This is a genomic window from Allobaculum sp. (assembly GCF_047010065.1).
Classification (GTDB): Bacteria; Bacillota_I; Bacilli_A; order Erysipelotrichales; family Erysipelotrichaceae; genus Allobaculum; species Allobaculum fili.
Genome location: NZ_JBKXLD010000003.1, coordinates 5965 through 51324 on the forward strand (window position 1 = coordinate 5965; position 45360 = coordinate 51324).

General features: G+C 50.8%; 30 protein-coding genes, 1 tRNA gene and 1 pseudogene. 6 read left to right on the plus strand and 26 right to left on the minus strand.

Annotated features, from left to right (window positions below; translation table 11 throughout):
• From ACLUYS_RS00495 to ACLUYS_RS00510, 4 genes and pseudogenes are all read right to left on the minus strand, one after another.
• Positions 1-896: pseudogene (locus ACLUYS_RS00495) on the minus strand (hypothetical protein); the annotation flags it as partial.
• A 257-nt stretch (positions 897-1153) separates the two neighbouring features.
• Positions 1154-1912, minus strand: coding sequence for a hypothetical protein (locus ACLUYS_RS00500; RefSeq protein ID WP_412658609.1), 759 nt, complete (start codon positions 1910-1912; stop codon positions 1154-1156).
• 525 nt (positions 1913-2437) lie between these two features.
• On the minus strand, positions 2438-2749 hold the full coding sequence (locus ACLUYS_RS00505; protein ID WP_412658611.1) for a hypothetical protein: 312 nt from the start codon (positions 2747-2749) through the stop codon (positions 2438-2440).
• Between the two features lie 119 nt (positions 2750-2868).
• Positions 2869-2942: transfer RNA gene (locus ACLUYS_RS00510), tRNA-Trp, on the minus strand.
• A gap of 359 nt (positions 2943-3301) precedes the next feature.
• Here ACLUYS_RS00510 and ACLUYS_RS00515 point away from each other — a divergent pair.
• The gene (locus ACLUYS_RS00515; protein ID WP_412658613.1) at positions 3302-4480 is read left to right on the plus strand and encodes a pyridoxal phosphate-dependent aminotransferase; all 1179 of its coding nucleotides are present in this window, start codon (positions 3302-3304) and stop codon (positions 4478-4480) included.
• 277 nt (positions 4481-4757) lie between these two features.
• On the opposite strand, the gene mscL is transcribed toward ACLUYS_RS00515, so the two are convergent.
• The 14 genes from mscL to rlmD all read right to left on the minus strand — a co-directional run bounded on the left by mscL (position 4758) and on the right by rlmD (position 21773).
• A complete protein-coding gene (gene mscL, locus ACLUYS_RS00520) occupies positions 4758-5177 on the minus strand; it encodes a large-conductance mechanosensitive channel protein MscL (RefSeq protein WP_288339562.1) in 420 nt (139 codons plus the stop codon).
• A 42-nt stretch (positions 5178-5219) separates the two neighbouring features.
• Positions 5220-5690: a CpXC domain-containing protein gene (locus ACLUYS_RS00525; protein ID WP_230268325.1), complete on the minus strand. Its 471-nt coding sequence runs from the start codon at positions 5688-5690 to the stop codon at positions 5220-5222.
• Positions 5691-5702: 12 nt separating this feature from the next.
• Positions 5703-7484, minus strand: a complete 1782-nt coding sequence (locus ACLUYS_RS00530; protein WP_412658615.1) for an aminopeptidase P family protein — start codon at positions 7482-7484, stop codon at positions 5703-5705.
• Positions 7485-8080: 596 nt separating this feature from the next.
• A complete protein-coding gene (locus tag ACLUYS_RS00535) occupies positions 8081-9097 on the minus strand; it encodes a hypothetical protein (RefSeq protein WP_412658616.1) in 1017 nt (338 codons plus the stop codon).
• Positions 9098-9243: 146 nt separating this feature from the next.
• Positions 9244-10077: a hypothetical protein gene (locus ACLUYS_RS00540; protein WP_412658618.1), complete on the minus strand. Its 834-nt coding sequence runs from the start codon at positions 10075-10077 to the stop codon at positions 9244-9246.
• A gap of 2 nt (positions 10078-10079) precedes the next feature.
• Entirely contained in the window at positions 10080-10904 is an 825-nt protein-coding gene (locus tag ACLUYS_RS00545) for a mechanosensitive ion channel family protein (RefSeq protein WP_412658620.1), read from the minus strand.
• A 132-nt stretch (positions 10905-11036) separates the two neighbouring features.
• Positions 11037-12497 carry a glutamate--tRNA ligase gene (gene gltX, locus ACLUYS_RS00550; RefSeq protein WP_412658622.1) on the minus strand — a complete coding sequence of 487 codons (1461 nt, stop codon included), beginning with the start codon at positions 12495-12497 and terminating at the stop codon, positions 11037-11039.
• Positions 12498-12800: 303 nt separating this feature from the next.
• Positions 12801-13505: a hypothetical protein gene (locus ACLUYS_RS00555; RefSeq protein WP_412658624.1), complete on the minus strand. Its 705-nt coding sequence runs from the start codon at positions 13503-13505 to the stop codon at positions 12801-12803.
• On the minus strand, positions 13492-14265 hold the full coding sequence (gene srtB / locus ACLUYS_RS00560; protein ID WP_412658626.1) for a class B sortase: 774 nt from the start codon (positions 14263-14265) through the stop codon (positions 13492-13494). Before srtB ends, ACLUYS_RS00555 begins: the two co-directional genes overlap by 14 nt.
• A gap of 78 nt (positions 14266-14343) precedes the next feature.
• Positions 14344-15420: a hypothetical protein gene (locus ACLUYS_RS00565; protein ID WP_412658628.1), complete on the minus strand. Its 1077-nt coding sequence runs from the start codon at positions 15418-15420 to the stop codon at positions 14344-14346.
• Positions 15421-15541: 121 nt separating this feature from the next.
• The gene (gene lepB / locus ACLUYS_RS00570; protein ID WP_412658629.1) at positions 15542-16099 is read right to left on the minus strand and encodes a signal peptidase I; all 558 of its coding nucleotides are present in this window, start codon (positions 16097-16099) and stop codon (positions 15542-15544) included.
• 35 nt (positions 16100-16134) lie between these two features.
• Positions 16135-16428, minus strand: a complete 294-nt coding sequence (locus ACLUYS_RS00575) for a hypothetical protein (RefSeq protein ID WP_412658631.1) — start codon at positions 16426-16428, stop codon at positions 16135-16137.
• Positions 16415-19171 carry an InlB B-repeat-containing protein gene (locus ACLUYS_RS00580; protein WP_412658632.1) on the minus strand — a complete coding sequence of 919 codons (2757 nt, stop codon included), beginning with the start codon at positions 19169-19171 and terminating at the stop codon, positions 16415-16417. The genes ACLUYS_RS00575 and ACLUYS_RS00580 overlap by 14 nt, the downstream gene beginning before the upstream one ends.
• 1288 nt (positions 19172-20459) lie before the next feature.
• A complete protein-coding gene (gene rlmD / locus ACLUYS_RS00585) occupies positions 20460-21773 on the minus strand; it encodes a 23S rRNA (uracil(1939)-C(5))-methyltransferase RlmD (RefSeq protein WP_412658634.1) in 1314 nt (437 codons plus the stop codon).
• 1284 nt (positions 21774-23057) lie between these two features.
• On the opposite strand from rlmD, the gene ACLUYS_RS00590 reads away from it, so the two are divergent.
• Genes ACLUYS_RS00590 through ACLUYS_RS00600 form a run of 3 tightly spaced genes read left to right on the plus strand, consistent with a single transcriptional unit; the run spans position 23058 to position 27136 of the window.
• Positions 23058-23537, plus strand: a complete 480-nt coding sequence (locus tag ACLUYS_RS00590) for a MarR family winged helix-turn-helix transcriptional regulator (RefSeq protein ID WP_412658636.1) — start codon at positions 23058-23060, stop codon at positions 23535-23537.
• Positions 23509-25266, plus strand: a complete 1758-nt coding sequence (locus ACLUYS_RS00595; protein ID WP_412658637.1) for an ABC transporter ATP-binding protein — start codon at positions 23509-23511, stop codon at positions 25264-25266. Before ACLUYS_RS00590 ends, ACLUYS_RS00595 begins: the two co-directional genes overlap by 29 nt.
• Positions 25250-27136, plus strand: a complete 1887-nt coding sequence (locus ACLUYS_RS00600; RefSeq protein WP_412658645.1) for an ABC transporter ATP-binding protein — start codon at positions 25250-25252, stop codon at positions 27134-27136. Before ACLUYS_RS00595 ends, ACLUYS_RS00600 begins: the two co-directional genes overlap by 17 nt.
• Positions 27137-27470: 334 nt before the next feature.
• Here ACLUYS_RS00600 and ACLUYS_RS00605 read toward each other — a convergent pair whose 3' ends face one another.
• Together ACLUYS_RS00605 and ACLUYS_RS00610 are read right to left on the minus strand one after the other, a co-directional pair.
• Complete coding sequence (locus tag ACLUYS_RS00605) at positions 27471-27743, minus strand: hypothetical protein (protein ID WP_412658638.1); 273 nt, start codon at positions 27741-27743, stop codon at positions 27471-27473.
• A 308-nt stretch (positions 27744-28051) separates the two neighbouring features.
• Positions 28052-30910, minus strand: coding sequence for a serine hydrolase (locus tag ACLUYS_RS00610; RefSeq protein ID WP_412658639.1), 2859 nt, complete (start codon positions 30908-30910; stop codon positions 28052-28054).
• 285 nt (positions 30911-31195) lie between these two features.
• Here ACLUYS_RS00610 and ACLUYS_RS00615 point away from each other — a divergent pair, with 285 nt between their 5' ends.
• Both ACLUYS_RS00615 and ACLUYS_RS00620 read left to right on the plus strand, forming a co-directional pair.
• Complete coding sequence (locus tag ACLUYS_RS00615; protein ID WP_412658640.1) at positions 31196-32119, plus strand: ArdC-like ssDNA-binding domain-containing protein; 924 nt, start codon at positions 31196-31198, stop codon at positions 32117-32119.
• A 111-nt stretch (positions 32120-32230) separates the two neighbouring features.
• The gene (locus tag ACLUYS_RS00620; protein ID WP_412658641.1) at positions 32231-33520 is read left to right on the plus strand and encodes a patatin-like phospholipase family protein; all 1290 of its coding nucleotides are present in this window, start codon (positions 32231-32233) and stop codon (positions 33518-33520) included.
• Between the two features lie 286 nt (positions 33521-33806).
• Here the strand turns inward: ACLUYS_RS00620 and ACLUYS_RS00625 are convergent, their stop codons facing one another.
• The 6 genes from ACLUYS_RS00625 to ACLUYS_RS00650 all read right to left on the minus strand — a co-directional run.
• Positions 33807-40094 carry a glycoside hydrolase family 2 TIM barrel-domain containing protein gene (locus tag ACLUYS_RS00625; protein WP_412658642.1) on the minus strand — a complete coding sequence of 2096 codons (6288 nt, stop codon included), beginning with the start codon at positions 40092-40094 and terminating at the stop codon, positions 33807-33809.
• Positions 40095-40570: 476 nt separating this feature from the next.
• Entirely contained in the window at positions 40571-41305 is a 735-nt protein-coding gene (locus tag ACLUYS_RS00630) for a hypothetical protein (protein WP_230267544.1), read from the minus strand.
• Positions 41306-41485: 180 nt separating this feature from the next.
• The gene (gene gatB, locus ACLUYS_RS00635; protein WP_230267545.1) at positions 41486-42907 is read right to left on the minus strand and encodes an Asp-tRNA(Asn)/Glu-tRNA(Gln) amidotransferase subunit GatB; all 1422 of its coding nucleotides are present in this window, start codon (positions 42905-42907) and stop codon (positions 41486-41488) included.
• Positions 42892-44271, minus strand: a complete 1380-nt coding sequence (locus ACLUYS_RS00640; RefSeq protein ID WP_288338902.1) for an amidase family protein — start codon at positions 44269-44271, stop codon at positions 42892-42894. The genes gatB and ACLUYS_RS00640 overlap by 16 nt, the downstream gene beginning before the upstream one ends.
• Positions 44272-44565: an Asp-tRNA(Asn)/Glu-tRNA(Gln) amidotransferase subunit GatC gene (gene gatC / locus ACLUYS_RS00645; RefSeq protein ID WP_230267547.1), complete on the minus strand. Its 294-nt coding sequence runs from the start codon at positions 44563-44565 to the stop codon at positions 44272-44274.
• A gap of 137 nt (positions 44566-44702) precedes the next feature.
• On the minus strand, positions 44703-45360 hold a 658-nt coding region (locus ACLUYS_RS00650; protein WP_412658644.1), incomplete at its 5' end, for a CamS family sex pheromone protein.

The window sequence follows — 45360 nt, forward strand, 5'->3', positions numbered from 1 at the left end:
CCCTCGAAGTTATACATCTCATGATCGAAGGCAAGCTTGGCATTCCGATGAAGCGGGTTGAAGTAATGAAGCTGCGGGCAGTCTTTAAGGACTTCTTCGATCGATTTGACGGGAAACCCTTTATCACCAACCATAATTCCGCTTTGAATACCGTTCTGTTTCACAAAACTGTCATAGGATGTCAGATCGAGCATATTGCCGGGAAAGCACTGCGAACAGATGGGCTCCATTTTTTCCAGATCAAATGCATAAAGTACGGAAATATCCCGTCTTCCTTTCAGTCTGGCTTTTCTGGAAAATTCCGAAAGCGTGTTTTGTCTGGAGTCGTTCGACTTCAGTGTTCCATCGATCAGAAGATGATCATCAATCCCAACTTTGGCTGCCCGGTTTTTCATGAACTTCAGAATTCGGTTGCACGTTTTACCAAGATCTTTTTGAAATGTACTGATCGTATTCTTGCTCATCGCGGTTTCTGGCATCAGCTCCGTCAGAAACGACTCATCGTAACTCTCTTTGAGTTCGCAGTCTTTGATATGCGGATAGCAGACGCGAAGAATGGCCATGCACAGAATCTTATCGGCGTCCTGACGGTTATAGACCTGAAGCAGTTCTTCCATCAATTCAGCGGACTGCCTGTAACAGAGCTCAACATTGGCCCAGTCTTTAAGAACTGTCTTAGATGTATGAACCGCTGGAGAAGTCGGTTCTTCAAGAGGTACGAATTTGCCATTAATGATGTGGCCGATAGTAGGACCATCGACTGGATAACAATGGCCATTCTTGCGAATACAGCCGACTCGCTGTTTGACAGCGTATCGATCTTTGTTTTTTCCATAAGCGTAAACAATCGTATTTTTGGGACGGGCGACGGCCCGGATATCAGCTGGGACAGACATTTTCGGCTCCTTTTTTGTATAGTGTAATTCTATCATTATTATACCATTAAATGACCTATACAGGGAGGATTTTTATATTCAAAATGAAATTTCTCAGAATCGAATTGATTTATAATTTTGCTTAATAAAGCTCGTTAATCGTAGTTATGGTCATTGAGCCAGGGGAAAATTAAAAAGAGAGCCTCGGAAAAAGGCTCTCTGATGGGATGAAATTTCAAAAACGAGCGATTTGTATAGTTAAGCTCATTGGGAAAGTTCTAATCAAAGTGAATGGGGATGACCGCTTCGGAGAGTCTGTAATCTTTCGGAGCTTTGACTTCCCTGAGATAAACGGGGGTGCTGGAAGTCAGCGTATAGAAATCAGTTTTGCCTGTTCTCGGATTGCCTTTCAGCACAGCCAGTTCAACTGTGCATTCAGGATTGGCATAAATTCGGAATTCAAAATCCAGTCCGGTAATGGTATGACCTCTTTCGTCCTTCTTAATGACGGAAACGGCTGGATACTGAACCTTGGGAAAAATTCGAATCGGGCTTTCGGATCCGCTTTTAATTTCCACAATGACCGGCGGATACAGGCTATACATATTTCCCTGCGCGCTCGTTAACAGGTACAGGCCTGGCTGGAGATCGGAATACCCGATTTGCCGGTCTGTCTGTATTGAGGGTTCGATCCTTACGACGGGTTGGTTCTTGTTTATGGCTTCCAGGGTGAGTTTCTGAAGCTGTTCTGCATACGCTTCTCTTTGTTCGGCTGTGATTTCTTCAGACCAGTTCTGAAGAAAATCGGCTTTCCCAGTATTGAAGGGAGCCAGCAGCTGATATTCCCCATTGACCGTCTGCGCCGCCTGAATGAGCGAGATCCGGCTGTCCGTCGCCGGATCCGCGGGACTTGATGTCAGATCGACCAGAATCTGTGCAGATTCTTCTCCATGAATTGGAATCGACTGATTTGGGAAAATACAGAATACGAACAAAAGAATAAGGAACAGAACTGTCTTCTTTTTTTCAGATCGCACTGCAGCCACCTCCTCCTTACCACCTCCCATTTGTGCCCGACGCAAATGAGAGCCTTTTTTGTCTGACCAGCGAATGTTCTCTTCCAGTTTTCGTCCGTGTACAGCATCAGGCGCCTTGTTCCAAACCTGCAGATCGCTCTGATGTTAAGCTAGCGGAAGATAAAGCATTTCTTCTGGCTTTACGCAAATTCATGAATGCAGCTGAATTTTCGCGTAAACAGAAAAAGACAGATGTCGGACTGTGTGTATTGATAAAGTGCAGCTCGGTTAGCTTTCCCCACTTTTCGGCAGATCACGAGAATAGAAAGGCAGAACTCATATCATTCGTATGTAAACTTTGCCGAATCCGTATAAACAAAAGGTGCTTACTGATACATGTTTTAAGGTCTGTTTTAAACTAACCTGACCATCGTCATTATTTACGCACGTGATAAGAATGTCAACGCTTACATTGCCAATTGACTGCTCTGCGATCCAAAGTTCATCTATATGTATTGCTTTTTAAAATTATTTCGCTTGTCTTTTTCAACGTGCAGAATCGATGAATTGCTTCCTGAAGATTTGCGCTGGCAGGCGATTTCCCAGAACCGATCGACTGCCTGAGGCCTCATACCGACAGACTGTTCTTTGATCGAACCGTTCAAACATCCTTTGTCCTGAGCTTTGCGATCTGCTTTTTGTATATGGATCCGGTCCAGCCAATCTGCGCTTTTTCTTCGTTTGCGCCGTTTTTCTTTCTTTCGTTTTTTTGCTCCGGCTGTCTGCTCTTTCTTCTTTGCGAATTGGTTTGGGAATTTTCAGCCAGGAAGGCGGTACAGATTCTGGTGCTTGTTCCATCAAAAAAACGCCTGAGGTTCAGATTCTCCTCAGGCGTTGAACATGCTTTTCATTTTTGAAAGATAATAAAAAAGCTCGATCCGCAGATTATTCTGTCTGGATCGAGCTGTATTTTTCGATGGCAGGGGTAGCAGGAGTTGAACCCACATCAACGGTTTTGGAGACCGTTGTTCTACCATTGAACTATACCCCTGAATGCCTGATCAGTATATCAGGGTACGGACATGGAATGCAACCAAAAAAATAAATTTCCTCAAAAAGATCGATACGATAGATTTCTAATTCAAATAAGACTTTTTGCGATCGCCGCAATTCTGTTTGGGAGAAAGCGCTCTGTTTTTTTCGGCTTTTTCCATTCTTCAGCGCCCGCTCTTCAATCCTTGATACAATAGATTCTGTCCATAGAAGCGCCGTCTGCTGCAGAACTGTGGCAGGCGGATGCTGATGCTTTGGAAGGATTCTCTGCGAATCTTGTTGGGAAGCCGCGGGCGAAAGGAGGAAGCTGGTCAGAGCTTTTCTATTAGATACAGAATCGGCCAGCCAGAATATCGGATGAAACTTGCCAGACGAATGAGTGCTTTGCATACTTCGGTCTTTACCGAACTCAAAGCGGAAAAAGAACGACTTGAACAGGAAGAACAGATGACAGTCCTGGATTTCTCTCTGGGTTCCCCGGACATTCCGCCCGCGCAGAGCGTCATCGATACGCTTTGCGAACAGGCAGCCGTTCCTGCCAACTACCGCTATGCGGTGTCTCCCCTGCCCGAACTGGTGAAAGCGATCCAGGACTGGTATCAGGAGCATTACGAAGTCTGCCTGAAGCCATCGGAAATCTGCCTGCTTCAGGGATCGCAGGAAGCGCTGGTCAATCTCCCGCTTCTCTTCTGCAACCCGCATGATGGCTATCTGATCCCGGATCCGTACTATCCAGCCTATCTCGATGCGCCGCGCATGGCGGAGGCGGATGTTCTGTTCTTGCCGCTTAAGGAAGAAAACGATTATCTGATCGACTTTGATGCAATCAGTGTAGAAGAGCGCAAAAAAGCGCGAATGATGCTGGTGAACTATCCAAACAACCCGACCGGTGCCGTCGCGCCCGACTGGTTTATTGAAAAGCTGATCCGCTTTGCGAGCGACAATCATATTCTGGTCGTCTACGATAACGCCTACAGCGATCTGATTTTCGATGGAAGCAAGCCGAAAAGCTTTCTGTCCTATCCCGGTGCGAAGGAAGTCGGCGTAGAACTCAATTCCTTTTCCAAATCGTATGGAATGGCCGGTGCAAGACTGGGTATTCTCTGCGGCAACGAAGATGTGATCGCCGCCTATCGCAATCTGAAGTCCAATATGGACTACGGCGTTTTCCTTCCGGTTCAGTATGCGGGCATTACCGCTCTGAAGACGGGATCGTCTGTCGTGGCGAAAACGCGGGAAACGTATGAGATCCGCCGGCGTCTGATGGTCAGCGAGTTTTCTCAGGCCGGCTGGGATTTGAAACTGCCCGAAGGTACTATGTTTGTCTGGGCGAAAATTCCGGATGAATGGCAAGATTCCTTTGCGTTTGCGAAAGATCTGCTTCATGAAACCGGCATTCTGGTCACGCCAGGCCTGGCGTTTGGCGAACAGGGGCGCCGCTATGTCCGTCTGGCTTTAGTCGTTTCAAGCTACACGATTCGAACCGCAGCGAAGCGCCTGCTCGATACCCGCTTCTTCCTGCGTTTGGAACATTGATTCCAGTCGCAGCTCCTTATCTGCACGCCTATTGCATAATATACATGCATATTCATGCGCCCTGCATCTGCGTATATGGCTTGTGCGATTCCATGTATTCCGTACACTTACATCCATTTACTGCACGCTCCTGGCGCGCTGTCGGCTTACGGCGGCGCGCTTTTCTTTGGACGTTCGCACCTCTGGCAGCTCATGCGCAAATCAAAAGCCGTCGGAATCAGCATTCCAGACGGCTTGAATGAAATTCGGAATTGTAAAAGGATAGAAATCCGAAACCCTATTTGGCGGCGTTTTCCTTGGCCAGCAGGTCGCGGATCTCTTCGAGAAGAACCAGCTGAGGATCCGGCTTTTCTTCTTCCGCCGGTTTTTCCTCTTCTTTTTTCTTCTTGAGCGCATCGGCTTTGGCTCGGGCCGTATTGATGGCTTTGACCATGCAGAATACGACGAGGGCGATGATCAGGAAGTTGAGGATGGCCTGAAGGAAGAGGCCGTACTGCAGTTTTGCGGAGCCGATGGACACGGACAGATCGGCAATGTTGACACCGGCACAGATCATGCCGACGACAGGCGTAACGATGTCGGTAACGAGGGAGTTGACGATGGCAGTGAAAGCGGAACCCATGATGATACCCACGGCCATATCCACAACGTTGCCGCGCGAGATAAATTCTTTGAACTCGCTGATGAATTTGCTCATTGTTGGAAAATCTCCTTTTCTTTTCTGTATTTTACTGAACGTCTAAGAAGATTTTGGAAGAATCGACCGTATTCCAATCAGATCTCCGTCTTTATCCAGCCAAAGAATACTTTTTTGCGCGTCGTAGTCCACAATGCGAAGCCTTGTCCCGTATTCCTTTTCCAGACGGCGCTTGAGCGCCAGCGTTTCCTTTAGCGGAAGCTGCAGATCCAGAATCGAAAAAGCTTCCAGAAACTGCCGGGAGGAGCGGGTGATGACCACATTGCCTTCAAAGCCTTCCGGATTGCGGTCCGTACAGATCAGCGAAAGCGAAGACCGCGGGTCGCGCCAGACGAGCGAATATTCCAGAGGAAAAAGCTGATGACAGCCCTGACACTGGTGCATGAAGTAGGTTCCGTCTTTGAGCCGCTGATACTCCGTGCTTTTCTCATCGCGAATGAGATAGGTATCACGCGAGAGGTAGAAGGAGCGCCCGCAGTGCGGACAGGTAAACGAAAAGAGCCGTTTTTTCATTCGATTTTGAATTTACGCGTGAATGGGGCGGGTCTTTTCGTACAGCCAGGCGGCTTCTTCTTCATTCAGACGCGGCGAAATTTCGTCATAGACACGCTGATGATAGGCATTGAGCCAGTCGATCTCGTTCTGTTCCATTTCTTTTACGTTCAGACCGCGAACATCAAACGGAACGAGCGTCAGCGCATCGTGCCTGTAAAACTGTCCGAATTCGGTTTCAAATGCCGGAACGGTAACGAGCAGGTTTTCGTGACGAATGCCGTACTTGCCTTCGACATACAGACCCGGTTCATCGGAAGTCACCATGCCTGGCATCAGAACGCAGGAATCCTTGCGTTCCGGAACAATCCGCCAGCGGAAGCCGTTTGGACCTTCGTGTACGCTGAGCACATGACCGACACCATGACCAGTACCGTGGTTGAAGTCCAGACCGTTTTTCCAGAGCGGTTCACGGGCGGTAATATCGAGGTTCAGACCGCGGGCGCCCGCCGGGAATACGGCTTTTTCCAGAGCAATGTGTCCCTGCAGCACACGGGTGAACGCTTCTTTTTCTTCATCCGTCAGATCGCCGACCACAAACGTACGGGTGATATCGGTAGTACCTGGGTAATAATGTCCGCCGGAGTCCACGAGATACAGACCGCGGTTTTCAATCACGACGGGATGTTCGTGATCCGGATGATAGTGCGGCATCGACGCATTCGCGCCATACGCAGAAATGGTTGTGAACGATTCTTCAATAAAGTCCGGCTGAGCGGCACGGAATTCGTGCAGCTGATCGGCAGCCGATGTTTCGGTCAACACATGACCGGCTTTCATTTCGTCTTCCAGCCACTTCCAGAAGCGGATCATCGCCACCGCGTCCTGCTTGTGCGCTTCACGGAATCCGTTAACTTCGGTTTCGTTTTTGCAGGCTTTCATCAGCTGGATCGGGTTATCCTGCCAGATCGGGTTTTCAATCGAACGTCCAATGCGGGAGTTGATGAAGTCGCGATCCATCAGAACCGGTCCTTCCAGGGCTTTCGCATCGTCGTAGACCTGATCGTACGGTGCCGTGCGAATGCCGGCTTTTTTCAGGAGTTGGGCACTTGTCGCATCGAGGCGGCTTTCATCGATATAAAGCGTTCCGCCGTCTTCATCGACAATCGTGTAGGCCAGAGCGACTGGGAAGCTTGGAATATCGTGGGCACGCAGATTATAGAGCCAGGCTACTTCGTCGATCTTGTTGGTAACATGATGACGGGCGCCGGCTTTGTTCATGGCCTCACGCAGTTCGGACAGTTTTTCTTCCATGGATTTTCCGGTGTATTTTTCATCGAAATGGGACGTTTCTGTTGCGGGGAGTTCCGGGCGATCCGGCCAGGCTTCGCCGGCCAGATCCAGACTGGTTTCAATCCGGATGTTCTTTTCGTTCATGCGATCCTGATACTTTTCAAAGGCATGCATGGAAATGCAGCGGCCGTCGAACGCCAGCGTTCCGCCGTTGTCGACATGATCGAGAATGTACTGTTCAATCGATGGCGTTTCGGGCATGCCCATTTTCATCAGATCTACGCCGGAGTCTTTCAGCTCCTGGGCAGCCTGCAGGAAATAGCGGCCATCGGTCCAAAGACCCGCCTGATCCTTCAGAACGACCAGAACACCGGCACTTCCAGTAAATCCGGAGAAGTGTTTTCTCGCGCCAAAATAGTCGCAGACATATTCGGTATCGTGGAAGTCCGAAGTCGGAATGATGACGGCATCCACGTTATGCTCAGCCATTTTTTCTCTGAGCTGTTTCAAAGGTTGATTCATCGGTTGGTCCCTTCTTTCTGAACCCCATTATAGAAGAGCAAACGCCTAACCGGCCAATTCCCGGCCTGAATCGCCCAATTGGACCGGTTATCGCTTTCGCCGGACACCGTTTTGACTCCTTTAGAATTCTTCGGTTTCCACCGGAGAATTCGGGTTTCTTTTTGTTCCCCTTCGATTTCTGGGCTGTTTTCTCTGACGGCTTTCTCCTGCAGCTTTCCCTTATGGCTGCCCTTCCCGCCTTCTTCTTCTCCTCTTCCTTTTTCTCGATCGTTTCTCTATCTATAGGATCTACCGTTCGGCTGTTTGTTCTCCCAGACCGGACGACAATCACTTCGTTTGTCTGTAGTCAGCCAGACGGCTGTCGAAAGCCGCGGCACCAGTGCACCTGTTATCCTTTTTGATCCCCTTTTCAAAATTTTTGTCCCGGTTCGAATCCTCGTTCTTCTCCATATTCTTCCTAGAATTCTTCTCAGAGACCCATTTCACAGATTTTCCAGCGGATCGTTCGCAGTCTTGGTCTTCTTTCTTCCAAAAAGAAAACACACCGCGAGGGTGCGTTCTTTTTCAAAATTTCAAGAAAGGGTCTCGATCCGAACTTAAACCTGAACGGGCGCCGTATTGGGATCGGCGAGATTGTTTGGATCGATGCCTGGATCGACCGGAGTTTCTGGCGGGATCGCATTGGGACCCGGCTGTACCTCAGGATTTTCTTCCGGATTCGGTGCCGGTTCTTCCGGCTGCGGCTCCGCCTGGATTTCCGACTGCTGAGAGGAAGGCTGATCGGGTTTGTTTTCTTCTTCCTGCGGTTTTCGCTCTTCCAGCTCTTTTTCAAACGCTTTGGCGTCTTCCCGGCTCATCGGCTTATTTTTCACTTCTTCGCTGATGCGCTGTTCGGGGGACACGTTGTAAATGTTATCGAGGCCGGTCGGGCCGAAGATCGCGAATACCGCCATGAAAAGGCAGAGCAGAATCGTCTTCACAATATAGAAGCCGACGTTGCGAGCCGGATACGTGTTTTCCAGACGCATGTACTTGAACTGGCGCCACAGAAAGAACAGCGGCGTAATGAGCAGCAGCGTCTGCAGCAGATAGGCTCCCGGGTTGACCGAGTTGAGGTAATACATCACATCGAAAGCGGCACGGGATTCGATCGCGTTCGCAAAGAAGAAGGAACGAATCCAGAGCACGTAATGGTTGTAAAAGCCCATCGTCGAAAGCAGACCGATGCCAAATACGAGCGTGGTAAAGAAGATGATCGTCCGTTTGATCTTTTTGTTTGTGACCGCCGTCATACGAATCGCGCGCGAAAGCGAGCAAATGTACGTCACAATGAGCCATCCCAGATAAATCCATGGAGAATACGGAATCCAGGGCGCCAGGATACAGAAGACGATACTCAGAAACAGGAAAATGTTTCCAAGCGTGTCCGTCCTCGAATGCCATCGGCGGATTTTGCGAATTCCAAACGTGCGGAAGGAAAACGGCGTAGTCAGAATCGACTGCCAGCGCAGCGGGATGAAGATACCGATAATCGCCACGATCAGAACGATCACGGTATACAGCAGAGCCTGACTGTACTGGGGCGTCTTGAGAATAGTCGTTAAAATATTCATAACATGCTCCATAACGAAAGCCTGGAGAGTGGCTCCAGGCCGTGAATTGTAAAAAAGTTCTTTCCTATTCTACAACGCGATTCGGAGTATGGGAAAGTCTGATCTTTTTCCGACGCTATTGAGTCGTCCCAGCAGATCCGATCCGCTTAGCTGATTCGAGGTTCGTTTTTTCGGTTTCCAAACACCTGACCATGCCATACGTACGCCAGCGCGAATACGACTGCACACACGAGCAGCACGCTCCATGGCGAAACCGTAATCGCCCCGGGCCAGTTCATTCGGCCGACATAATCCGAACCCAGAAAGCCGATCAGGCAAAGTACGATCGTCAGCCACCGTTTCCAGCCTTTTGGATAGCGGGCAATGCAGGCGATGAGCAGTTTAGCGACCACGTAGACGCCAAGTGCGGAAATCAGATCACCAGGACCGAAGTGCATCGTCATCGGCAGCGCTTCATGCGCGAAAAACGGATCCATCCAGAGATTGATCAATACCTGCTTGATGGCAATCCAGAGCGGAACGAACAGAAGCAGATCCATACCTTCTCGAACCCAGTGACTCGTTTTCTTTTTTGCCTTTTCCGCTTGCAAAGTCTGACGCGCCTGCTCGAGCGTCTTGGAAAGCCGGGTTTCCAGCGGTTCTGGTTCCATTCCTGGTTCCTGCTCTTGTTCCTGTTCACGTTCCTGTTCAAATTTCTGTTCCAGTCTGGCATCGGTTTGATCCGGATTGTTGATGCTGGTGTTCGCGCTCGCTTTCGTATTTGCCAAAAGCGAATTGGTCGATCCGTTTACAGGAGCTGAATTGGGCGAGTCGAGAGTGCAGACGGTCTGGACCAGATCGCCGCAAAGCTGTTTTGTCTGATCGAGCGGCAGATTGGCTTCGCGAATCTGAATCAGAACCGGCAATGCCTCCGCTTGGGAAAAGCCCGGCAGTCGATACGATTCGACTGCCGGTAAATAAATATAGGTATAGAGATTCATGCTTAATTTCCTTTGGTTTCCTTTACGACTGCGGAAGCAGAAGAAAGGGCGATGACATCCGTCGGCGCTGCCAGAGCAAGGCTGCTTCGGATTTTCTGGATTTCCTCCTGCAAAGCAAACTTCATATCCCAGAACTGTTCAATCGTAGAGTAGCAGACCAGATTGATTTCCATACCGCTGCCATCAGCCAGATAATCGCCGATCTGGGTTTTCGGTTTTGGATCCTTGAGCACATACGGACAGGCTTCCATCGCCTTTTGCGCTTCACTTCGAAATTCCTTCGGATCCACAAACAGACTGACCGGAACCTTGATGACAAGACGCCGGGAAGGATAGCACGAATAGTTGGTAATGGAATTGGAAATCAGAACGGTATTGGGAATAACCACTTCCTGATTATCGAATGTTTCCAGGGTAGTAAACATGATTTCAATCGAAACCACTGTGCCTTCACACTCGTTGCAGGCAATATAGTCTCCCACTTTAAACGGCTTGGTAATCAGAATCTGCAGACCGCTGGCTACGTTGGACATGTTGTCCTTTAATGCCAGAGAAATACCAAGGCCTAACGCGGAAAACGCACCGACCGCAACGGACATATCCACACCGATCTGGCCTAAGGCGATGATGATCGCGATGATGCGAATCAGAATGTTCGCCAGCGATCCGGTAAATGTCAGAACGCCTTCATCCACACCTTTTCGATTGTGCAGACGCAAAATCAGACGCTTAACCGCAGGTCCTAAAAAGAAACCGATCACCAGTTCAATCGTGGCCGCAAGAAGCTTCATCAAGAAATTGTTATGAATAAACTGTTCCCAGCTCATCAATCCTCACTCCTTTCCAAGATTTACAGAATTGGGATGGGACGGGTAAATCCCGACAGAAAAAAACTGTGCCATACCATAAGGATACAGCACAGTAATGGTTTAAGCCGGAACGATTCCTGAAGGAAACGACTAGGCGAGGGCCTCTTCGAGACGGGCGATTCCCTGATCAATTCGAGCGAGGGATTCGTCTTTGCCCAGGATATGCACGATTTCAATCGCGCCGCCCGGTGTGAACTGCTTGCCGGATACGGCAGTACGTACAGGCCAGAGAACCTGCCCGTTTTTCATGCCCATTTCCTTTGGCAGAGCAAGCAGAGTTTCGTGAACGTTTTCTTCTGTCCAGTCCTGAATACCGGCAATGGCTTCACGCGCGGCTTTCAGTGCGGTCAGGGCCGTTTCCGGTGTGGATTTCATTTTCTTGTGACGATACATCTCGAGATCGTAGTCGCCTGGCTGATCAAAGAAATCAACAGCCTCTTCGATCTGGTTGAGAATATCGATACGCGGCTGGATGATCTTCGCGATTTCACGATGGGAATACGAACCTTTGACAGCTTTTTCCAGATACGGTCTAACCGTTTCAAAGTATGTATCCTCATCCATGCTGCGCAGGTAAACGCCATTCATCCAGGTCAGTTTGTCAATATCGAAAATCGCCGGAGAGCGGGAAATGCGGGATACATCGAAGACATCGATCAGCTCTTCGAGCGTGTAGATCTCCTGCTCCGTTGGCGGTGCCCAGCCCAGCAGCGCAATGTAGTTGATAATGGCAGCGGGCAGATAGCCTTTGACTACGAGATCCTGGAAGGACGCATCGCCGTTACGCTTGGACAGCTTATGCTTCTCATCTTTCATTACGGGCGGAACGTGAACATAAGTTGGTCTTTCCCATCCATACGCGTCATAAATCAGGTTGTATTTCGGGGTAGAAGACAGGTATTCGTTGCCGCGAACAACGTGGCTGATTTCCATCGTGTGGTCATCGATGATGTTGGCAAAGTTATACGTAGGATAGCCGTCGGATTTCAGCAGGATCTGCTCGTCGAGCAGGTCGCCGTCGAATTCGATGTGGCCGTAAACCATGTCATCAAAGGATGTTTCTCCAACATTGGAAATGGTCTGACGAATAACAAACGGATCACCGCAATCGATACGCTCCTGCACTTCCTTGGCATCAAGATGCTTGCAGGGATCGTCAAACTTGAAGGAAATACCGAGGGATTCAGCTTCCTTGCGCTGCTCTTCAATTTCCTCTTCCGAGCAGAAGCAGTAGTGGGCATGGCCGGTTTTTACGAGTTCTTCGGCATAGCCTTTATACATAGGAAGACGCTCAGACTGAATATACGGTCCGAAATTGCCGCCGATATCTGGTCCTTCGTCCCAGTTCAGGCCGACATCTTTCAGAGTTTTATAAATAATATCTACTGCGCCTTCGACTTTTCGTCCCTGGTCCGTATCTTCAATACGAAGCAGGAAGTCGCCGTTATCGTGTTTGGCAATCAGATACTCAAACAGAGCTGTACGCAGGTTGCCAATGTGCATATAGCCAGTCGGAGATGGGGCAAAACGAGTTCTAACTTTACGAGACAAAACAATCAACTCCTTAACATACAAATCTTAATGGATTATTTTCCTTTTGACAAACCGCCCTCCCACCCCTGCAGTGCGCGTAACCTTTTTCGCCGGCATTCTCTATTTTCAATCCGCGAACGTTTAGAAACGCATGCAAAAAAGCAGCCTTCCTCATGCTAGAGCACGTAAGGAAAGCTGCTGATTTTCCATCTAAGTTCCGCACTAAGCGGATAGAAATGGATAAGCGTTTTAGGCTGTTTCTTCTTCTGCCCGGCGCTTACCGGTTCGATTTGTCACGGGAAAGCTTTCTCTGCGTGAAGATCAGAATGATCGTGGCGCAAAGAGCAATCCAGATCCAAAGGTTGGCACTAAGCGCTGCGGCAGTGTTCGGTCCATGGCCCTTGGTGGGGGGATTCGAGGAGCTGGAGTTGCTTCCCGATCCATTGAACCGCCAGGCTTGCTTCCTGAATCACTTGGCTTATTGCCTGAATCAGACTTGTCGCTGCTGGAGCCGGAGGAAGTGTCCGAGCTGTCATCGCCCGGGTCGATCGTCGGCTTGTACTGAATTTCCTGCATGGTATCGCGTTTCGCCTGATCCGACGCCGCATGATCCATTGACGGATAGGCCTTCACGACAGCCACCAGGCCGTCTTCACCATTCGTGATCGAAACGCGGATCGTCGTATCGTCTTCAATCAGCAGTTCACAGTTGTCTCCCTCGATCAGATCGGAAACGAGCACGTAATAGTAGTCGCCAGGGACGGTATACGTGATATTTCCAAACCAGTCTTTCCCTTCGCCGTTAATGCGAAGTACGGTTTTCTGAGGAAGCGGTGCGCCGTCAACAGCTTCAAGTCGGAATTCCGTTACAACCGATACTTCGGGACCCGGTTTCGGTTTTCCTTCCGTAAAGAAGGTGGAAACCGGGATGTTTACATCGACTGAAGACGCCGCGTAAACCGAAATCGGCTGAAAGGACATCACGAATAGAAGACCGGCAAGAAGAAGATGCTTAATTTTGTTCATACGAATTTTCATTAGCATTCTTCACCTCCTGCTTATTCTGGATGCGGCCAAAGAGAAGGACGCGTCCATTTGTTTCAACGTCATAGCAAGTCGAAAGAGCAATGATCTGCTGATCCGGCTTTACGCCGATATCGCGGTACTGCTGGCAGTCTTTTTTGAGCCGTTCCAGGAATCGTCCGTCAAGAGTCGAAGCTCCCTGCGGAATGGAATATACGTCCGGGTCTGCAGCATCAGTTTTCAGTACCGCAAACACTTCGATATCCCATTGCGAATCCAGAGAATACAGCGTCCCCGTTTTGTGATCATCGAAATAGTCCTTTTTCAGGAACTTCGTCAGATCTCCGAACATTCCGCCGTTTTCCATATGATGTCCATACATCAGCGAATAGGGATCCGAGAAGTCCAGGCTGTTCAGACAGGAAAGGAAGATCGAACCCGAAAGAGAGAAGTCTCCCAGAGGATCCTTATTCACATATTCCATGTCATCCTTGCCCTGAACAATCGGCTGGTCGATATGTGTATCATCGATCGTAATCCATCCGATCACGTCTTTGTTCATCGCCACCAGTTCATCCATTGACCAGGACTGGCCAGGAGCCGGTTTGTATTTCATCAGATCGGAACCAAAGCCTGCCTGCGACAAGCGCCAGTTGTCCAGGAGAGAATAGCCGCCGTACAGCATCATGCAAAGAACAAGAATCATTGCGACGAAACTGATCAGTCGATCTCCCATCCGGGCCAGTTTTGCAGCTCTGTCCATTTAACTCTTTCTCCTTTGTTCACAAGAAGCTCTAAGGCTTCGTATGAATTCGTCTATTCCAGATTCAATGATCCGAAATTAGTCTTCGCGTTTACGACGGAAGAACATACCGGCGAATACACCGCCCAGACCAACTACAGCTACATAAGGAGCAGCAGTCATCAGGATACCCGTAGGAACGGTACCTTCTCTGTGGTTAGTAAAGGCTACTTCTTCGTCCATTCCATCCGTTGCTGTAACGTTATTAATATGGTCGTCCTCTACCTTTGAGTCCGTAGTGGCTCCTACCGTCTTAATATAGGATGCTTCATAACCTAATGGAGTTTCCGAAACAGAGTAGATGTCATCACCTGTCAGGCCATCGATAATGAATTCCTCTCCATCTTTCAGTCTAAAATTGTAAGTATATTTCGTATCATCCTCATTGTGTGTTGGGTTTACTGCTGCATTCCCAAGCTTAGCGTTGAGAGTCTGACCGGCTGGTTTTGTCACGGTTACTTTAAAATCGAAGTACTGCCCTTTGTTACCCTGATTACCTGTAACAGTTTTAGTAACCTTCAGTGGATTAGGATTATATGTATGAGTGAATACGACCTCATCCTGGCTCAGCTTAGTATCGGAACCTGGGGTAGTGAACCAATGTCTGAGAACTGCGAGCTGATTGTTGCTATCATAACCAACATATAAGTACAGGTCGAACTGCTGCTCATTAATATCGATACTCTTGTTGTTGGGTTCTGTGCCTGTCGTTGTTGGAGTAATCGAATATTTGAAGATACCAGCACCGGGGAAGTTGCCTGGATTGGCAATATTAACTGTGACATTGCTGTACTCAATCTTGTTTAGAGATGTCACTTCATCCTGCTGGGTTGCAGCCCCCATAGTGATTCCAACAGTCTGAACATCAGTACCTTTAAATACAGTGCCACCTGCTGCAGAACCGTCATAGTTCACTTCAACATCATCTGTTGCCGGAGCAATCGCGTATTCGATTGTAGAATTGCTTGCTGTAACCAATCCATCCTTTGTGGTAACAGAAGTTGCAAACGTTGGATTTGGGTTAGGTGTATCCTCTGCGAAGATCGGAGTAGCTACGCTAGCCAGAGAGATCATGCTTGCTGCTGTAAGTGCTGCGAGAGACTTAAAGTTTTTCATTTTCTTTCCTCTTTCACATTTCTCATTAGTTCGGTCCCAGTCTTCGATGAACTCAGACCGAATTTTGAGAAATATCTATGATTTGTTATTCAAAGTTAAATCTTTGAAAGGGCGGCTGAATTTAGAGAGAGATGCGGCGGAGAATCGTGGAAACTTTTCCAATAATGTTCTCTCGTTCAACAGGTCCGAACTGTCGGCTGTCTGCTGCGCCTTCTCGAAAGTCGCTCAAAATGAAATATTCATTGTCGCCAAGAAGCAATGGGTAAGTAACGTCCGAATCGTATGCAGGGGTGGAGTAATAGATTTCTCCTTCACTGACGGTTCCGTTATTTACTTTCAGCTTCGCATCTTCGGTAATTTCTACCGTATCGCCGGGCCGTGCGACAATTCTTCCGGTCCGGACTTTACCGTTTGCTTCATAGGAAACGATATCGTTGTTCCATAAATTCGAGGGAAAGCAGTAGACCAGAGCAATGTCGCCAGACCGAAGTGTGGGTTTCATGTCATCACCCGAAACAATTGTGAGTCGGAAGACGACGCCGAACAGGACATAAATGAAGAGGATTAGTCCCGCCAGCCGAGTCAGAAAGGATTTGATGTCTCGCCGATCCAGTAAATCCTTTCGCCTTCGAGCAATCACTGCTTCCGGGGTAACTGGTTTTGCTTTCTTTTTTTGCATTGATTTCTAACCTCTTATATGGAGCATTTAAATTTTTATTCGCTAAGCGAAGAGGAATCGCTGCTTTTGAGTTTCTGGATTTCCAGATCTTTTTCATCCAGCAAAGCTCGGTAGTACGATTCCTGACACGCCATGACGGTTCGATATGCTTTCTGCAGCTCTTCCATCTGACGCCATACGCTCAGCTCACTTACACCGCCAAAAGTCTTTTTAGTAAATTTCATCTGGGAAATGTACTGAGCCAGATCCTCCATGTTCTGGCAGGATTCCGGGCTCATTTTTTCTTTTTTCTCAGGTGCGGTTTTCCCTTTGCTTTTAGCGCTGCTCATGTTCACGTTCCTTTCGGAAAATTAAGGAGTAGGCAGCAAGCGCCAGAATGCCTAAAGCCCCACCAGTAACTAGCGCAGAGCTCTGTTCTCCATCGTCTCGAAGGCCGCCTGGAACAGCAGTTTCTTTTACGTTATGGAAGACCACCTCAGTGAGTCCATTAAAGTTTCTGACGTCCGTATCTTTGCCTTGCTTTCTGGATTCTGTATGACCTCCAGAGATGGTGTATTCGGCTACATACTCTTTCGGATCTTCTTTCACCTGATAAGTACCGCCTTTTGGAACTTTAAAGACATAGGACTGTCCGTTTGTGAGCTCAAATGTGTACCAACCATCAACCAGAGTTAATTCTTTGCTCGCATCGGTATAAACGTTTCCGTTCCGATCTTTGATCTGAACTTGAAACTCAAACTTCTTCGATTTGTCGCCCATATTGCCTTCGATATACTTTGTGACGGTAAGCTGGTCAATATCCAAAGCCCATTGAGCATAAAAGGTCGTATCTTCAGTCAGGACATATGAATCACCGTTGTGGTAACGATCGCCCTCAAGTGCATCTGCCGTTTTGGACCAGCCGAGGAATATATATCCATCGCGCACAGGGGTGACCATTTCGCCTGCGTTATTGTGACCAATCGTGATCTTTGTGTTTGGATCTCTCTGATATCCCTTTGGAACAATTACGTTTTCATCGGGGCAGTTGCGATCGTAGCTGACATTGACCTTCTCTTTGTCAAGAAGTACACCATCCACATGCCATCCATTATTTTCTAGCTTCTGAACATACCAGAGTACATATTGAGTATCTGGATCAAAACTGCTGTAAATGGATTTGATCTGATCTGCTGTTGGAACATCATTCAGTCTGTCTGTGACATCATTCTGAGCATTCACACCCTTAAGGTATTCGCCAGTGCGATGTGAGTTATCGATTACCCAGCGCTTTTCCTGAATTGCGTTTTGCAGAGTGATCGTTCCTACATACTGCTCGTTGTTATAGGAAGCCGGTTCATTTGGAATCTGTCCATCCAGACGGATGAAGAAGAGTGCTTCCGTATTAGGATTCGTAGGTGTCCAAACTGCATACAGAGTATGGCTTTTTTCAGTGAGCTGGAAGGTAGATCCAACTTTGAACAAAGGATAGTAATCCATCGAATTCAGGTTTGTTCCTGTTGACCACCCAAGAAATCTATAGCCTTGCCGAGTCCCTTCATAATCAGGAAGAATTACTGAATCGCCAATGCTGCCGTTAACAGGATCAGGAGCATCAATACTTCCTCCATTTTTGTTGAATGTGAGTGTACTCGTTTCAGGTTCAGGATCTACAGGGGCAAACACCAAATCTGCCGCGAAGTGACCACCAGGATTCGCCGTTTCTTTATACACTAGTCCATTTTGATATAAATACTCCGCTTTGACAGAAATGTTAGATCCAGAACCCCAAACATATTCCCTAGAATATGTCAGTTTAATCTGATCAATAATTTGCGAATTACCGCTGTCATCAGTTTTTTCTCCTCTAACAAACGTGTATCCATCAATCGTACATTTCTTCGCATAATCTTTCAGATCAACCGTAACTGTGGTATACCAACCAGGGGTGTTCAATGGTTCGGATTGGGGTTCGGTATCAAGTGTCTGACCATACTCATCAACAAGATTTAAATCAATATATGCTGTTTGTGTATCTTTACGATTCCAAGTAATCGTGAAGGAAGAGAAACTATCCACTTTGAATTCCGCTTTGTAAGTTTCGTTCGCATCCTGAATGGTCTGTTTGCTTTCGCAGGCAACCTTTTCGACTTTAATTCCGTCTTTTTCAGAGATGTGATGGACTTGCAGGGAATTCTCCGTTTTTTCGTCATCGACCAGCGTCTTGTCAAAGGACATCTGGACGTCAACGGTTCCGTCTTCGGGCTCGATTTCCTTTCCGTCTTTCCAGAATGAGACATCAACGACAAGCAAACCATCATAGTTCACCTGACTGCTGTTCAGCGCATTTTCGGCTGCCCGGAATCCTTCATCCTGATCGGAGTAGAGCTTAACGCGCATCTCCGCGTCTTCGGGAAGAATATCGGAAGTCGTTTTTGCGGTTACATGAATAAGATCGGCAGTCTTTTCAAACTGAACAGGCTTTGCGGGCGTCTCCTCTTCAGACGACCCGTCTTTTTCATTTGCATCTTCAGAGGACTCGTTTTCTTCCTTGCCGATTTCCCCATCTGCCTCACTGTAGGAGTCAGACGGTTTCGAATCGGTGCTGGAAGTCGATTCATCTGAAGAGCTCGAAGAATCCGAGGATTCTTCTGCGTCCTGTACAGAATCATCCGCTGCAGCATCTGGAGATTCTGTACTTTGATCCGACGTAGGATCCGGATTTCCTTGCGCGGCCGATGCATCGGACTGCGGTTCGGAGATTTCGGTATTGCCGGCAGACGGCTCTGTATTTGAGACGGGCATGTTCTCCGTCTGCGCAAAAGAAGGATTGTCTCCTTCTCCTTCGGCAAACACCGGGATCAGAAATCCGAAACACATTGCAGCACTGAGCAGCGCCGCGCTGAGTTTTCGTAGAGTTTTCTTTCGTGTCACAATCGCCCTCCATACTTCATCTACTTCAAAGCGGCAAAAGAAGGGCCACATTCTTGAATCCGGATCGACGGCTTTGAAAACGGCGATCCAGGGTATGCTTTCTGCTTTTCCATTCGTCTGGCGGATATCGTCATATTCACTGAAAAAACAGAAACGCACGGCGGCAGGAAGCGTCTATGCCGACCCAGCACGTCTGCTGAATTTGCAATAGGGTTTCCTTTTCTTTTTCTTTGCGACAACCGCCCCCTCCAGAACAATTCCCGCAGGAGAATCACTTTCCCTCTATGAGAGTCACTCTATGAAAAGGGACATTTTTAACAAGATTTTTTTCTGAACTGTTTAAATGCGTGTTGCCTTTCGCCCGTCATGCGACCACTCGTATAAGCCTTATCCCATGCCTTGGGATGGATCGTATGAGAAGGTATCCCATCATTTCACATCTTGCGGCATGCAATTTGGCTTCAACGAATGTTCGGTTACCATACTATCGGTTACTTATGGCCTAGACAAGCTCCTTTTTACAAACGTCCGGCACTTTTCGGTATCGACTGCTATCCCATGATTAATTGTTTTTAAATGTATTTAGTGTTTTCTAACTATGTTTATTTTTTTATGATCGCTTGACAAATTCCTTAAATTAAATAAACTTAAATAATTACGTTTCAGAAAAAATGGACTGGAGTTTTCGCTGCTCCAGTCCCTTTTTTCCATCCTTGGCGATGCCGATCTGACTTTGAATTTCCTGCGGTGTCGTTTTCCCTTTTGAGTATCGTGTTTTCATCGATATGTCATTTTAAATATGTCGCGTTTTTTTCCTCTCGGCCATTTTCCGCCGTTTTTAATTGTTTTCTGACTATTTTTTTATCGCCGTTTTAATTTTCTACTGTTTTATTTATGTATACCCGTTTGTTTTATTTATGTATACCCGTTTTTTTGCAAGATCAAATCGATGCATGAAATTCATACCGGGCTTTCTCTGGACGTGTCGGTTCCGTCCAGCTTTGAAAGCTTCACCCGAGTAAAGTTAAATGACCAGACCTGAATGTAACAGCTTTCAAACCTAAAATTACGGCCTGCTTGTGTATTTTTTTATTTCCTATTTGATAATTCATTATGAGTTTTTCAATCGAAAATATTTCTTGTTTAAAATTCTGCAACTGACACTAAAAGTGTATGAAATTCGCCCATTTTTGTACTTTTTCGTTTTTTGAAGAAAAACAGGGCTTTTGTCGACATTCTTTCTGGAATGAACAGCTGTTCAGTTACGGAAGACAATCCAGGTACTTTCTTTAAGGATCCACGAATAAAGGCCTGAAGGATTTCGGCTTCAGGACTCTGGTTACGGATCGTTTTTTCTTCTTAAGAGAGCGGTTTACCTGCAGACCTACGATCAAATAAGTCCGACATGACGGATCGTCCTATGAAGCCTGTGGTTCTGGATCGACGCTCAGGCGTTTGGTTCTTTCTGGAGTCTGGAGACGCATTCCATGCCGGCGGTGTGGCTGAACATGTCGACGGGCTGAATAACATCAGCACGGTATCCGCCTTTTTGAAAAAGCTTGAGATCGCGAGCGAGCGTTCGCGGGTTGCAGGAAATATAGACGATGGTGCGCGGGGAAAGACGGACAATGTCCTCAATTCCCTGTTCGCTCATTCCCTTGCGAGGCGGATCGACAAAGACAACATCGGCGCTGTTTCCGTTCTGTCTAGCGAATACGCTGGCGTCTTCACAGACAAAGCGGGCGTTTTCGATGCCGTTGAGCTGCTGGTTTGCCCGTGCGTTTTCCACAGCTTCCGGGACAATTTCCACTCCAGTGACGTCTTTGGCTTCTCTTGCCGCAAGCAGACCGATTGTTCCGGTTCCAGAATACAGCTCAATGACACGGTCTGTCTTTTTCAGATTTGCGAATTCAAGCGCTTTGGCGTAGAGCACGCGGGTCATCTGCGGATTGACCTGGAAGAAGCTCTTGAAATGCAGGCGGATTTTCAGGCTCATGCAGCCTTCTTCCATGGAATCCGATCCATAGAGAACGGTGTAGTCATCGCCTAAAATCACGTTATCATCGCGCGTATTCTGGTTGAAGACAATGCTGACAAGGGCTGGGAAGGCTTCATGCAGCTTTTGGGCGAGCTCTTTGAGGCGGACATTTTTCCGTCCGATCAGAACGACCTGTCCCTGATGCGTTTCCGGGGAAAAGCGGATAAACAGGTGGCGTAGTTCTCTGGCCTGTTCGAGGTCGAGATGTTCGATCAGCCAGCCAAAAATCGCGTTGATTTCGCGGTTTTCAATTTTGCATTTCTCAATGGGGACAATCGTATTGCTTTTGGGGCGGTAAAAGCCGGCGATAATCTTTCCGTCTTTTACAGCAATCGGAAACTGCGCTTTATTGCGGTAGTAATACGGTTCGTCCATTCCGATGGGATCGAGAACCTGTATGGAGGGATCCACCCGCCCAAACAGGGTACGCAGTCCTTTCGCTTTCCACTCAAGCTGCGCGGGATAGCGCAAATGCATCAGCGAACAGCCTCCGCATCGGGCTGCTGCTTCGCAGGCGGGAGTTACGCGATCCGCGCTCTCCTGTTCGAGCCGCACGATTTTTCCAATCGCATAATCTTTCTTGACCAGCACGATGTGCACGCGCGCCTTTTCTTCGGGAAGCAGTCCGGAAACAAAGACGGTCATGCCTTCATGATGGCCTATTCCAAATCCCTGGTCGCTTAAATCGGTGCAGACCAGATCAAATTCATCGTTTTTTCTCATGACATTATTTTACCCGCTCCTGCACAAACAGGAGCAATGATGAATTCATCAGACCAGAGGGAAGCGAACTGGTTTGCGGCCGCAGCAGACATTCTCTGCGTTCTGATTTCTTTCCTATTTTTTTATATATTGATTTTCATATGGGCTTTTTGAATACAGGATCTTCAATTAACCGATGCTGGGTTAGAAGACTGCTTTGTTACAGCCAGCCGTTTTTTCCGGCTTGCGTTCGTCGAGCTTACCGCTGTCCGCTGATTTATGTCTGGTCTCTCGTTTCCTTCTGAATCTTTTGAACTTCTAAAGATTGAGCTTTTAAAGATATGGCTTTATCTTCTGGGTCTTTTGGGTCTGTTGTATCTCCTGGCTCTTTACGAAGCCTCCATGATCCGAACTGAAAGCCGGAACGAAGCATGAGGTCACGTCTGGTATTCCTCTTCGCTGGCGAAAATCACAGGCAGGACAGGACCTTTTCTTTTATCTGGCTTTCCCGTGGTTTTTTGGGTGCTGGATTCTGTTTCGGCCTCCTGTTTTTCCTTCGTCAGAAGCAGCCAGATATCCGAAAAGAAAAAGCTGCCGCACGACGATTTTCTTCAACAGGAAGAGGCAGAGGACTCAGGCTGCGAATCCCTGGGCTTTCCTCATGTTCGTGAGCTACGCACCTGAGGAAAAAACGTCAAATCGCCAGCCGTGATGGAGAGACTGTGGGAAAGCGGCTCGCGTTCATGACTGCGCTCATCATGGCGGACCAGTTTTTTTACTCCCTTCTTCGAACTCTCCCTGGTCTGCCTGGAGGTGTCGGTTTCGACCTCGATCCGTGCGTTTCATCAGGAGTAATTTCTGTCTATTCCGGTTAAATTTTGTTATCGTGTATTCCTGTTTTTCATTTTTTACTGGCTCGTTTTACTGGCTCGATTTTCCGCTGATTTTTCCTGGCTTTTCCGGGAAAATCCGACCCCTTTCCCCCGCAGGTTTTACGCGGTTTTTCCTCCCGTTTTCGGGTGGTCATAACGCGAAAAAGAAAGTCGAAAATCCCCGTTCAGAAATGTTGACAGCGCCCCTGTCATGAAATAATATTTAGCCGCCTATCTTATAGCCTGCTATCTGTTAGGCGGCTATATTTCTATACGCCGTGCCGGATTCGAAGCCCATTCCTCTGGAACGAGCCGAAATATCTCTGGATTTCTTCCGGTTTCTCCTGGAAAAATTCAGGGAAGAATCGATCCAGCATACAGCGAGTATACAGGTACAGTTTATTCAGGAAAGGAAGGAAAGGAGGATTACAGGATGGAGGAAAATACCCAGCAGGTCCAGTTTCTGCTCAAGATCCTGAGCAACCAGCTGAAGAAGGAGTTTAACGCCACGCTCAAATCGTACGGTCTGACCAAGGCGCAGTTTGATACGCTGCTGTTTTTAAGCTGCCGGCAGGAGGAGGACGTTCAGATAAACCAGCGGGATCTGGAATCCTTTTTCCAGATTTCCAACCCGACGGTTTCTTCGATGCTCAGCCGTCTTGAAAGCAAGAACCTGATCGAGCGCCACACGTCGCGTTCCGACCGGCGCATCCGCTACATCACGATTACGGATGAGGCGCGCGATCTGGTCGGCCGCATATCCGGTGCGCTCAACAAGAAGCGCTCCGAAATGTTTGCGGGGATCGATCCAGAAGATCTGGATACCGTCAAGCGTGTACTCACGCAGATTTTTTACAACCTGACAGGAAAGGAGGAAATCCAATTTGATTTCAACTTTATGCAAACAAATTAAGCAGTATAAGCGCGAAACCATTCTGACGCCGATTCTGGTTGCGATCGAAGTTGTCCTCGACATTCTGATTCCGTTTCTGATGTCCAAGATGGTCAACGAAGGCGTAAACACCGGCGATATGGCCGTGGTCTGGAACTATGGCCTGCTCATGCTGCTGTGTGCCGTGGGCGCGCTGATCACAGGCGGCCTTTCCGGCAAATACGCAGCCGTCGCTTCCGCCGGTTTTGCCAAAAACCTGCGCGACGCGGAATTCCGCAACATTCAGAACTTCTCGTTTTCCAATATTGACGAGTATTCTACCGGCGGCCTGATTACCCGTCTGACCACCGACGTTTCTAACGTACAGATGGCCTTCCAGATGATCATCCGCATCGCGGTCCGTGCGCCGCTCAACTTTTTCATGGCGCTGTTCATGGTGTTCTATCTCTCCGCGGAAATCGGCTGGTACATGCTTCTGGTCATTGTCCTGCTCGCCATCGCGGTCAGCATTCTGATCAAGCGCGCCGGTCCGGTCTTCAACAAGATGTTCAAGATGTACGACAACCTGAACGAAGAAATTCAGGAAAACATCACGGGCATCCGTCCAGTCAAGTCATTCGTTCGCGAAGACTACGAAATTCAGCGTTTCAACAAGCGCAGCCAGAACATCTACTCCGTCAACCGTACGGCCGAACTGATGATGATTCTCAACCAGCCGTTCGTACAGCTGGCCATGTATGCCTGCGTGCTGATCGTCAGCTTCGTCGGCGCGCACCAGATCGTCAACGGGACCATGATGGACGGTACGCTGATGTCTCTGTTTACCTACATCATGAACCTGCTCATGTCCCTGATGATGTTCTCGATGATCCTCGTCATGGTTACGATGTCGACGGCTTCGGCCAAGCGTATTGTGGAAGTCATCAACCAGGTTTCCTACCTCGAATCCCCCAGGGACGGCATTAAAGAAGTTAAGGACGGTTCGGTCGAATTCGATCACGTTTACTTCAACTATGCCGAACAGGTCGACGGCCACTACGTGCTGCGCGACATTAACTTCAATATTCCGTCCGGCCAGACCGTCGGCATTCTCGGTGCGACCGGTTCGTCCAAGTCGTCGCTCGTCAGCCTGATTCCGCGTCTGTATGACGTTACGAAAGGTTCCGTTAAAGTCGGCGGCAGGGACGTTCGTGAATACGATCTGAAAACGCTGCGTGACTCGGTTTCCATGGTCCTGCAGAAAAACGTACTGTTTTCCGGCACGATCAAGGAAAACATGCGCTGGGGCGATGAAAACGCGACCGATGAAGAAATCGTCGAAGCATGCAAGCTTGCCCAGGCCGATGACTTCATCTCCCGTATGCCGCACGGCTACGACACGTACATTGAACAGGGCGGTACCAACGTATCCGGCGGTCAGCGTCAGCGTCTGACGATTGCCCGTGCTCTGCTCAAAAAGCCAAAAATCCTCATTCTGGACGACTCCACGTCCGCGGTCGATACGAAAACCGACGCGCTCATCCGTGAAGCCTTCCGCACCAAAATTCCAAATACCACAAAAATTATTATTTCCCAGCGCGTATCCTCCATTCAGGATGCGGACCGCATTCTGGTTCTCGATCGAGGCCACCTTGTGGATTCCGGTACGCATGAAGAACTGCTGAAGTCGAGCGAAATTTACCGCACGACCTGGCAGGCCCAGCAGAAAGGAGGCGCAGACGATGCCGGCACCGATGAGACCGCAAAGTAACGCAGCGCACGGACGTCCAAAAAATCTCAACGGACTCAAACGCATCATGGCGATGATCTGGAAAAGCTACAAATGGCAGCTGATCATCATCGCTGTGCTTATTCTCTGCTCTTCCTTAGTCAACGTATACGGCAGCACGTTCCAGCAGCCGCTCATTGACGACTACATTCTCCCGATGGTCCAGAGCGGATCGAAGGACTTCACCCCGCTGACGATGGCGCTGAGTCAGCTGGCCATGATTTATCTGCTTGGCGTCGCTGCCACCTACACATGGAACCGCATGATGGTCAAAGTCAGCCTTGGCACCCTGAATAATGTGCGTGAAGATCTGTTCAGGCACATGCAGTCGCTGCCGATTCGCTATTTCGATACGCATGCGCACGGCGACATCATGTCGGTATACACCAACGATACCGATACGCTGCGGCAGCTCATTTCTCAGTCGCTGCCGCAGGTGTTCTCCTCGGGCATGACGATTCTCATGGTTCTTATTTCCATGATCCGTCTTTCCTGGGTACTCGCTCTGCTGACGGTTCTCTTCTCGGTCGGCATGATGCTCGTTGCCCGTATCATCACCCGCTCTTCGGGCCGCTACTTCCGCGAGCAGCAGGTGCAGCTTGGTAAAGCCAACGGCTATATCGAGGAAATGATCGAGGGCGCCCGCGTTGTCAAAGTGTTCTCCCACGAAAAGCAGGTCGTAAACGACTTCGAGAAGATCAACGACGATCTCTGTCAGGCATCGACCAACGCGAACACCTTCGCCAACATTCTGATGCCGATCTGCGCCAACATCAGCTACATCTCCTATGTTGCCTGTGCACTGGCCGGATCCTACTTCGCCATCAACGGCATGTTCGGTATGACGCTCGGTACCATTTCGGCGATGCTGACGCTGAACCGTTCCTTCAACAACCCGATTACCCAGATTTCCCAGCAGATCAACTCTGTGGTTATGGCACAGGCCGGCGCATCCCGTATTTTCGAACTGATGGATGAGCCTTCCGAAACCGACCACGGTGTCGTTACCCTCGTCCGTGCGAAAAAAGTCGACGGCAAGTGGCAGGAATGCAAGGAATATACCGGCCACTGGTGCTGGAAGCACCCGCGTAAAAACGGCGGCTACCAGCTCGTGGAAATGAAGGGCGACGTCATCTTCGACGATGTCACCTTCGGCTACACTCCGGAAAAAACCGTTCTGCACGACATTTCGCTTTACGCGCATGCCGGTCAGAAAATCGCCTTTGTCGGTGCGACCGGCGCCGGCAAGACAACGATCACCAACCTGATCAACCGCTTCTACGACATCAATCAGGGAACGATCACGTACGACGGCATCAACATCGAACTGATCGAAAAGCCGGACCTCCGCCGCTCCCTTGGCATCGTTCTGCAGGATACGCAGCTGTTTTCCGGAACGATCATGGACAACATCCGCTTTGGCAAGCTTGACGCGAGCGATGAAGAATGCATCGCCGCCGCCAAACTGGCCAACGCCGATTCGTTCATCAACCATCTCGAAAACGGCTACCAGACGTACATTCACGCCAACGGCGATTCCCTTTCTCAGGGTCAGCGCCAGTTGCTCGCCATTGCCCGTGCTGCCGTCGCCAACCCGCCGGTTCTGATTCTCGATGAAGCGACCAGCTCGATCGATACCCGTACCGAACGTCTTGTTCAGAACGGCATGGACGAGCTAATGAAAGGCCGTACGGTTTTCGTTATCGCGCACCGTCTGTCCACGATCATGAACTCCGACGCGATCATGGTTCTCGATCAGGGACGCATCATCGAACGCGGAAACCACGAAAGCCTGCTCGCCAAAAAAGGCGTGTACTACCAGCTGTACACCGGCGCACTCGAAATGGACTAATCCGTTTTCCTGACGGAAATCCATCGCACTGCGCTTTCCCGCTTTCTCTTGAAGCTTCCTGCTTCTTATTTGAATTGTCTTTCTTTCGACTGGGATCTTTCCTGTCCCGGCTGGAAGCTGGCCTGTCGCCCTTTGGCGGCAGGCTTTTTTTGTAAGGTCCGCTCCCGATCGAACCGGCACTTTGGCTGGCTGGCTCACTTTCAGACTGGCTCTCTGCCCTGCCGGGCTCTGGTTTGCGGAGACGCTGGTTTACCCAGGGTAGGCCATTGTTGCCGACTTTAAGGTAATTGCGGTAGATAATACCATTTAAAGCAGAAAACAGGCCGTCTTTCTGTTATAAAAAATACAGAAAGGGGGCCTTTCTTATGATCAGAAAAAGCGAACTGACAATTGTTTCGGGATCGAACGTCATTTCCTGCTCGCTGTCCAGAATTGATTCTGGACCGGACGCCGTTTCCGATGTGCTTTCCGGCATGGTTTGCGGATCGGATGCGGTAGCCTGCGTGCTTTCATGCATCGCTTCGTCAGCCCAGACAAGCAGCGCCGGCGTGGCACTCAGGCCAAGCGCTGAGCACAGAGCGATCGACAGAAGAAATCGTTTTGACAAGATATATCCCCCTTTTCTTATCGGTGTCGGATTGATTTCTTCTCTTTTCGTCAATATTTTGCCGAAGCAAAACCCGATGGATCTCCATCGGGCTTTTTTCTTTAGTATGCACGCTGACCATAAACATGGATGCGGATTGTTTTTTGTACCGCTTGCTTTGTTTATCCATCTAACCAATCATATTTTGTATACAACGAACATATACGCATATATAGGAACTCTATTCATTTCCTGCGCGTCTGTCCATTTCTTGTTCCTTGATGTCGTTCTGTACGCAGATTGGGTTTCCAGGACCTGTCGGCTGGCTTTTACGCCCAGTCAGGAATGGACTGGCCGAGATTCATGTTCGCCTTCATCCAGGCATACACCATAAGAGAAAACTGTCCCATCAGATTCTGACCGGAAGCGGCACTTGGCAGATCGTCGCAGAGCATTGTAATCACGTATGTGCCAAAGGGTGCGTCAACAAGCACCGTATCGTTCTGGCAGAAATCGAGCCAGCCCGGCTTGTTGGCAGTTCTCGCTTCGGAGGGAATGCCGTTGAGCAGACGGCCGGGGACAGCCTGTGTCTGCAGCAGGGCTTTCATGCGTCTGGAGTTTTTCAGACGGCCTTCCTGAATATCGCATAACATCTGCGAGGCGTCTTTGGCCGAAGTGAAGTTGCCGTACGGACGGCCTGACATGTACGTGTCACTGTAGCCGTGCGCCCGGTTCCAGGCGTTGAGCACCTGAATGCCGGCCGAATAGCTGCCGCCGCCCAGGACACTCACCAGATACACCCAGGCATCGTTGCTGGAAACGGAAATCATGACCGAAAGCTGCTGTTCGAGGCGCATCGGCGTCGCAAACGCGGCGTATCGTTCGTAGTTTTCAAAAATGGCGCCCATCACAAACATCTTCATGACGCTTGCCGACTGCTGGGAATGAGAATTCACCACAATTTTTCCATCTCGTCCGGGCACGCGAACCGCAAAGGAAATTTCAGCGTTTCGTGCGGAACTGTTCGCAATCGTCTGCTCGATTTGGCGCTGGAGATCTTCAAAGTCGGGCATCAGTGCACCCGTCGCGTCATCAAAGCGGCACATATGGCCCTTGATGTTTCTGCGTCCGGAAACGCGCCAGCCGTTTTCGTCGTACCAGCAAACCTTTTTCGGATTTCCGTACTGCACAAAGGAATTTTTCACACGGTGGCCGTCACTGAGATCATAAAAAGCGATTCCGCCGCTTTTCTGCACTTCGCCAGTCACCATTTTTCCATCCGATCCAAACTGAAATTCATGGACCTGACCGTTCAAGGTTAACGTCTGTTCGCCGGTAAGCATGCGTCCTCCCTGGCTTTCGTCAAAGCAATAGCGATCCCCAAAAATCGAAGTAAAGCCATACAGTGGCTGATCGTCGGGATCAAAGGCGGTAATGAAAGACGGATCGTCTGGATCCTTCACAAACGAATACAGATTGAGCGCGTTCCAGCTGCCGTTTTCTTCTTCCCAGCCAAATTCCACCAGCCGCTCTTTTTCCCTTCGATCGAGCGTGAAATGATGCGAGCCGGTTTTCGCGTTGGGATTGTAGAGCCGCAGCACGGGCTGCTGATTGATTTCAGCGGAATAAAAGGCGATGTTTTCATCTTTCCAGCCCATCGAAAGGAGCGCCTGCCGCTCGTTTGGACTGCACGTATAGTGATGCTCGCCATTCGCGCTCTGATACAGACGATACACGGGTGTATTCGAAGAGACCGGCTGCAAAAAGCGCACGCCCTCATCTTTCCAGCCCTGCTTGACCAGGCCTGCGATTTCCTGCAGGTCGGCGGTGTAAGAGTGTTCGCCGCTGTTCGGATTGTAAACCGAAGAAACGGATACGTGCTCCTGTTTTTTCAGCGCGTTCTGGACAATTTCGTATTCGGCAATCGCGTCCTGAATCAGCGTATTGCTGCAGGTTTCATTCCACTGTACGAGAACCTCCGGATTTTCGCGATACGCCTCGAGTTCCTGTCTGCGGCGCAGAAGACTGTGCCGGACTGGATTTTCATTCCAGCCGTACGTATTCCAGACAATGCCTTCCGCATTTGCCTGACCGACTTTTGGATAGACAAAGACGCGTCCCGAAACGGCCCGGCCGTTTTCGTCAAACCAGAACTCGCTGCCGTTTTCATCCTGTTCCAGAGTATTTCGGTGCATCGAACCGGTTTCGAGATCGAAGAAATAGCGATCGTTCTCAACTTGCGCAAAGCCGAGAAGCTGACGGCCGTCGGGCATGGAATACCTATCGGGCTGTCCGTTTTCTTCGATCCATCCGGTTTGAAGAACGCCGGTTTCATCGAATTCATACCAGTCGTCGTAAATTCCGACACGGCCTTTGAGTTCGTTCTGATCTGAATCAAAGCCGTGGATTTCCCCGTTATCGTTTTGCGCGAAATCGTAATCGCTGATCGCGAAAAAAGCGGTGCCTTCCGCTTTCCAGCCCGCCTGGATCAGCGCATTGCGCTCCTTGAGTGAGAGCGTATAGTGATGCGATCCGGATCGGGCGTTGGGATTGTACAGACGATACACCGTACGGCCGTATTCGCTTTCCGAATAAAAGGCGATTCCCTCATCTTTCCAGCCCGCCTGAACCAGACCGTTTCTCTCGTTTTCGCTTTTCGTGTAGTGATGATCGGAGGCGTTGGGATTGTACAGCCGGTACACCGGTTCGCCATCTTCCACAGGCGTACTCCAGGCGGTATCTTCGTCTTTCCAGCCGGAGGAAATCAGCACATTCCGCTCATTCGCTGAACCGGTGTAAAAATGTTCACCGCTGCTGGGATTGTACAGACGATACAGAACGCGGCCTTCCTTTTGGGAGGTGAGCCACGTCCAGTCGGTCTGGGCGTCGGTCTTCAGGACTGCACTGGATGAGTCTGCGTCGGCGCTGTCCCCTTTTTGATCGGCCTTTTCGGGTGAATCTTCTTCTGACGTCGCACTTTCCCTGGCTTCGGGCGCAAGATCCTGTTCTGCGCTTTCTTCGGAATCCGTGGTTTCTTCGGGCCGCTCGGGCATAGAGGGCATCGGCTTTGGCGTCCTGCTTTCTTCCTGAACAGCCGGATCTTCCTTTGCCTGCAGCGTCAGGACGCTCGAACTGAAACTCTGCGCGCTGATCGTACAGGCGCACAGCAGCGCCAGCGCGCTGCGCATTTTTCTTTTCCTGCCGGATCGATTCATTGTTTTCCCCTTTTTCTCTTTCGTGAATCGGTTCCAAACCAGACGGCCCGCTTTATACAGTCCCGGTCTGGTTTTCTTTTGTCCATACCCTGTCAACGGTGCAATCTGGACACAACCGTTGTCAGTTTATCGTCTGGTTTGCACAAAAAATAGACTTGTTTTGTACAGACCTTCAAAACCGGGCTCGATCGGATCGTTGTCCGGTTTGACATCTGCCCGGGATCGTTCGTTTTTTCGTATATCGGTTCTGGAGGATGTATGAAAAACAAAACGATTGAAGAACTGCTCGCCCTGCTCGATGAAGGCGTTGCCCAGCTGCTCGAAGGCGATGAATACCGCCAGTATTTGAAAACGATGTCCCGCTTTCCGTCCTATTCCATGCGCAATACCCTGCTGCTCTACAAACAGTGTCCGCAGGCCAGTCTGGTGGCCGGTTTTCAGACGTGGGAGCGCGTATTTGGCCGGCACGTCAAAAAAGGGGAGAAAGGTCTGCGCATTCTCGCCCCGTATTCCTATAAAGTCAAAACAAAAGACGCCGCAAAGGAGAAAATCGAAATCCGCACCGGCTTTCGCTCCATTTCCGTCTTCGACATTTCCCAGACCGAAGGCAAGCCGCTGCCCCCGCCGCCTCAGGTCCGAACGCTCGAAGGCGAATGCGACTTGTTCGAACCGGCCATACCGCTGCTCGAAAGGCTGACCGGCTTTCAAATCGAACGCTGCGCGCTCGAACATGGTGTCAACGGCACCTGCCGCTATGACGAGCAGCGCATTCGCATTAACGAAACGCTGAACTCCCGCCACGCGTTTAAAACGCTCACCCACGAATGCGCCCACGCGCTTCTGCACAATTTTGGCGTCTGCGATCACAGCCGAATGGATGCCAGAGAACAGGCGCTCATCGACCGTCTGCTTCAGTCGCCCGAACTGCGGGAGACGGAAAGCGAATCGGTAAGCTTTGTGGTGTGCATGGCCTGCGGCATCGACTGTTCCGAGTATTCCTTTGCCTATATCGCCACCTGGCTTTCGGGAAAAGAACTGCTTCCCGCTTCCCTCGCGCGCATTTCAAACTGCGCGCAGAAAATGCTCCTGGCGCTGCAGCCACTTCTTAAGGAAACGGCTCCGCCTGCTCTGAGCGCTCATCGCGCTTCCAGCTCCCCTCCTGGATCGCAGACAAAAGCCTGACCGCTCTGTCCCCATCGATCGAAACGCATGATTTTTCCATCCGGATTTACCCGGACATCGATACGGTCTTCTTGGACGTGCTCCTTTCTTTACACGCCTAAAATGGAGAGTATGAACAATTCCAATACCCATGCATTAGTCCTTGGCGGCGGAGGCAGCCGGGGCAGTTATACCATCGGCGTTCTGACGACGCTGATGGAACAGAAAAAAACGTACGATCTGGTCACCGGCATTTCGATCGGCGCCATTGTCGGCGCGCTGTATGCGATGAATAAGCCAGTCGATCTTTCGTCGATGATTGCTTCCTTTCCTTCAAGCGGTCTGGCCGACGGTCTGTTTTCCTTTCCGGACTGCCACAAGGCAGCCGACGAAGCCGACAAAGGCTTTGATGCCTATGTCAAGGCATTTCAGAACAACGGACCGACGACACAAACCCTCTCCAAGGTGTTTCACTCGCTCTTTGACTTTGACGCCTTTGAAAAATCCAGTCTGAACTTCGCGTGTCTGGCAGCCAACGTTACCCAGAACCAGGCGCGCATCTTTACGAAAAACGAACTCACTTCCCCCGAAAAAGTGGAGCGGGCCGTTCTGGCTTCGGCTGCCTATTTCCCGGCGTATTCGCTCGTGAATATTGATGGGGACTACTATGGCGACGGCAGTTTTCTCAACTGGTCGTTAGGCCGTGTGGCCAAAGAACTGGGCGCGAAAAAGATGACGCTCGTCTCGCTGGCCCAGCCCGGCGACAATCTCGTGTACGAAAAAGACGAGACGGAACTGCTGATCCGCCCGATTGTCCCGCTGGCGGGCTTTCTCAATTTTGGAACGGCTACTCTGCGCAATCAGATTATGCAGGGACGGCTCGAAGCCCTGAAGACGATGAATCTGGCGCCTGGCTACGTCTACACCTTTTATCCCGACGACGCGCTGATCTTCTCTTCTCTCTCCCGTATGGTCGTCGACATTCTCAACCGAAACCACATTCAGCTCGAAAACGGCATGTTAATCGAAGGCCTCGAAACGCTGATGGGCTGCAGGCTGCAGCCGCTGGAAAACGAGTATATGAAGCACTACCAGTTTGGGCTTCTGCTCGAATGTCTGGCTGCAGTCGCCGGTATGGATTTTTACCGTCAGTACCATTTGCGCGATTTCACAAAGGAAATGCTGAGGCGTCTGGAAAGTTTCTCCCTGCATCCGCAGGCGGCTGTTCTTGGCTCCACTTTACAGACGGATCGCATGGGCGCGATGAATCTGATGGCGTTCTTTTATGGCGGACTCAAGCGAAACAACGGCCATTTGCCCGCGGAATACGACATTCTCAAAACCAAATTCGATTCCGTCTTCCTGCTTGCCCTCGCCTGGTACGTGCTGGAGAAATTCTCGCCCGTCCTCAAGCTTCTCTAAAGCGCTCCCTGCCCTTTACGGTTCTTTCTTCCGCTTTTTTCCAAGCGATAAACGATTTCCTTCTCACCAGTTCTCATGCAAGACCAGAACCTGCAGTCGGCTCATGCCGGCTGTAAAAGTTCTGGTCTTTTTCTCGCCGTACGTTCTCTTCGCCCCATAGAAAAAGCCCTCTGGCTTCTGGGCAGAACATTCTGCCGGAAATCAGAGGGCTGCCGCCTTGAGAGAGCGGCACTTTCTCGTTTCTGGTATTACGCAAAACGCGTTTCAACCGGGCCAAGAAAGAATTTTATTTCAGGTTTTTCAAAGCCGAAGCGTCCGGTTTGCGGCGGACGTCCATCCAGGCTTTGTTCAGCGCTTTTGCGGCCGCGTCGATTTCACTTTGCGACTGCGCTGTCATGGCCGCTTTTGCGGGAGCAAGAGCGGTCTGAAGACGATCCCATCCGCTCGAAACAAACGCGTCGGAATCCGCGGCTTCGACGGCGCGAATGACAAGTTCGAGAAGCGTGGTATTCACTAATGGACGTTCTTTCAGCGCCGCATAAGCCGCTTCGTAGACGTCTTTTTTCGCGGAGATGACGGTCTGGCTGGCTTCTTCCGGTTTTTCCAGTTCCGCCTCAAGGGCCGTTCTGGCATCACGATACGCTTGGGCGCTGGCTTCGGTATAGCGGCTCAGATCCAGATCCTTATTCGCGTTGAGCGCCGTGAAGGCTGCGTTGGCGGTTTTGACGAGATCGAGCAGATTGACAAGGCCTTCCGCAGCCTGATCGACATCTTCCTGACTTTCAAAATCGTCTTCACTCAGATCCATGAACTGAGAATGAATCATTCCAAAATACGATGTCCAGGCAACGCTGAGCTGCGTATCCGAATCGTTCAGGAAATCGCCAAGCGCCTTGACCTGCGCGTTGAGTGCATCGAGATTGAGGACTGGTTTGGCGACCAGAGCCTTTCTGGAATCTTCATACGCGTTTTGCTTGCTGGCAATCTGCGCTTTTTTCGCAGTGGCCGGAGCGGCCAGTTCGGCTTCAAGCGCCTGTTTTGCGGCAGTGTATGCCTGCGCGGTTTCATCGGTATACAAGCTCAGATCGATCGCTTTGTTCGCATCGAGAACCTGGAACGCCTTGGATGCGATATTGGCTGTATCGAGAAGGGCGTTCAGTTCAGCAGCCTTGGCATCCGCGTCTTCCTGCGTTTTGAAGGCGCCGGAATCGAGAGCGCTTTGCGCCGCAGCTCTAGCTTCGTTCAAGTACGCCGTCCATGCCGAAGAAAGCTTCGCGTCTTCGTCTTTTGCGAGCGTTTCGATTTGCGTCATCGCTTCGCTGAGCGCTTTCGTATCGAGTACCGGTACGTCAACGTGTTCGCGGACGATTTTTGCATCGCACCAGTCGACGCAGTCATCGTTCTGGCTGCCGACCTTGTCCGCATACAAAATCAGCGTGTTCACACCGGTGACATCAAAGGAAACGTATTTGCCTTCTTTGCCCTGTACGATCGTGCTGGCATCGTACAGTACGTTTTCATCGGAAATGGAGTCTTTGTAGAACGTAAACTTCGCGCCATCGCGGCCGGTCTTTCCGTCCTTCAAATAGTCGATGCCAACCCAGGCACGGAAGATCAGCGGTTTGTCCGTTTTGGGCAGCTGAGTCAGATCGTAGACAATTTTCGCATTCGCGTTGGCAGACAGACCTTTGTCAAAGACAGCTGGCTTGCCGGCCAGACGCAGAGAAAGATTTACACTCGATGCAGCGGTGCCGGAATCGGCCTTGTTAATGTGAATGCCGCCCCAGCTGCTTTCGCTGGCGTTGGCATCAAAGTTCAGAACATCGAAGTCTTCGCCCTTTTCCATGGCGCCTTCGACGCCTTCACCCGTTAAATACCAGATATCGTATTTCGTATCCGCATTGGCGGTTTTCAGCGTCATTTCGGCTGTAACGCCCGATTCATCCGCGGCAGTCGCGGTAATCGTCGCGCTGCCTTCCCTGAGGAAGACGGCTTTGCCGTCCGTACCGATGTGAAGAATTTCCGGATGATCCGTGCTGAATGTGACATCTTTATTTGTTGCGTTTTCCGGTTCCACCGTGGTGCCCAGCGTAAAGGCTTCGCCGACAGCCGGCGTTTCGGGAATGCCGGTCATCGTGATGGAGGAGACCGGAATTTCCGGATCCTTGAGACCGCCCAGTTCTTTTAAGAGGGCCAGGTCTTCGTCATCGAGCTGGTTGTTGAAGTTTAAATCCGCAGCCCGGACGTACAGAATGTCCGGGTTTTCTTCTTTGCGAAGCGAATCAAAGCGCGTGACATCGGCTTCGGTTACGGCCGAATCGGCGGAGCCGTCGATATCGCCGTTGACGGCGATTTTCAGTTCATCGAGCTTATTGCCGTCCTTGAACAGGCGCAGCCAGTAGCCGGTACCGGCCGAAGCGTCTTCGCTCTGTTCGCCGCCCATGGCTTCCGCCATTTCGAGCGTGCAGCCTTCGGCCACATCGATCATTTCGCAAATCTGGGCGAACGTCGTTTTCGGGGCAATGCTGTACAGAATCTTGTTCGTACCATCGAGCTTGGCGCTGACGCCGGCTTTGAGGCGGATGGATTCCGTCTGCGGCTTGTCGGAAGACGGGCGTGTCAGCTTCATATCGCCCCACGAAAGCATGTCGTGTCCGTTTTTGACATTCTTGTCGACATACAGGGTGATTTCTTTTGCCCCATGCACATCGACATCGAAGTAGTAAGCGTCCTGATTATGGTTGAGCAGATTGCTTCGGGCGACTTCGACGCCGTCCACGAGAATGGCCGCGTAGCAGCCGTCCTGGGTCCGGTTCTTTTCGAGGTCAATGCCCGCGTAGCCCTGCAGACGGTCGATGTCGAGATTCGACACGTCAAAGTAGAGCCAGGAATCCGAGTTGACGCCAAAGCCTTTTTCAAAGCGCTGTTCGGCGCCGTCGACTTTCAGGCGGATCGGATTGCCGCTGTTGTTTTTATCGACATGAATGCCGTTGTAGCCGGAAGAGGAACGGCTGGCGTCGTAGCCGATGTCCGAAAGGTAGTACTCGCTCGAGCAGCTGAGTTCGATCGTGTACGTCTTTTCGTAGCCATTGGTTTTCTTCGCGTGAATCTGGAGCGTTCCCGGAACGCTTTCCGGTTTCACGACTTCGACGGTGACGTCCTCGCCGTGATCGACCGTGACTTCCGGCACTTCACTCTGATCCGCATTCAGCTCAAACGTATAAGCAGAAATCGCGGAATTCCAGTTGGTGACGGTTTTATCGCCGATGGTAACGCCCGTAACGAGTTCGGTGTCGTCAGGGATGTCAACGCCGGTAATGGCTTCGATGTCATCGCTCGAAGATACTGGACGCAGATGATAGCTGTACGTATACGGATGATCCGTTCCGAGACGGTATTTGCTTAAGGTGGCCGGACCGCAGCTGGCGGTACCGAGACCCATCTGGGCGTAGTCGATCGTCAGTACAGTCGAATCCTTTTTCGTCAGTTCGTACGGATGCGCCGCCTGATCGAGATCTTCCTGCGTGTAGTGCAGCGCGGACATCGAAAGCAGATGTTCGTCCGCATCGACGAGCAGACCTTTGCCGGAACTGTCAGTTAACGCCATCCAGCGCACGTCGGTCTTGTTGCCGGTTTCCTGCGGATAGACGAAGCTGACGAACTGATTGTCTACCGTATCCGTCCAGATGCCGGCATCGTATCCGGTTTTGCGGTCAGCGTAGGAGTCTTCCTTGCCGTTGCCATACCACGTCATGTTTTCCAGCGACGAATCGAGTTCGAGACGGTTGCCGACGCGCAGCAGTTCGCCCATCTGGCCAGACGGCGCAAGGCTGCTCTGCACGAAGACGTCACCGCTCGAGGTAATGGAATACGTAATCGAATCCTTGGAGTTTTTCGCTTCGGGCAGGATGCGTTCGACGGTGACATAAATCGTCTTGTCGCCTTTGGAGACGCTCGTGTGAATCTGCGCGTTTTTGTTTGCGTTTTTCCAGGCGCCGTCGACGCCTTCTTTTTTGTCGTTGTCGGTATAGGCACGCCAGTAGTTGGGTTCAAGCGGCGCGGCGATCAGTTCCTTGCCGTCCACTTTAAAGGAGTTCAGTGCGCCCTGTTCGAGATCAAAGCCGACCGACCAGTTTCCTTTGGAAACGGTCAGCGCCGTCTCGCTCTGTTCAAGATCGGCGTCCGTAAAGGCGTTGTCCGCACTCTGATCAAAGGCATGGTTTCCTGCCGCCAGACCGGTCGGGCTGACATCAAACTGGGCAGCCGCGTACACGTCGCCGGCTTTCGCCCAGACGGTGTCTTCCTTGTACGTAAAGGAAATGTTGAGCAGCAGCTCATCCTTATCGTCCAGGCTGTCCGGCTGCGTCCAGTTCACCTGGAAGGTGCCGTCGGCTTTGGGCGCGATCGAGACGTTATCAACGATTCCGTTTTCGATGGTTTTGCCGTTTTTGAGCAGCTGCCACGAGCAGGAATACTCGTCGGTATTCGTATCGATCAGCTCGTTGCTCAGGTGAATCACGTGCGCATCCTGTTCATCGAGAGACATCTGGAAGCCCTGATAAATGCGTTTGACTTCCTGGGCTTCCGGCTGAAGCGTGCGGTCAGGGGAGATGATGCCGTTGACGCAGAAGTCGGAGTTGCCCGAACGCCAGGCGGTGTAATCGCCGGTATTCCAGTCGCCGTCATAGCCCCAGTACGTGGTTTTGCCGTCCCACTTGCCGTCCTGAATGAGCGGCGTATTGAAGCTCTGGTCGACCCAGTCCCAGATAAAGCCGCCCTGCAGGTTGCCGACGGAGCGGATCTTTTCCCAGTAGTCGATCATGCCGCCGCCCGAGTTGCCCATCGTGTGCAGGTATTCGCACATGATGTACGGACGGTCGCTGCTGCGCATTTTGCTGATTTCGGGGTACATATTGGATTCGACCTGAACCAGCTCGTTGGCGTTCCAGCCCTGATAGTGAATGACGCGGGAAGGATCGGCGTCATGGAAATATTCAAGTTCTTTCTGGAGCGACTGACCGGCACCGGTTTCGTTTCCTGGCGACCACATGATGACGGACGCGTGGTTTTTATCGCGTTCGACCATGCTGATGGCGCGGTCTTCTGCCGCTTCAATGTAGCCTGGCAAATCGCCCGGCACGCCGTACTGGCTGCGGCCGTTGTGGCTTTCCACGTTGGCTTCGTCCATGACGTACAGACCGTACTCGTCGCACAAATCGTAGAACACGGGATCGTTGGGATAATGGGAAGCGCGGACCGCGTTAATGTTGAGCGACTTCATGAGAAGGATTTCCTTTTCCATCTCTTCTCGAGTCAGATAGCGGCCGGTAGCCGGATTGTTTTCGTGGCGGTTGACGCCATACAAATAAATTTCTTCGCCGTTGACGCGCAGTCTGGCATCGGTCGAACCGCGATCGGTCACTTCCACGGAGCGGAAGCCGACTTTGATGGCGGTCAGATCGTGCGTCGTTTCGCCCTCACTCAGCGAGAGAACGAGCGTATACAGATTGGGATGTTCGGCATTCCACTTTTTGACATTGGGGATCGTCGTTTCCATGGAAACCGTCTTTTCCTCGGTATCCAGCAGGGCATCTGTCGAGACTTCGCCGACTTTGTTCTGCCTGTCGTCGTATAAAACGGCGTTCAGCTTCAGATTGCGATCGGTCGTATCAAAGCGGCGCAGATCGGCTTCAATGCTGAGCTTTCCGTCCTTGCTGTCGTTGACAAACGTATTGGACAGCGCGGTGAAGTCTCGGATTTCGACTTTGTCCTTGGCGTCGAGGGAAACGTCGCGGAAAATGCCGGACAGGCGAAGCATGTCCTGGTTTTCGATGTAACTGCCGTCGCACCAGCGGTACACTTCAACGGTCATCACGTTGTCCGCGCCCTCTTCAAAATTCAGCGCTTTGGTAATGTCAAAGCCCTTGGCGGAGAACGTGTCTTCGGAATAGCCGATGTACGTGCCGTTTACCCAGAGGTACATGGCGGATTCGACACCCTGGAAATTGGCGAACACTTCCTTGTCTTTCCAGGAAGGATCAATCGTAAAGTGCTTGCGGTAGGTGCCGACCGGATTGTACTGTTCCGGCGCCGTTCCCGCCTTCTCCTTGCGGCCTTCGATGCTGATCCAGGGATAGTTCTGGTTGGAGTAGATGACCGGATCGTATTTCCAGGATCCGTCCTCCTTCACATACGTCTGCCAGCTGCGCGGAACGCTGATGTCATCCCACGAAGAATCGTCCAGGTCGACGGAATTAAAGCCGTTAATCGTCGCCTGTGCCCGGCCGGCTGGATTGATGGCCCAGTGAAATTTCCAGTCGTCTCCATTGAGCAGCTTATGATAGCTGGATGCAGCGGGGTTTTGCGCCAGCGCCTGGTCCGCTGAATCGTAGCGCCAGAATGTGGCGCGCGCCTTTTCCCGGTTTACCTGAAAGACGCCTGGATTGTCTGTCCACTCCCGCGTATCCGATGTACCGGTATCGGTATCGGCAGCCGCAATCGGCATCGCGGAAAGCAGACTGGAACAGGAAAGAACCATGGCCAGGCTTCCCTGCATCCATCTTCTGTATTTCATAATTTCCAAAATCCTTTCTAGCGGGAAAGCGCCGCAGATCCTGCAGTAAGCGCTTTCGTCCTAGTTTCCATTTTGAGCGTTTATTTTTTAAAATCAAATTCTTTTTTTTCACAAACTCTTTTAAAACGCCTGTTGACTGGAAGAGATCGTGACGCTATTTATTTCCCGTTTTGCACATGATTTTGCGAATTGACGATACTTTTTCTGTACATTCGTCCCGTATGCAGGCACGTTTTTTCGTGTTTCTCAGCCGCAAAATTTCCGTTCTAAATGAAAAAAGGAGAAGGCGTTCCGCACCTGTGCGGACGTTTTCTCCTTTTGCATTTCCTGTTCGTAAACTTTGACAATGGCTTCGGCTGAACTGGCGGCTTTCCCCGTTTTGCGCGGACTTTCTATTGGGTCAGCGCGTTCGTTTGCGAGCTTGCTCCAAAATAAAACCAGCCGGGGATTCCGGCTGGCTGTCTGTTTCAAATGTTCTACTGGTAGTAAATGAAGTTTCCGTATTCGTCGTAGTAGCCGAGATTTTCATCCGGCAGAGCTTCCTGCTGCGCGTTGGGATCTTCGGCCGGCTGTTCGGCTGCAGAATCCTGCGCAGGCGCCTGCGGCGTCTGAGCTTCCTTCTTGCGCACCTGTTCGGCGAGTTCCGGATTTTTCGGCTGGGTAATGTGATCCACCACAAAGTCGCTGGCGGCCGCGGTTTTCAGCAGCTTGGTGAAGTGCCAGCCGTCGGCGGGATGCTGATCGTCGACGATGTAGTTGTAAGCGGAAATTTCCAGATCGTAGTTTTTACCGTTTTCCGAATTCGTGAAGTACGTATCGATCGGCAGGTAGTTGTTGACGATGTCGTACGCCTGGCGGCACGCTTCTTCGAGAATCGCGTTGTCCGCATTGTCGACCATGTTCAGGTTGACGCGCAGGGTGGCGGATTCGAGATTGATCGTGGCGCTTTCTACGCCGCCGATCGTAAGCAGATCGCCCTGAATGGCATTCATCTGCGAATCCTGAATGCGCGGCTGCAGGTCGTTGACGCCAAAGCGATTTCCTTCAACGGGGTGGTTGTTGCCCTGTGCACTGGTCAGCAGGACGTAACCGACAATGAGGAACGGAATCAGAATGATGATCAGAGTAAACCAGACGAGCTTGTGGCCCTGTTTGACTTTCTCCTTTTTCGGCTTTCTGACCCGTTTCGTTTTTTTAGGTGTATCGGGCATAGTTCTCTCCAATTCATTTCCATCAGCTGCCTCAGGCAGCAGTATTTTTTCGTGTCCGGTTCTGAGCTCTCTCAAAAACCAACACAATCATATCACACGAAGACTTTTGTGATGGCTGAGGCCGGCCGCGTGAACAAACTGTTAGAAAACTCCGGTTTTCCCTTTGTTCAAAGGGAGAATTTACCGTTTGTTCAGTTCCTGAACGAGCAGACCGTTGGCCTTTTTCGGGTTGGCCTGGCCTTTGGACGCCTTCATGACCTGACCCATGAGAAAGCCGACAGCACGGTTTTTGCCGTTCTTGAAGTCTTCGATCGATTTCGGGTTCTGATCGAGTACGGTGTTGATCAGCTCGAGCAGCGCGCCGTCATCGGACATCTGCTGCATGCCTTTGTCCTTGATCACCTGATCCGGATCGGCGCCCTGCATGACGTCTTCAAAGACTTCCTTGCCCTGCTTGCCGGAAATGGTACCCTCTTCGATGAGGTTGACCAGACGGGCGATCGCCTTGGCGGAAGCCGGATTTTTCGTAAAGTTCAGGCCGTTTTTATTGAGCCAGGCGCTCAGATCGCCGATGACCCAGTTGGCGGCCTTCTTGGCGTCTTTTGCATCAGCCATCACGGATTCGTAGAAGTCGGCCATATCGCGGTCGTTGACGAGAACGGACGCGTCGTAATCGTTGAGGCCAAACTGCTTTTTAAAGCGTTCGAGGCGCTGTTCGGGCAGTTCTTCGAGCGAGTTCTGGATTTCCTCGATCCACTTTTCATCAAGACGGATCGGGAAAATGTTCGGTTCCGGGAAGTACTTGTAGTCGACATTGCCTTCTTTTTTACGCATGAGCACGGTCGATTTGGTCGGCTCATCGTAGCGGCGGGTGGACTGTACGATTTCTTCGCCGGCATCCAGCGCAGCGTTCTGGCGTTCGATTTCCGCCTGAACGGCTTTCTGCACGTTGGCGATCGAGTTCAGGTTTTTGATTTCGACTTTCGTTCCGAGTTTTTCGGGATCGTCGGAAAGCGAAATGTTAATGTCGCAGCGCATGGAACCTTCTTCCATCTTGACGTCGGAAACGTTCAGATAGAAGAGCGTGCGGCGCAGCGCTTCGACATATGCAGCCGCTTCGGCTGCGGAATGCATATCCGGTCGGGAAACGATTTCGACAAGCGGCGTGCCGGCGCGGTTGAAGTCGATGTACGTGCCGGTGTCCTTATGGAACTGCTTGGCCGTATCTTCTTCCATGTGAATGCGCTCGATGCGCACTTTCTTTTCCCCTTCATCGGTCTGGATGAGCACATAGCCGTCCTTGCCGATCGGGTGGAACTGCTGGGTGATCTGGAAGCCTTTGGGCAGATCGGAGTAGTAGTAGTTTTTCCGGTCGAATTTGACGAGCGGGTCGATCGTGCAGTGCAGACCGGTGCACGCTTTAATAGCCAGGCGGACCGCTTCCTTGTTGACGCAGGGCAGCGTTCCCGGATGACCGAGGTCGATGACCGAAGTGTTGGTATTGGCCGGATCGCCGAAGGCTACCAGCGCTCCGGAAAACATTTTCGTTTTTGTTTTCAGCTCGCAATGGATTTCAATTCCAATGGTTACTTCACGCGGCATGCCGGTTCCTCCTTAAAGTCAATGATTTTCTCGAGCGCAGCGGCCACATCCAGAAGTTCCTGTTCCTGGAAGGCAGGGGCGTTCAGGTTAATGCCAAACGGCAGACCGTTATCGGCCAGAGAAAGCGGCATCGTCAAAGACGGATAGCCGGAGAAGTTGGCCAGCTGCATATGCTCTTCTTCGAAGCGGTCCTTGCCAAAGCGGACATCGCTGCTTTCTTCAATGAGCGGCGCGGTATCCGGTGCGGCCGGGGCAAGCAGCACGTCGCACGAGTCGAACAGTTCTTTCCAGGCGTCGACGAGCAGACGGCGGATTTTCTGCGCCTTGCGGAACAGGCGGTCCTGGTTTTCTTCAAAAAGGGTGTAGGAGCCGATCACAAAACGGGCGCGCACGTAGCTTGAGAAACCGGCGGTACGGGAATTGGTCATGACTTCTTCGACCGATCCACCCGGCTTGCGCACACCAAAGCGGATGCCGTCCAGGTTGGAATGGTTGGCCGTCGCTTCGGCGTTGGCAATCGTCTTGTATACGGGCGCGATGAGATTCATCAGCTTTTCATCCATATACAGATCCACAGCTTCTGCACCAGCTGCCTGAATTTTTTCAACGAGTTCGTCAAAATCCTTTTTCAGTTCCGGGCGGGCGATGCGATCGCTGACGGTACGGAAAATACCGATTCGCTTGCCCTTTAAATCCGGATTGAGATTTTCTTTATAGTGTTCGACCGGCAGAAAGGAGCTGGTCATGTCATGATCGTCGCGGCCGGCGAGCACTTCGAGCGCTTCGGCCGCGTCTTCGATAGTGCGGGTAAAGAAGCCGACGGTATCGAGCGAAGAGGCATACGGAATGATGCCGTAGCGGGAAATGCGTCCATAGGTCGGTTTGAAGCCGACGACACCGCAGAAGGCAGCCGGCTTACGGATGGAGTCGCCGGTATCGGTACCGATGGCAAGGGGCGCGCAGCCGGCAGCCATCAGGGCCGCACTTCCGCCGGAAGAACCGCCGGTAATGTGGGCGGGATTCCACGGGTTGCAGGCCGGACCGGTCGATGCGTTGCGGTTGGTCCCGCCCATGCCGAGTTCATCCATGCTGGACTTGGCGACGATGACGGCGCCAGCGTTTTTCAGTTTTTCAACGATCGTGGCATCGTAGACCGGCACGTAGTTGTCGAGAATTTTCGAGCTGGCGGTCGTACGGATGCCTTTTGTGCTGACGTTGTCCTTGAGGACAACCGGAATGCCAGAAAGAAGGCCCTGAACGGGTTTTTCCTGCGGTTCGCTTACGATGGTGACCGCCGCGTTCAGCGTCGGCTGGAGCGCCTCAATCTGGGCTGCGGATTCGTTTGGAGTCAGACGGGTTTTCATTTATTTCACCACCTTTGGAACATGAACGTGTCCCATGCGTACATCCGGCACGTTCTCAAGTGCTTCCTCGCGGGAGAGCACATCGCATACGGTATCTTCCCGTAAAAATACGGTTTCGTCTTCAAAGGGATAAATCATCGGTTCCACCCCTTCGGTGTCGATACTCTCGAAGAGTTCAACCTGGGCTTCCACCGCCTGAAAGTCCTTTTTAAGCTCTTCAATTTCCGCATCGCTCAGATCAAATTTCAGATCCGAGGCCAGTTTGCGAAAATATTCGGTTGAAAATTTTTCCATCGGTTTCCTTTCTTTCTGTGCTGTTCTGTTTATCTGGCCGGAAAACCGGCTGAAAACGAGCGGCCTGTACGTTTCGCTGGATTCAAAGGGCTTTTAAAGCCGCCGGATCCGAAAAGCAGAAGCCTCTCGTTTCTGTCTTAGTAAATGCTCATGACCTTGACGCTCTTCGAATCGGGTGCGCGTTCGAGCAGAGCGCAGACGTCGCTGTTGTTTTCGATAATCACTTTATACGTGCACGTCGTATCGGTAAACGCCGAAAGATCTTCGCGCACGGACTGAATGACCGCGAGAATCTCGCTGACCGTCTTTCCGTGGGCCGTGATATGAATCGTCAGCCGCACGATGGTGCCGTCCTGCACCTTGGCTTCGCCGGTCGTATACGTCGCGTCGGACAAAATCGACATGACCTGCTGGCGGAACGTTTCAAATTCCTGCGCCATTTCCGGATGGGCCTGGCTGAACTGACTGGATGGAACGATCAGATACTCTTCGTGAAGGGTATTGACCTGCGAGTTCTGGCCGCGGAAGTATTCGGTGAAAATATAGCCGCCCTTGGAGTGGCTGTTTTCATCGGTGTTGAGCTGGTAAGCCGCGATGAAAATCGGCACATCGGGTGAAATCTCGTTAAAGCGCTCGCGCAAATAGGACACGATTTTCGTTCCCGTCTGGGTAAGAAAGTTTTCCATTTTCTCCGGGGCGATTTCAATGCGCTGACCATCCTGCGTCACCGCATCGGAGACGGCCAGGCCAATGGAAATGCCCTTGAGCGTATCGCCCGAATAAAAGTCGAGTTCG

What these genes read in the sequence shown, in the direction of transcription:
- ACLUYS_RS00625 (WP_412658642.1), bottom strand. Translation starts at nt 40,094, where the DNA reads ATGAAATACAGAAGATGGATGCAGGGAAGCCTGGCCATGGTTCTTTCC.
- ACLUYS_RS00640 (WP_288338902.1), bottom strand. Translation starts at nt 44,271, where the DNA reads ATGAAAACCCGTCTGACTCCAAACGAATCCGCAGCCCAGATTGAGGCG.
- gatC (WP_230267547.1), bottom strand. Translation starts at nt 44,565, where the DNA reads ATGGAAAAATTTTCAACCGAATATTTTCGCAAACTGGCCTCGGATCTG.
- ACLUYS_RS00565 (WP_412658628.1), bottom strand. Translation starts at nt 15,420, where the DNA reads ATGAAAAACTTTAAGTCTCTCGCAGCACTTACAGCAGCAAGCATGATC.
- ACLUYS_RS00525 (WP_230268325.1), bottom strand. Translation starts at nt 5,690, where the DNA reads ATGAAAAAACGGCTCTTTTCGTTTACCTGTCCGCACTGCGGGCGCTCC.
- ACLUYS_RS00620 (WP_412658641.1), top strand. Translation starts at nt 32,231, where the DNA reads ATGAACAATTCCAATACCCATGCATTAGTCCTTGGCGGCGGAGGCAGC.
- mscL (WP_288339562.1), bottom strand. Translation starts at nt 5,177, where the DNA reads ATGAGCAAATTCATCAGCGAGTTCAAAGAATTTATCTCGCGCGGCAAC.
- ACLUYS_RS00600 (WP_412658645.1), top strand. Translation starts at nt 25,250, where the DNA reads ATGAGACCGCAAAGTAACGCAGCGCACGGACGTCCAAAAAATCTCAAC.
- ACLUYS_RS00590 (WP_412658636.1), top strand. Translation starts at nt 23,058, where the DNA reads ATGGAGGAAAATACCCAGCAGGTCCAGTTTCTGCTCAAGATCCTGAGC.
- ACLUYS_RS00555 (WP_412658624.1), bottom strand. Translation starts at nt 13,505, where the DNA reads ATGAACAAAATTAAGCATCTTCTTCTTGCCGGTCTTCTATTCGTGATG.
- ACLUYS_RS00575 (WP_412658631.1), bottom strand. Translation starts at nt 16,428, where the DNA reads ATGAGCAGCGCTAAAAGCAAAGGGAAAACCGCACCTGAGAAAAAAGAA.
- ACLUYS_RS00615 (WP_412658640.1), top strand. Translation starts at nt 31,196, where the DNA reads ATGAAAAACAAAACGATTGAAGAACTGCTCGCCCTGCTCGATGAAGGC.
- ACLUYS_RS00505 (WP_412658611.1), bottom strand. Translation starts at nt 2,749, where the DNA reads ATGGAACAAGCACCAGAATCTGTACCGCCTTCCTGGCTGAAAATTCCC.
- ACLUYS_RS00545 (WP_412658620.1), bottom strand. Translation starts at nt 10,904, where the DNA reads ATGAGCTGGGAACAGTTTATTCATAACAATTTCTTGATGAAGCTTCTT.
- ACLUYS_RS00530 (WP_412658615.1), bottom strand. Translation starts at nt 7,484, where the DNA reads ATGAATCAACCTTTGAAACAGCTCAGAGAAAAAATGGCTGAGCATAAC.
- rlmD (WP_412658634.1), bottom strand. Translation starts at nt 21,773, where the DNA reads ATGAGAAAAAACGATGAATTTGATCTGGTCTGCACCGATTTAAGCGAC.
- ACLUYS_RS00610 (WP_412658639.1), bottom strand. Translation starts at nt 30,910, where the DNA reads ATGCGCAGCGCGCTGGCGCTGCTGTGCGCCTGTACGATCAGCGCGCAG.
- lepB (WP_412658629.1), bottom strand. Translation starts at nt 16,099, where the DNA reads ATGCAAAAAAAGAAAGCAAAACCAGTTACCCCGGAAGCAGTGATTGCT.
- ACLUYS_RS00515 (WP_412658613.1), top strand. Translation starts at nt 3,302, where the DNA reads ATGAAACTTGCCAGACGAATGAGTGCTTTGCATACTTCGGTCTTTACC.
- srtB (WP_412658626.1), bottom strand. Translation starts at nt 14,265, where the DNA reads ATGGACAGAGCTGCAAAACTGGCCCGGATGGGAGATCGACTGATCAGT.
- ACLUYS_RS00535 (WP_412658616.1), bottom strand. Translation starts at nt 9,097, where the DNA reads ATGAATATTTTAACGACTATTCTCAAGACGCCCCAGTACAGTCAGGCT.
- ACLUYS_RS00540 (WP_412658618.1), bottom strand. Translation starts at nt 10,077, where the DNA reads ATGAATCTCTATACCTATATTTATTTACCGGCAGTCGAATCGTATCGA.
- gatB (WP_230267545.1), bottom strand. Translation starts at nt 42,907, where the DNA reads ATGCCGCGTGAAGTAACCATTGGAATTGAAATCCATTGCGAGCTGAAA.
- ACLUYS_RS00630 (WP_230267544.1), bottom strand. Translation starts at nt 41,305, where the DNA reads ATGCCCGATACACCTAAAAAAACGAAACGGGTCAGAAAGCCGAAAAAG.